The sequence below is a fragment of the Enterococcus sp. AZ129 genome, from assembly GCF_051714505.1.
In the GTDB taxonomy this organism is placed as follows: Bacteria; Bacillota; Bacilli; order Lactobacillales; family Enterococcaceae; genus Enterococcus; species Enterococcus faecalis.
In genome coordinates this window covers 1108187-1165857 of sequence record NZ_JBIORY010000001.1, presented here as the reverse complement: position 1 = coordinate 1165857, position 57671 = coordinate 1108187, and the positions used below count along the sequence as shown (strand labels likewise).

Sequence of the window (57671 nt, the reverse complement as noted above, 5' to 3'; positions counted from 1 at the left end):
GGCTTTTTTCTTCACTTCTGAGTCGTATTGTTTTTCACGACGCGTAATTTCTTTTTCTTCTAACTCAATTTGTTTTTGACGTTCAACAACTTTGACTTCCATTTCTTGTTCCACCACGTGTTGTTGTGCACGCGCGCTTTCCAAGTTATAGGCTTGGTCTGCTTTGGCTTTGGCAATATCTTGTTCTTGTTTGTATAACGCTAATTTCAATTCTTTTTCTTTTGAAGCTTCTGCAATTTCTGTTTGACGTTGCAATTCCGCTTGTTGTGATTCTTTTTCTGCTTCCGCTTTTTTGATGCGAGTTTCTTTCAAAGCTTCTGCTTCAGCAATATCTGCATCACGTTTAACTTGAGCGATTCTTGGTTTCCCTAATGAATCCAAGTATCCATTTTTATCACGAACTTCTTTAATTGTGAACGACACAATAACTAAGCCCATTTTAGCTAAGTCAACACTGGCAACTTCTTGTACACTTTGGCTAAATTTATCACGGTTTTGGTAAATTTCCTCCACTGTCATTGAACCTAAAATCGAACGTAAATGTCCTTCTAATACTTCACGTGCTTCATTTTCTAATTCTTCCGTTGTTTTTCCTAAAAATTGTTCCGCTGCTGTCGCAATTTCTTCAACTGACGAACCAATTTTAATGATTGATGTCCCATCACACATCACAGGAACCCCTTGTTCTGTGTACACTTCTGGTGTGGAAACATCTAATTTACTTGAAAGCAAACTAATTCGATTTGAACGTTGGAACACTGGTAAGACAAACGCACCACCGCCACGAACGATTTTAATTTTGTTGCCACCTTCGTCTACATGAACATTTTTAGAGCCTAGATAGCTCCCGCTGATAATTAACGCTTCATCAGGTTTGGCTGTCTGATATTTAGAAACAAACACAATTAATAACATTAATAATACTAAAACTGCAATAATAATCGGTAACAAAATCCCCATTTTCTTCTCTCCTACTCTATATTTTTAGACTGCCTTCGTAAGGAATGACATAACAAACCCGTTCTTTCAATTCAATAATCAATACCTCACTACCTCTTGGCGCAGCCACTTCTTGTGGCACATAAAATGCTGCTGGTCGACTTAACGAACCTGTGACACTCTTCAATTGAATCTCGCCCATTCCCCGGACAGGAATTGGGGTAATCACAGTAGCAACACGACCCTCCATGTCTTTTTCCGAAATAGAAATTGTGGCCTCCGAATTTTTCAAAGGGACCAACACATAAAAATTTAGGAAGAAAACAATAATGGTTGAAAGAATACCACTGACAATTAAAATAAGCCAACTATTTACCGCTGTTAATTCTTCCCCAAGGTACCCAAACAGCGAGGTAAAAGCAATCCATGGAATAATCAGCATTGGGTCAACCGGTCCATCAAAATTAAAAACATCCCCAAAAATAATTAGTAAAAAAGCGAGGACCGCGCTCCCCACTAATGCATAAAAATAAACCGTTTCCAATGGTAGACCTTCTAACACTTTTCCCACACTCCTTTCTGTGCTATAACCTAGTAATAGTGTACCAATTTTTAAATAAAAAGAGTAGTAATTTCCAAATAAATCTCAAAAGATACATCTTAAGACCTATTTTTTCTTAATAAAAGAAGCAACAATAAACGAGCAGCCCTAGAATTATCGAACTTCTACGGACTCCTCGTTTTTTGAAATGTGCTATTCATTTGATTTTAACGCTTCAATCATATTGATTTTCTTCAATTTCCGATGCATAATGACCATCACAAACAACGTGAAACACATGGTGATGACTGCGGAATATAGATAACTTGGCCAATGAATAATTGGCGAAAACATAATTAAATCAACTTCAACGGTTGCTAAAATATACTGATGCAAAATTTTCCCAAAGAAGCAGCCAACAATAATACCAATGAACGTTAAAATAATGTTCTCACGGTAAACATAGGTAGTGACTTCACGATCGTAAAATCCTAAAACCTTAATCGTGGAAAGTTCTCGAATCCGTTCAGAAACATTAATGTTGGTTAAATTATATAACACAATTAACGCTAAAGAACCAGAAACAGCAATTAGTACCCAAATGACAATATCAAGGCTTTTCAGCATATCATCAAACGAACCTTTCATCGCAGTTAAAAACGTAATGTTCAACACTTTCGGCTGTTTTGTCAACGCCTCTCCGATTGAGGTTTCTTGTTTTGAGGATAACTTTTTGTCAAAAAGTAGGAATTCTGTATTATACTCCGGCTTCTGTTTCGTCATCGTCTGGTAGAGTTTCGGCGTCATATAGACAAAATGACCCGTGTAGTTCTCTGCAATCGCGGCAATTTTCACGTGATAGGTTTGATTATCACTATTTTCTAAATTTAATTGATCTCCGACTTTATAGCCAAATAATTTAGCTAATTTTTCATTAATGATTACACCGTCATCGTTGAGGGAATATTTTTCTCCAGTGACTCGATCATTAAATAACTGAAAATCAGCCATTTTCGAAGGATCTTGTGGCACATAAAGAGTAATATTTTGAGTTGGTGCGCCTTTGCCCTTCGTTTTAAAGATTTCTGAATATAACGGAATTGTTTTATTCAAACCATCCAGTTTGCGCAACGTTTCTTGATACTCTTTTGTCTCTTCAGGTGTTGTTTGCTCTTTAAAAGTCACGACTGCTTGGTAATGCCAGATTTTATTAAATTGAATTGTAGCGACATCCACAATTGAATCGCGTAAACCAAAACCAACAATTAACAGCCCCATACAACCAGCTATTCCGATAACGGTCATCAGCATCCGTCGTTTATAGCGGAACAGATTTCTAGCGGTCACTTTTTGAATAAAGCTCATGCGTTGCCATAAAGGGCGGATTCGTTCTAATAAAATCCGTTGGCCTGCTTTCGGCGCTTTGGGTCTTAGCAAGGTAGCTGGGGTACTTAATAAATCGATTCTTAATGTCACTAAGGCCGCTCCCACAGTACAAGCTAAGGCTACAATGATGCCCCATAAACTGTAATTTAAGTACCACGGTGTAACTAAATCAGGAATATTGTACATTTGACCGTAGGCATCAAAAATTATTTTAGGGAATAGATAATAGCCAACTGCCAATCCTAATAATGCACCTGTTAGGCTAGCAACCGTTGCATAGGTAATAAAAATCGAAGCAATTTCACGATTACGATAACCTAAAGCTTTCAAACTACCAATTTCCATTCTTTTTTCTTCCACCATACGTGTCATGGTAGTTAAGCTGACTAATGCCGCAATTAGGAAAAAGAACAACGGGAACAGCGTGGCTAAAGAAGAAATCCGATCAGCATTATCTTGATATTCAGAAAATCCTGGATTGTCTTCCCTAGTAAAATAATAATACGTTGGGGCTTTCAAATTGGCTAGCTCTGTTTCTTTTTCAGCCAACAGTTGTTCTTGTTTAGCCAATTCGTCTTTTTGCTTTTCAAGCATCTCAGCTGGAATTCCTGGTTGTTGCTCCAACTGCGCAAGTGCTTGTTTTCCCGTTTCCAGCGCTTGCCGACCTTGGTTAATGTCCGGCTGAGCCGAATCACGCAGAGCCGCAACCTGTTCTTCTGGCCGATTTTTCAGTGCCTCTTTTACTTGATTTAAGGCCTGCTCTCTTTTCTTTTCATAATCAGAGGAATACGTATTTTGATGTTTTAATGAACGAAATGAGATTAGCAATTCTGGATACCGTTGACTGTCAAAGGCTTTTTCCGAAACCACGCCAAAAAAGTTTAACGTTCCAGACCCGACCGTTGTGGTTCCCCTGGATGTATTATCAATATATTCTGGTGAATTGATAAATCCGACAACAGTAAAATGGGTTTGCGTCAGTCCTTTTTCTTTAATCGCTGCATCGTTTAAAGTGATTTTATCACCCATTTTATAGTCATATCTAGTTTTCGCTAATGTATCTAATGCAATTTCATTTGTTTGTTTAGGTAACCGACCGTCAACTACTTGATAGTTAACCGATCCTGCTTGATTTTTTCGATAGCCAAACAATTTTACTGCATTATTTTGCGGCCCAATCGTGGCATCTATTGTATACCGCGGCACAACTGTTTCGACATCTTTTAAAGACTGTAGTGTTGTTAAATCTTTCTTTTCCAGTCCCATTGTAGAAATTATTCGCGCATCTGGAAGCTGCTCTTTCTGGTAATAATTATTCGCGGTTTTAATCATATCTGGTCCAGTAGCTTTCAAACCAACAAAAACCATTACACCAAGGAAAATAATCCCCATAATCGATAAAAACCGTGTAGTAGATTGTCTAATTTCACGTAAGCTTGTTTTAATTAGCGCTGTTTTCTTCATTTTAGGCACCTACCATTCAATTTCAGCAACCAATTTAGGCTGATCATTCACAGTCATTTCGCGAACTTTCGCATCATTAATTCGAATTACCCGATCGGCCATTTCTGCAATGGCTGAATTGTGGGTAATAATTAAGACGGTCGTTCCAGTTTCACGAGCAGTGTTTTGCAAAATAGTTAAAATTTGTTTCCCTGTTTCATAATCCAGTGCTCCTGTCGGTTCATCACATAAAAGTAACTTGGGCTTTTTAGCAATCGCACGGGCGATGGTTACTCGTTGTTGTTCACCACCAGAAAGTTGCGCTGGAAAATTATCTAAACGTTCCCCTAAACCCACCGATTGTAAAACATTGGTCGAATCCAACGCATCCGCAACGATTTGCGAAGCCAATTCGACATTTTCTTTTGCCGTTAAATTTGGGACTAAATTGTAAAATTGGAAAACAAACCCGACATCATTTCGTCGATAAGTGGTTAATTGTTTCTCTGAAAACTGAGCGATATCTGTGCCATCAATAATAATTTCCCCTTCATCACAGCTGTCCATTCCACCAAGAATATTTAAAACAGTTGATTTTCCAGCACCGCTGGGGCCTAAAATAACCGCTACTTCTCCTTTTTCCACTTCAAAAGAAATGCCGTCATTCGCAGTAATAGTTGTCTCTCCCATTTGGTAACGCTTGTATTCATTTTTGACTTCAATATAGGCCATCCACTATCCCTTCCCTTCTACATTAAAATAGTAACATATCTGAGAAAACAAGTCTTTCAAAGAAAAGCCTTTTTTGATTTTTTAGCAAATTTACGTATAATAGAAAAGATGGTCCACTTAAATTTGGACTATTGCAAGTATAAAATTAGAGGAGCACGTTATGGCAAACAGAAAGAAGAAACCACCATTTAATTCAACCATCATGCTGATTGGCGCATTAATCATTTTAATTTTAGGCGCGGTTGGCGTTAAAGTTCCTGATGCTTTACAAGATTTATTTAATGTCCAACCACAAACAACCACCCCCTCAAGCACACCAGCACCAAAAGGAGATAATCCTGGACCCATTGATAATGGTAAAGCCACATTTTCAGCAGAGGAATTAAAGGATAGCTCAAACGGCTGGATTACTTATCATTCACTAGATCGTCTAAAACGAGCGACAGGCGCTGATGCGCTATTAAAACCCGCAATGGTCAATACAGGAACTTCCGCTAATAAAGATATTCGACCAGCTGGTTTCATTTCAGGAAAAGCTAATCATTCGCGTGGCCACCTAATCGGCCGTCAAATGGGAGGCAGTGGTGATGATCCACGTAACTTAACCACCTTGTATCAGAATCCTGTCAACACTCCTTATATGACGAAATATGAAAATCAGATTCGGGCAGCTCTTGATCGCGGCGAAACCGTTCGCTATCGCGTGACACCTGTATATAACGGAAACGATTTGTTGGCTGAAAAAATCATCTTAGAAGCCAAAAGCCTTAAAACAAATTCACCCATTGATTTTTCAGTAACTATTTTAAACAAACAATAAGGAGGAACTTTCATTGGATTTTGAACAGCTAAAAGAAACATTACCCGATGCAAAACCACAAACATTTTTGCAAGCAATCCTCTCTCAACCTCAAGAAGAGGATGCTGAATTAACTTTCAGTGAAGAAATTGATGAACAGTTTGTCGAAAATTGTAAATTTTTAGCCTCTCCGGAAACCATTTCTGAAACAGATGTGGAACATTGGCGCGAACAAGAATTTTTAGTTGTCGCCCAAAGTTTAGATGGCGATTATCTAGCAGGCACCCTAGAGCAAACCTTTGTGATTCCTAGCTCCCTTTACAAAGAGGATATTGAGCAATTTGACAAGCAATTAATCGATTTTTTTATTGCCTATGAAAACAAAGAAATCACTTCTGCGATTTTACCAAAAGAATTATAAAAAAAGCTTGCGGATAAATTTCCGCAAGCTTTTTCTTGTGTCTTATGCTCGATAACGTTCTACGCCATCTAAATAAGTGGCTGCTAATTCCATGGTTGGTTCTAATACGATAAAGTCAGCATCGCGACCATTTGCAATCATACCGCATTGATCATCAATTTTACAGCTGATCGCAGGAACTAATGAAGCCATCATAATTGCTTGTGCAGGTGTTGCAATACCCCAATCAACTACATTTTTAATTGCTTCTTTTAGTTTTAAAATACTACCTGCTAAGTTCCCAGTATCCAAACGAGCCGTTCCTTCTGCTACCACAACAGGAAATTCACCTAAATTGTAGTTGCCATCTGGCATACCGCCAGCCATCATGCAGTCTGTAATTAACGCAACGTGATCATGGCCCGCTTTTTCCATCAATACTTCAGCCGCTTGCGGATGTACATGGTGTCCATCACAAATTAATTCAGAGAAAACGTGTTGTAACGTTAACAATGCACCAACCATCCCTGGTTCACGGTGATTTAAGCCACGCATCCCATTATATGCATGAACAAAAACGCTAGCGCCTGCTTCAACTGCCGCATCAGCTTCTTCTAAGGTCGCATTACTATGGCCTAAAGCAACAACGACACCTTCATCTGTAACGGTTTCAACAAATTCTTTCACACCATTACGTTCTGGTGCCAACGCAATTTTCTTAATAATTCCGCCTGAAGCTTCTTGCCATTCGTGGAATGTATCAAGGTCTGGATCTCCAAAATAACTTGGATTTTGTGCGCCTTTATGTTCTTCAGTAAAGAAAGGTCCTTCAAAGTAAATCCCTTGAATTTTTGCACCAGGTACTTCTTGGTAGACTTGACCAATCGTACGTGCAACATCTGTTAAACGTTCTTTACTTGAAGTTAACGTTGTTGGTAAAAATGAAGTTACACCACAAGATAATAAGCCTTCAGACATCACTTTAATGCCTTCTGCATCGTTATCCATTACGTCATGATTCATGTAACCATGAATGTGAGTATCCACTAAACCTGGGGCAATCCATTTGCCTTCCTCACGAATAATTTTTACGTCCCCTTGCGGTTCATCTTTTGTATAATTACCAAAGATACCATCCGTGATTTCTAAATAACCAGGTCCTTTAACATCGCTTTTTAAAAAGAACTTGTCTGCAAAGATAAATGTTTTCATCTTCATCCTTCTTTCTTTATTTTACTTACTTCAAAAGTACTCTTAATCAGTACAAAAGTCAAGAAATGGTGTAGACCTTTTAAGCAATTCTGAGGATTTTTTAAAGATTGCCACTTTCCACATTTTTCATTTGTTGTGCTAAGTTTAAATAACGTTCTGCTTCTTCGTGTTTATTCTTTCTCATTAAAACTAAATATTTTAGATTTAATAATTCACTTAAATAATAATAACTATTTTTTTTGCGGGCCCAAGTAATTCCTTGATCCACATAAATTTCGGCATCTTTTTCTGTATAATTTTTGAATAAGAAATCAGCATAATTAAAAAATATTTTCGTTAACTCTGCATTACTGCGTTCATTTGGCAATTGATTAAAATAATGAATACTCAAACTTAAAAATCGTTCTGCTTCTACTCGATTGCCCATGTAACCATAAGTAGCACCTAGACAACTAATTAATTGAATCTCTAAATCAGAAACATTTAACTTATCGGCTTTATAGGTGAAAGATAACCCTTTACGCAAGCTAGCAATAGCTTTTTCATAATCATTTAGAACAAACAATTCACAACTACCTAAATAATAATAATATTTTTGCCAGTCCGTATCTAAATACAATTGTTCTTCAATACGATTTTCCTTTAAATAATTTAATAATAATTGATATTTTTTATGGCGAAAATATTCAGCCATTTTTTCAAATGAATACGTAACAACATGCACATCACCAGATTTATAACGCATAATCTGGTCAACCGTCACACCTAAACGATCACAAAGTTGTTGCATTACGAGAACGTTTGGCAACTCTTCATTGTTTTCAATGCGACTTAAAACACTTTGCGAACAGATGTCTTCTGATAACATTTTCTGTGTCAATTTTCTATTTTTTCTAATTTCTTTAATAACTGCACCTAAAGAATTCATCACAATAGCTCCTATTTATATCGGCCATTTTCCTTGCAAAATGGGGATTTTGTCAAAATATGCGAATTCGCATTATGCTTTTATTGTACTTTATTGCATAATATACTGCAAGAACATTATCTAAGGTTTTCTTAGAAAATAAATAGGTTCATTTTTATTAAAAAGGAGTGTTATTGTATGGCCGAAGAGAAAAAGGTTCACTTCATTTGGGAAAAAACAAATTATTCAGGCTTTGTGGAGAAGGAGTATGAAAATTCTTATCTCATCGTAGTAGCAAATCCTAGTCCTGATATGGAAGAAAAATATACCAACCGAATGATTATTAGTAAAAAAGCATGTGAAACCGCAGAATAGTATTGTTGATAAAACAAGAACTACCAAAAAATAGCTTCGTTAGAGGCTATTTTTTGGTAGTTCTTTTATTTTTGTTTGTAGGTACTTAAAAATTCACGCATTTTATCTGCTGTAGTTTTTAAGTCTTCCATTTTCGGTAAATAAACAATACGGAAGTGATCTGGTTGTTGCCAGTTGAACCCACCACCATGGACTAATAAAATATGATGTTTGTGTAAGAAATCTAAAACAAATTTTTCATCATCATAAATGTCAAATTTGGCCGTATCAATTTTCGGGAAAATATAGAAAGCTGCTTTAGGCTTCACGGCTGATAAACCAGGAATATCATTTATCGCATTGTAAATAAATTCTCGTTGTTCGTAAATTCTGCCACCTGGTAAAAGTAAATCATCGACACTTTGATAGCCGCCTAATGCGGTTTGAATGATTTGTTGTGACAACACATTCGAACATAACCGCATGGAAGCAAGCATATTTAGCCCTTCGATATACCCTTTTACTCGTGATTTATCTCCACTTAACACCATCCAACCGCATCGGAAGCCTGCCACTCGATGTGATTTTGACAAACCATTCAATGTTACGACAAATAAATCAGGAGCTAATGTAGCAATCGGTACATGAACCAAACCGTCCATGACCAAACGATCATAAATTTCATCGGAGTAAATAATTAAATCATTTTGACGTGCCACTTCGACAATTTCTAGTAATAACTCTTTCGGATATAAAGCACCAGTCGGATTATTGGGATTGATAATAACGATTGCTTTTGTATTCGAAGTTATTTTTGATTTTATATCATCAATGTCTGGATACCATTCTGCTTGCTCATCACAAATATAATGAACGGGTGTACCGCCCGCCAAAGAAACAGAAGCAGTCCATAAAGGATAGTCTGGCATTGGCACAAGTACTTCATCGCCGTTATTTAACAAGCCTTGCATACACATGGTAATTAGTTCACTCACGCCATTACCAGTGTAAATATCATTAATCGTTACATTAGGAAATTTTTTTAATTGGCAATATTGTTCAATCGCTTTTCTTGCAGAAAAAATACCTTTTGAATCGGAATAACCTTCTGAATCGCGAACATTCACAATCATGTCGCGCACAATTTCATTTGGGGCATCAAAACCAAATGGCGCTGGATTCCCTGTATTTAATTTCAAAATACGTATGCCCTCTTCTTGCATGCGTTCTGCTTCTTCTAAAACAGGACCACGGACATCGTAACTTACGTTATTTAATTTATCAGATTTTTTAAAATTTCTCACACGGACTCCCTCGCTTCACAAATTTATACTCTAAAGTTACGCCAACTATAATGAAAAAGCAATAATAAATATCAGAATTTAATAAAAAATTGATGGTTTTTCCGTAATAAACAAGAGCGTGGGACAAAAATCACTTTGGATTTTTGCTCCACGCTCAAAAACTGATAAACGGCGGGAACAGAAGCAACTCCTTCTTATTTCTCGGAGTTAAACACTTCTGTCCCGACCTCTTGTTATACTAGTTGATGCAGATGATGGGACTCGAACCCACACGGACATCTGTCCACATGACCCTCAATCATGCTTGTCTGCCAATTCCAACACATCTGCATTTTAAGAGCACTTATTTATCCTAAAATAATTACTGGTCTTTGTCAAGATAACAAAGACCAGAATCGTTAGATTTGTTCTTTTTTCGCTTGCCAGGACAAACGCCCATGACATTTTCCGCAGACATATCGTGTCGTATCAATTCGTCGTTTTCTGAGGATGACTTCTCCACAAGACTGACATTGGTACTGATGGAAAACTGCTTTTTTCCGTTCTACTAGAGGCGGTGCATAACGGGCACCGCCAGTCTTAGCCAATAACTCTTTAAAGTCCTTATCTTTATGCTGATAGCCTTTGCCAGCTAAATGTAAATGATAGTGACATAACTCATGCTTAATGACTTTTTCCAGTTCCTCTTGTCCATACTTTAAAAAGACAGTCGGATTAAAATCCAGGTGATGCGAAGCTAAATGATAGCGACCGCCCGTAGTTTTTAACCGCCGATTAAATGTAGCTTGATGCAGAAAAGGTTTCTGAAAAAATACGATTGAAATTTTTTCCACTAGCGTTTGAAGCGCTTGATCTGTCATCAAGACTGGTTGAGACTCTTTCATTGTTACTCTTTTCTATCAGCACGAGGCAACATGGTTAAACTAATACGCCCCTTTTTCAAGTCAACATCTTCTACCCAAACTGTGACTACATCCCCCACCGCAACAACATCCGTTGGGTGCTTAACAAATTTAGTACTTAACTTAGAAATGTGGACTAAGCCATCTTGCTTCACACCAATATCGACAAACGCGCCAAAGTCAATTACGTTTCGAACAGTCCCTTGCATTTCCATTCCTGGTTTCAAATCTTCCATCGTCAACACGTCTTTACGTAAAAGTGGCGCTGACATCTCATCGCGCATATCACGACCTGGTTGGATTAAACTAGCAATAATATCTGTGAGTGTTTCTGAACCTACTTCTAACTCAGTAGCTAATTGATTCACTGGTAACTGTTTCAATTTTTCGATAGCTTCTGCTGTCCCTAATTCTTTAGAAGCAATCTCTGCTTTTTCTAAAATTGCTTGTGCTACTGGATAACTTTCTGGGTGAATGCCAGTGTTATCTAACACATTTTTGCCATTAGGAATTCGTAAAAAGCCAATTGCTTGTTCAAATGCTTTTGGTCCTAAACGAGGTACTTTTTTGACTTGATTTCGTGCTGTAAAGACACCATTTTCATCACGATAAGTGACTAAGTTTTGCGCCGTTGTTTTATTTAAGCCAGAAATATGTTGTAAAAGTTGAGCACTCGCTGTATTCACATCAACACCAACTTGGTTTACCGCAGTTTCTACAACAAAATCCAATTGCTCGGCAAGACGTTTTTGTGATACGTCATGCTGATATTGACCGACCCCGACTGCTTTGGGATCAATTTTTACTAATTCTGCCAACGGATCTTGTAAACGACGTGCAATGCTGACCGCACTTCGTTCTTCGACTTGTAAATCAGGAAACTCTTTACGAGCCACTTCACTCGCAGAGTAAACGGAAGCCCCTGCTTCATTAACAATCACGTAAAAGACGTCCCGCTTCACCGCTTTTAATTGCTCTGCCACAAACAATTCAGATTCACGACTTGCCGTTCCGTTTCCAATAGCTACCATGTCCACTTGATAGTCTTCAATGATTTTTTTAAAGGCTGGACCAGCGGCTTCACGTTTCGCAGCAGTCGCTGGTTTATGTGGATAAATCACTTGAATTGCTAAAACTTTACCCGTTTCATCGACAACTGCTAATTTACAACCTGTCCGATAAGCCGGGTCAAATCCTAGAACAACTTTTCCTTTAAGTGGTGACTGTAATAATAAATTACGTAAATTTTCACCGAAAATTGCAATCGCTTGTTCATCAGCTTTTTCTGTTAATTCATTGCGAATCTCCCGTTCAATCGCTGGTCCAATGAATCGTTTATAGCTATCTAAATAAGCAGCCTCAATGTATGGAGCAGCTAAGCTTGTTGCTTGTTTGCCGATTAGTTGACGTTGGAAATAATCATTAATTTTTGTTTCATCAGCGACAAGGGAAACCTTTAGAATGTCTTCTTTTTCACCACGATTCGTTGCTAAGACACGGTGCGGCACCATTTTGCTAACTGGTTCTGCAAAATCGTAATACATTTCATAGGTCCGCTTTTCGTCTTTTTCTTCATCCTTAACTACGCTAACGTATTGCGCATGTTTAACCATATAATCACGTAACCATGTTCGGTATTTTGGTTCATCGCTAATACGTTCTGCTAAAATTTCATGAGCACCTTGCAAGGCTATCTCGGCGGTTGCAACTTCTTTTTCTTCATTAATAAAAGTAGCCGCTTTAGCTAAGATATCCGCGTTTTCAGGTAAAGAGAGCAACCAATCTGCTAATGGTTCCAACCCTTTTTCTTTCGCGATAGTCGCTTTAGTCCGACGTTTTTGTTTATATGGTCGATATAAATCTTCCACTTGTTGCATTTTTACTGCTTTTTGAATATCTGTTTTGAGTTCTTTTGTTAGTTTTCCTTGCTCTTCAATTAAACGGAGAACTTCTTCTTTCCGCTTTTTCAAGTTTTGTAAATAATGATAACGTTCTTCTATTTCACGGATTTGGACTTCATCTAAACTTCCAGTCATTTCTTTCCGGTAACGGGCAATAAAAGGAACTGTATTTCCTTCATTTAATAAAGTTAAAACCGTTGTTATTTGTTTTGAACGATACGTTGTCAATTCTTTTTGAAGTAGCGCTACTACTTCTTCGTTATAAGCTTCTGCCATTAACTAGATACCTCTTTTCTTATGCATACTTATCTATTTTAGCATATTTTTGCTTCTAAATATAGAAGTGAGGTAACTGATTCGTGCGATTAAGGAATCAAAATTCTGGTTGCCACGCAGGGGTGCGTTTTTGATATTCGATATCTTGGACAATGCCTTTTTCATTAAAAATCACACCATGTACAGAGCCGCCAAAAATAGCACCACCATCTATCCCAATTTTTCCATCACTTTGCCAAAGGTCCGTGGTCTGCATATCACCATGTAACATCGGAGTAATGGTATGACCAAAAACAATGGTCTTGCCTGTATTATTTTTCCCTTGATGAAAGGGTTCACGAATCCACAAAAAATCCTTAGGTGCTGTTTGCCGCCAATCTTCCATCGTTAAATCAACCCCAGCATGCACAAATAAGTAATGCTGCCATTCAAAATAAAGTGGTCGTTTTGTTAAAAAATCAATTAACTCTGGATAGCGACTACGGATCATTAAGGCCATTTCTGTTGGTGAGTATTCTGCAGTAGCTCCTGGATGCAAGAGACTTTCAATTGTTTCCTTGCCACCATTGCGAACATATCCTGCAAACCAGTCCTCTGGATTTTGAAGAAACTGCAAAAAATATTCTTCATGATTGCCTCGTAAATAAACAGCGCCGTGTTGCTCGACAAGTTCTTTTCCTTTGAGAAAACAGGCTTTAGAATGCGGACCACGGTCGTTTAAATCACCAATTAAAACTAGCTGATGCTCGACTGGGTCATAGTCTGTGAGTAAGGCATCAAACAAATCTGCTTGTCCATGAATATCACTGATTACATAAACATATGGTTTCATAAATAAGCCCTCCTAACTTGCTTATATTAAGTATACGCTAAATTTTAAAATATTCTCGTAAAATGTTTGGAAATAAAAAAGCTCTTAAAAGTTTACTTTTCAATAAACTTTTAAGAGAGTCAGCTTATTCTGTTAATATCTACGATCTACACCTGCAGATTTACTCTTGTCATAAATACTATCAAACGCTAAAATTCCTAAAGTCAGATAACTAACAGAAATAATAATAAATAATAGATATTCTCCACTAGAAATTGCTTCACCTTGAATCAAGGTTTGACTAATTTTGATTCCTTTAGTAATAGGTAGTAATTGACCTATTTTTTGAAGCCAATTAGGTAATAATCCCAGAGGAAAAATCGCACCTGATAAAATCATTATTCCATATGAAATAATCGACTCAAAAGAAGCTGTTTTAGTAAACTTTAACGTTAGGCCACACAAAAGCATCGTAAACCCAAGAATTCCGAGACTTGCAATAAAAAAAATAGGAACCAAGAGCATATGGAAGCCTAAAGTTAAATTTAAAATCACTTTTAAAATAATAAGTGCTACAAGAACTTTCACTAAATTAACGACACCCCAAATACTCGAACGAATTAAAATTAGTTTTTTCAAACCGATTGGTTGAATCATTAATTGTTCCAAAACACCCATTTGTTTTTCACTAGAAGTTGAAACTGAGGCTTCGCCAATTAAACTACTTAATAAAAACCAATAGACAAATCCAATATAAAAAGAGCTTTCCGACGTGTTTCCGCTCATTAATCCCATACCAATAAAAATAAAAATCGTAACCACTGTACTCACAATTTGGTCAGGGTAATACATTTTAATTTCAAATAAATATTTACGAAGTTCACCAACGAATGCTTGTAGAATTTTCATGATAAACCTCCCTTAAAATTTCTTCAATGTTTTTCTTACGTTTTTCAAATCTATTAATTTGGTACCCTTGTTTGATTAAATTTTGTAGTTCTAGCTGTGCTGTTTCCTCTCCTTCAAGAATTATTTCTTTTGAGGGTTCTCCTAAAAAATTAAAAACTATTTCATACATATCAGATTCAAATTGTTTTATAAAGGTCGAATAGCTACCATAATATAATTGCTTACCGTTATTTAACAACAAGACTCGATCTGACAAGGTTTCTAAAACATCCGCTTGATGGGAGGTTAAGACAATTGTTTTTTGCTCTTGGTGCGCTAATTCTTCAATAATTGCCATAATTTCTTTATTTGACTGAAAATCTAAACCTAAGGTTGGTTCATCTAAAAATAAAATATCTGTTTCTTTAACTAACGCACAAATAATGGCTAATTTTTGTTGCATACCTCGTGAATAAGCTCCTGCCGGTTTGTGAATAGCTTGTTGCAACTGAAAGCGTTGGACCCATTGATGAACTTTTTGTTTTTCCTTCTTGTATGATTTTCCAGATAAACTTAGAAAATAACGAATATTTTCTATCCCGGATAAAAAAGGGTAGATATTGTCTACTGATTCCAAAACTGCTCCCATTTTGCTATATAGCTGAGCAGAATTATTTTTTTTAATTCCAGCATATTTTACTTCTCCCTTGGTCGCATAGATCATTCCCAACAGAATTTTAATCAAGGTTGATTTACCTGCGCCATTCTTACCAAGAATCACAAAAATTTCTCCTTTATTAATTGCAAAAGATAAATCTTCAAAAATGAGTTCTTGTCCAAATTTTTTAGTAAGGTTCTGACATTTAATCACTTCTTCCATTAAGATACATCCTTTCTGAAAATTCATGCACTAGAGGGATAGAATTACTCTCAAATGAATTTTTGGGGCATTTAAACGTTTTACTGAATCTCTTATAATAGCAACCCCCATCACAAACAGGTAAAAACTTACATTCTATACAGTCCTCTAAAGATTCATTTTTATTAATCTCTTGCGAACGGATAAAATCAAACATGAATTCACCATATTCTCTTACATGTACTTGTTGAAATTGTTTCAAACCTACTGCTTCTATGCATGAATAAAATTATTTTTTTTTGAAACATGCTACATCCTAAAATTGCTTCGCTATAAAGTTTAGTACACTAATCGTAGTGTTTGCGTTTTCATTTTCTATTCTAGTTAATTGCCTGACAGAAAGTTTACTTTCATCTTCACAGAGGGATTCTCTAGATAATCCTTTTTTACACCTCAACATCTGGATATTTTTACCAATATCTAGCACCATAATATTCACCCTTTTTTCTCATCGTAATATAACTTTATTCAAATGTAAAGAAAAAATAAACCCAGCAAGCCACGAAATATTCATGACTTACTGGGTTGTCTCTTTTATTTTTTCTTCTTACCGCCAAACGCATCTTTCATTTTATCAAAGAAGCCTTCTTCTTGTTGTTCAGTTACATTTTGTCCGCCAGCTTTTGCAAAAGCTCGTAGGGCATCCTTTTGTTCTTCATTAAGATTTTTTGGTGTTATTAATTTCACTTTCACGTGTTGATCACCATTGCCCCCACCACGTAAACGTGGCGCACCTTTGCCTCTTAAGCGGAAGTTTGTGCCAGTTTGTGTTCCAGCCGGAATTTTTAATTTCACGTCACCATGAACAGTTGGGACAGTTACTTCGTCCCCTAGAGCCGCTTGGACGAAACTTACTGGTAAATCATAGTAGATTTCTGCGCCATCTCGGTCGAAAATGTCACTATCTTCAACACGAAAGACTACATATAAATCACCATATGGTCCACCATTGGTACCCGCTTCTCCTTGGTTAGCTAAGCGCATTTGTTGCCCGTCTTCTACTCCAGCAGGCACATTTACTTTGACAGTATGTGCTTTTTTCTCATGACCTGTGCCATGGCAAGTTGGACATGGTTCTTTAATTTCTTTCCCTGTGCCATGACACACATCACAAGTTTGACGACTCATCATACGACCTAATGGCGTTTGACGTTCAACATTGATTGTTCCAGAGCCATGACATTTATGACAAGTTTCTGGATGTGTGCCTGGTTTGGCGCCATTACCGCCACAGGTTGCACAAGTATCTTCTCGATTGTACTTAATCTCTTTTTCGACACCGAAAATAGCTTCTTCAAATTTCAATTGAATTGTATATTGTAAATCGGCGCCTTGTCTTGGTGCATTTGGATCAACAGAACGGCCACCGCCGCCGCCAAAGAATGAATCGAAAATATCTTCGAATCCACCAAAACCACTACTGCTAAATCCACCGCCACCGAAACCGCCAAAGCCACCAGCGCCGCCACCGTAATTAGGATCAGTTCCTGCATGGCCATATTGGTCATAGGCCGCTTTTTTCTGTGGATCACTTAATACTTCATACGCTTCAGAAACTTCTTTAAATTTTTCTTCCGCATCGGCTTCTTTGTTAATATCTGGATGGTACTTTTTGGAAAGTTTGCGGTATGCTTTTTTAATTTCATCATCTGAAGCACCTTTTGCTAATCCTAGCACTTCATAATAATCTCGTTTCGTCGCCATTGACTTCCCTCCAACTTTCTTCAAACTTTACAATGTGTTTAGAACCAGCCAAATTCATCGATTGCTTTCGGTCTCTCTGGTTGGATTATCTGTCACACCTTGAATCAGTGTTACTAGCTGTGAATAGGTATTTTCAGCTTGTTTAACATCGTTGTAATCATACCACAGTTCTTTCAAAACCTAAATAGTTTCTTGCTAACTTGATTGTGGTTGATTTTCTCACAAAAGACAAGGGACTGGGACATTAGTCATTGTACTAATGATCCAGTCCCTAAAATCAATTGTTATTGATTATTTGTCATCACCATTTACTTCTTCAAAATCAGCATCAACAACATCATCAGCGCCACCTTGGGCAGCTTCAGGATTTTCTTGTGCTTGTTGTTGCGCAGCTTGTTCGTAAAGTTTTACTGTTAAGTTTTGGACGATTTCATTTAATGAATCACGTTTTGCTTTCATTTGTTCGATATCGTTTGCTTCGATGGCTGCTTTTAATTCATCACGCGCATCTTCTGCTTTTTTCACTTCTTCAGCATCTACTTTGCCTTCTAATTCTTTCAATGTTTTATCAACAGTGAATAATAAAGCATCTGCATCGTTACGTAAGTCAACTTCTTCTTTACGTTGTTTATCTGCTTCAGCGTTTGCTTCAGCATCTTTCACCATACGTTCGATTTCATCATCAGATAAACCTGAAGAAGATTTAATCGTGATTGTTTGTTCTTTTTGAGTGCCTAAGTCTTTCGCACGAACATTTACAATCCCGTTTTTATCAATGTCAAAGCTTACTTCAATTTGTGGCACACCACGAGGAGCCGCAGGAATATCTGTTAATTGGAAACGACCTAATGTTTTATTATCAGCGGCCATTGGACGTTCACCTTGTAAAACGTGAATATCAACAGCTGGTTGATTGTCAGCAGCAGTTGAGAAGACTTGTGATTTACTTGTTGGAATCGTAGTGTTACGATCAATTAATTTTGTAAATACGCCACCCATTGTTTCAATCCCTAATGACAACGGTGTTACATCTAATAAGACAACGTCTTTAACATCACCAGTGATTACGCCACCTTGGATTGCAGCACCCATTGCTACTACTTCGTCAGGGTTAACTGATTTGTTTGGTTCTTTGTTTGTTTCTTTGCGAACAGCTTCAACTACAGCTGGAATACGTGTTGAACCACCAACTAGGATAACTTCGTCGATTTCAGAAGGATTTAATCCAGCATCTTTCAAGGCTTGACGTACTGGTACTTTTGTACGTTCAACTAAATCACTTGTTAATTCATCAAATTTTGCACGAGTTAAGTTCATTTCTAAGTGCAATGGTCCTGCTTCGCCAGCAGTAATAAATGGCAAGCTGATTTGTGTGCTTGTTACACCTGATAAGTCTTTTTTCGCTTTTTCAGCAGCATCTTTCAAACGTTGTAACGCCATTTTATCGTTAGCTAAGTCAATGCCATTTTCTTTTTTAAATTCTGCAACCATGTAGTCAATGATCTTATTATCAAAGTCATCCCCACCTAGGTTGTTATCACCGGCTGTTGATAATACATCGAAAACGCCATCGCCTAATTCAAGGATTGACACGTCGAATGTACCACCACCAAGGTCAAAGACAAGAATTTTTTCATCTTTGTCTGTTTTATCTAAACCATAAGCTAAAGCTGCTGCTGTTGGTTCGTTAACGATCCGTTCTACTTCTAAACCAGCAATTTTACCAGCATCTTTTGTTGCTTGACGTTGCGCATCGTTGAAATATGCAGGAACTGTAATAACTGCTTTTTCAACTTTTTCACCTAAATAGTCTTCAGCAAAACCTTTTAAATATTGTAAGATCATTGCAGAAACTTCTTGTGGTGTATATGATTTTCCTTCAACATCAACTTTGTAGCCAGCTTCACCCATGTGACGTTTAATAGATGAAATCGTGTTAGGATTTGTAACAGCTTGACGTTTTGCTACTTCGCCCACTTGAATTTCACCGTTTTTGAATGAAACGACCGAAGGAGTTGTGCGGTTACCTTCTGGGTTTGCAATAATTTTCGCTTCGCCGCCTTCTAGTACTGCGACAGCTGAGTTTGTTGTTCCTAAGTCAATACCAATAATTTTACTCATAGTGAATATCTCCAATCTGTATTAGTTTTCTATAATAATATATTTTTAATTAACGTTTGTTATTGTGCAACAATGACCATGGATGGTCGTAACACACGATCTTGTAATTTGTACCCTTTTTGTAGAACTTCAACAATGGTATCTGCTGGGGTTTCTTCAGAAGCAGGGACTGTTTGAACGGCTTGATGTAAATTTGGATCAAAGGTTTCACCCATTGCTGGGATTTCTTCAATTCCTTCTTCTTTTAAAGCCACAGTAATACTTTCTAGCACCATCGAAATACCTTTTTTCAAGCTTTCGCCTTGTTCATCTGATACTTCAATAGCCATTGCTCGTTCTAAATTATCAATAGATGGTAAAATCTTTTTACCTAAATCTTGTGAGCGGTAACGAACTAATAATTCTCGTTCGTTTTTATTTCGATTGCTCATATTAGCAATTTCGGCTCTTGCCCGCAAGAACTTGTCTTCCATTTCGGAAAGCTCTGCTTTAAGATTTTCAATCTCTGTTGCTTCAACTTCTACTTCAGAAACGCCAGCAGCATCAACAGCTTCCATTTCTTCTTGTAATTCTTCTTGCTTCTCTTCTTTTTTACTCACTTCAGCAACTTCCTTTCTCTTTATGCATCTACTTCTTATCCTAACAAGGTTTGCTTAATTACCTAAAAAACGGTAATAGTCACCTAGTTGTGAAGCTAGCTCATGTCGAAACGTGTCTACCAAACCGAATATTTTTGAATACGGCATACTGGTTGGTCCTAGCAGGGCAATTGTTCCTTTGCCATGTCCTGATACTTCATACGTAGCAGTGATCATGCTCATATCTTCTAAGAGATTGTTGCCAATTTCTGAGCCGATACGAAAAACAATTGGATTTTCTGTTGTTGCAGAACCATTTAATAAATGCGTCAGCTCATCAGAATTTTGCATAAAGGAATAGACAGATTTCAATTGTTCAATATCTTGTTTGATGCCAAAATCTAACAAATTCATGCGACCACCGACAAAGACTTTTTCTTCAAAGGCATGTCCTAACATCTCATCGAATAAGTTCATCATTCCTTCTGGCGTTTGGAAATAGCGATGTAAAATCATCGGAATCTCCGTCCGCAAACGATGATAAACGGTCAACAAAGGTTGTCCAACCAACTTATCATTGATGATTTGTGTCATTTTTTCAAGATCTTGGCTAGAAACAGCGGCAGGAATGGCAAATACTTGGTTTTCAACATTGCCTTTATCTGTCACTATAATAGCAAGGACTTGCCGATCATTCAAAGGAACCATTCGAAAGCCGGTTAATTTCCGTTCTTTCACTTCAGGTCCTAATGAAAAAGCAGTATAACTTGTCAATTCTGATAGAATTTCAGCTGATTGTCGAATAATATCATTAATCTCATGAAATTCTTTTCCAAAAGATTGACGGATCCTTCTAAGTTCGTTCTCTTCTACTTGTGTTGGTTGTAAAAGATGATCCACGTAGTAACGATAACCAGCCATTGAGGGGATTCGCCCTGAAGAAGAATGGGTCTTAGCTAATAAGCCGTATTCTTCTAATGCTTTCATATCATTACGAATTGTGGCAGAACTAGAGGCAATGCCATCCTCCATCAATTTCTTAGAACCGACAGGTAAGCCCGTGTTCGTGTAATTTTGGATGATAAGTCTCAAGATATTTTGTTGTCTTTCTGTAATCATCGTTATTACCACCCTTCATTAGCACTCTTAACATCTAAGTGCTAACTACATATACTAATATAACAAGTCCTTACCTTTTTGTCAAGGGAAATACGCAACTTTTTAGCACTCTTCAAGCAAGAGTGCTAATCGCTACAAACCACCTTCAAAAACCATCAATACCAACTTTTGTAATAAAAAAATCATCGAAATGCTTTGTCACACTTCGATGATTTTTTTATTTTTTTACTCTTTTTCACTTAACAAAAATGCTTCAAAAACATTATTCCCCACAAATAGTCCTTTTTTCGTTAAACGTAAGATATCTGCTTCTTCAATTAATAATTCTTCTTTGATTAAGCGTTGAATGACCTCTCCATAAATTGCTTCAATTGGTTCATGAAATTTTTGTTGGAATTTTTGTTTAGAAATGCCTACTTTTTTACGTAAGCCTAAAAATAGCTCTTCTTCTATTTGATTTAGACGAGTTAATTCTTCAGTCTCCACAATTGGCAATTGATTTTCTCGCAAGGGTTTCAAATAATGTTGGATTGGACCGTGATTTTTGTAACGAGTTTGCCCAAGATAGCCGCTGGCACCTGCGCCAAATCCATAGTAGTGGTCATTATTCCAATAAGCCAGATTATGCTGGCTTTCTTTTCCTGTTAAAGCAAAATTACTGACTTCATATTGGTGACGTCCTTTTTTCTCCATTGCTTCAATCGTTTCGTCAAACATCTGTGCTTCGATTTCTTCTTCAGGCAGCTGTAACCGTCCTTGACGAACCCAGTTCATGAACATTGTTTTATTTTCAAGAATTAATGAATAAAGCGAATAGTGCGGCAAGTCCAATGCTAAGGCTCTTGTCAAAGTATCGCGAAAACTTTCCAATGTTTGTCCAGGTAAAGCATAGATTAAGTCAATACTGACATTGGTAAAATTTTCTTTCTCTAAAAATTTCATTGTTTCATAAACATCTGCGGCGGTGTGTTTGCGACCGATTTTTTTGAGCAAGCGATCATCAAATGTCTGAACGCCCATCGAAAGACGATTGACGCCATAGTTTTTCATGACTTGTAATTTTTCTTGGGTTAAATCACCAGGGTTTGCTTCCACCGTAAATTCATTTCGGTCATCAAACGTTAGCTGTTCGCGAACCCCTTTTAGTAGCACATCTAACTGTTTCGCTGATAATGAAGTTGGCGTGCCTCCGCCAATATAGATGGTTTTCATTTCTTGTTCTGGATACAATGCTTGCGTAAGTTGAATTTCTTTTAATAAACTCTGAATATATTCATCAACTGGTTGTCCTTCTAAAAAGACCTTGTTAAAATCGCAATAATAACAAATATGCTCACAAAATGGAATATGAATATAGGCCGACCGATCGAACATCGGCGTTGAAGTTGAAAGTTGGTTTGTTTTGGTCATTAGCTCGTTTTATCTCCTTATTACCAAAAAGCTCGTTCTTTTTGGAAAGTCTCTACTAGCCATACTAACTGTAAATGACAAATAAATCCATAAAAAAATTCGCACAGTCACTTAAAACAACAACGAGGAGCTGTCATAAAAACCGACACCTCCTCAACCTTGAAAGAAAAGTAAAAAAATTTTTCTATATATAATAGTACAAATCAGTTACAGTAATTGACCGTAACGTTTGACGTATAAAACTTTAATGAACGCAACCAGTGCCAAATAAGCAACAATTGTCGGGATTAAATACAAGAAATAGCTTGGTGATAAACCGACAAATCCTAGTTCTGCACCGAAAGCGGTAAAGGGTAAAACAGTTCCGAGAACAATCCCTGCTGTAGTGACTAACGTCATAATTCCAGAAGCACTACTTTGAAGGAAAGGCATTTTTTCTGTTCGTAGGAAATGCAAGACGAGCATTTGGGACCATAAGGACTCAATGAACCACCCTGCATGGAAAATACCGATAAAGAGCAATTGATCTGCTCCATTTAATTCAAAGAATGAGCCACCTAGGATAGCCGGACACACAATGAAATACATAAATAAATAGGTAACAATATCAAAAATAGAACTCGTTGGGCCAAACCAACGCATAAAATTACCAATTGATTTTGGTTCCCATTTTTTTGGTTTTTCTACGTATTCTTCATCTACTTTGTCCCAAGGAACTGACATACACGAAGTATCGTAAATTAGATTTAATAATAGCGATTGAATCGGAGCAATCGGTAAAAATGGTAAAAAGATACTTGCTGGGATCACGGAAAAAACATTGCCAAAATTAGAACTTGCTGTTAATTTGACGTACTTCATCGTGTTCGTAAACACGCGCCGTCCAGATAAAATCCCTTTTTCCAAAACCATTAAATCTTTTCTCAATAAAATTACATCCGCCGATTCTTTCGCCACATCGACAGCTGTATCAACAGAGATTCCTACATCAGCAGCACGCATTGCTCCAGCATCATTTATTCCATCACCTAAAAAGCCAACAGTTTGACCATTTTCAGTTAACGCATTTACAATACGAACTTTTTGGTCAGGCGTAATTTTGGCGAAAATATTATACGCTTGAACGGTTTTTCTTAATTCTTCTTGGTTTAATTGTTGAAGTTCATTTCCTGTAATAATTTTTTCGCCAGCCAGACCAACTTCTTTACAAACAGAATGAGTCACATACTGATTGTCCCCCGTTAATACTTTCACAGCTACATTATGTTGATGCAAGGCGTGAATAGCTGCCGCCGCTGTTTCTTTTGGTGGATCTAAGAAAGCAAGATAACCTTGTAAAATCAACTCTGATTCATCTTTAGTTGTATACTCCCATTCAGCCGCTTCGACTTTTTTATCGGCAATTGCTAGAACGCGCAAACCATCTCGATTTAAAGCTTCAACGTCTTTGGTAATTTTTTGACGCAGCGTCTCTGTTAAGGGCACAATTTCGCCATCTAAAAGTACCTGTGTGCAGACCAAGAGCATTTCTTCAACCGCACCTTTGGTAATTAAACGTGTTTCTCGCGTTTTAAACTCTTTGATAATCACACTCATTCGACGTCGATTGAAATCGAAAGGAATTTCATCTACTTTATAAAAATCATCTGATTGTATATCACTTTCTTGTGTCGCCGCTTGAATAACGGCGTTATCCATTAAATTACGCAAACCTGTTTGAAAATAACTGTTTAGAAATGCTAAATCCAAGACTTTTTGATCTTCTTGGCAACCAATATTATAGTGGTATTCTAAAATTACTTTATCTTGTGTTAAGGTACCTGTTTTATCCGTACAAAGTACATCCATCCCGCCAAAATTTTGAATGGCATTGACATTTTTCATAATCGTGCCTTCTTTAGCCATTTCTCGAGAACCTTTGACTAAATTGGTTGTTACAATCATGGGTAACATTTCTGGTGTCAAGCCAACAGCTGTGGCAATCGCAAACATTAACGCTTCCACCCAATCGCCTTTTGTTAACCCATTAATTAGAAAAACAGTTGGCGTAATGACCAACATAAAGCGAATCAGCACCCACGTTGTTTTATTAATTCCTGTTTCAAAACTCGTCTGTTGCTGCTCTTCTCCGTTATCAGAAGCCATCCGTCCGAATAAAGTTTGATTACCAACTTTAATGACAATGCCCAAACCAGTGCCACTAATGACATTTGTTCCTAAAAACAAAAGATTGTCGTATTCTGTATCAATTTGATCACTATCTTTTTGATGAGTCGCGTGTTTTTCAATGGGAAAACTCTCTCCAGTCAAGGATGATTGGGAAACAAATAAGTCCTTAGATTGGATTAAACGTAAATCGGCTGGAATCATATCGCCAGCGGATAGTTGGACTAAGTCGCCACACACAACTTCCTCAATAGGAATTTCCATTTGCTTCTTGTCACGAATGACTGTCGCTGTAACTTTAATCATATTTTGTAATTTTTCAACTGCATTGCTTGATTTGACTGATTGGACAAAACTCATCGTGCCGCTTAAGATGACCATCGCTAACATAATTAACACGCCAGTCACATCTTTTTCCTCTGGCGCAGCATAGACATATTCTGTAAAAAATGAAATCGTGGCTAGTGCTAATAACACCAAAGTAAACGGCGTGATATACGATTTTATAAAAAGTCGCAGCCGTGAAGCTTTTTTTTCATTCATAATTTTGTTGCGGCCATAACGTTCTTGTAATTCTTCAATATCTTGGTGTTTAATGCCATCCCAAGTTGAGCCGAAACGTTGTAAAACTTTTTCTGCTTCTGAGTGGGCAAACTTTTTGTAACTATAGTCATGGCCCAAGTGACGCATTTTCTTTTCCATTTTCTTTCACCTCATTTATCTGTCGTTGACTTGAATTGACGATCGGTTCATCTTCCATTTTCCTCACCCTTTCCACAAAAAAAGACACGCTGAAAACTCAACGTGTCAAAGAATAATCGTTCTTATCGTTGAGCTTTAGCACTATACAACGTAAAAAGCGATTGCTTTTAGCTACCTTAAGAAAAGCCTTCATTCGACAGTTCCTGTTCTACCCATTGGCGTCTCTCGACATTTTTGGGCAGTAGCCTATGTTTGTATAGGAGCCTCACCTAACAAATCTTATTTAATTACAACAGCAAGTATAATTCTTCCATGAAAAAATAACGATATAGAAAAAGTTTTTAGTAGATAACTTTTTGTCCATTCAGTAACAAAAAGAAAAATAATCCGCTTATTTACTATGGTTTTCTGGTATGATTCGTATTTATTCATAGAATCATAACTGGTTAAATTAATCTAAAGACCGTCAGATAGCCTTGTCGAGAAGCTTTTCTTCTGCTATTTTTTGTATAGTTAAAGAAACGGCGGTGAGGAAAATGAAATTACAACAACTAGAATATTTTATGGCAGTTTCAAAGTATGCGAGTTTTACTTTAGCTTCTCAAAAGCTCCATACGAGTCAACCTTATTTAAGTACCCAGCTCAAGGAGTTGGAACGTGAATTAGGTGCTTCATTAATTTTAAGAGACAAGAAACATTGTCGGCTTTCTCCAGCAGGCGAAGTCGTCGCCAAGCGAACAGAGATGATTTTTGCACTCATTAAGGAAGCACAAGAAGAGATTAATGAATTAGTGACCCAAGGATCGACAACGACCATTCGGATTGGAACAAACTTAATTGATATAGATAAAGCATTTGGAGAAGTCTTGTTGTTATTTAATCAATCCTATCCGTATGTAAGTATTGATTTTAAGTATTATTACGATCTTGAAACAGCCTTGGAAACAGATTTAATTGACATTGGGATTGGGATATTTTTGGATACCTCGATTCCATTAGAGAAAGAATTAATTTATACAGAAAGCTATCTCCTTTGTGTCAATAAAAATCATCCTTTAGCCCATGCCGATAGCGTAACGATTGACGAAATTCGTTCTTTACCTTTTGCTGCATATTCCGATCAAGTATATGAAAAAAAAGTGTTTAAACGTTGGGAACGTAAAATCAATTGGGAAAATCGGCAAATCGTCATCGAACTTCCTTCTCTTCATTTAGTCTTAGACATGGTCCAACGAGAAAAAGCCTGTAGCATCCTTCCCTATTCACTCACTGATGAACTAAACAGACGTAACTTAGTTGGTATTCCTCTGGAAGATAGTCCAGAACGAGCCATCTATTTAGTTCAGAATAATCATCACGGACATTGTGAAGCACACCGTTATTTATTCGAACAATTACGTTATTTATTCTAGGAATAGAAAAAGGAGGAATTCCCATGGAACTATTTCGTTTACATTATTTTTTAGAGTTATGCAAAGTGAAACAATTTACTAAAGCAGCCGAAAATTTAGCAATTTCTCAAGCTGCCCTAAGTAAGCAAATAAAAATTCTTGAAGCAACGTTAGGCGCGGAACTTTTTAATCGCCAAGGTCAAACTACCACCTTAACACCAGCTGGATTAATTTTAGAAAAATATTGTTGGCGCATCACCAATGAGTTGGTCTCAATTGAAGAAGAGCTAAAAGAAATTAATCATTCTTCCAACCATATTTATGTAGCCACTTATCTCTGTGATTTAGAATATAAATTGAATGACTTACTAATGACAACATTAACGGATCGTTCATCCAACTTACAAGTCCATACTATTATTACAGAAAATATTCTTCAATCCTTGGAAACAATGGATGCAGATTTTGGTATTTCCTTTGCTGACTTACCATTACCTGAACATATTGGTAAAATTGATTTATTTACAGCAAATTATCAATTCATTTTAAGAAACGATCATCCAGCTTTGGCAAAAGCCACGACGGAAGAAATTTTAAAAGAACTAACAATGTACCCCTTCGTCCGTTTAAATACCGAATTTTCCGAGCAAAACAAATTAACCAATTGGCTAGATACTACGTTTTCTAATTTTTCTCCAGAGAAAGTCATTCAAGTGGATACTCTTTCACTTATTACTCACTTAGTGTCTCATTCCGATAGTTTCGCTATTGTCCCCGAATACACAAATATTCAACTTTTAGACAATTCGATTCATACACTGACTTACCAAGAACTACCTAAACGAAACATGGCAGTTTATTATTTAAAAGAACGTTACATGAGTCGACAACTTCAACAACTTTTGGCTGAATGCCAAAAACAATTTCAATAGTAAAAACCAAGACTAGAGCTTGTCGGCAAGCGAGTTCCAGTCTTGGTTTTTATTTGTGTTTTCAGGTAGCGGCTTCTCTTCCTTTGACAAATCCTAAAGAAGTGATAGCCATCACTAACGAAGTGCCTCCTTGACTTAAAAACGGAAGCGGAATACCTTTTAACGGCAACAGTCCAATCACCGCACCGATATTCTCCACCGTTTGAAAGACCAGCGAAAAAATGAGGGCGACACAGATGTACATACAGAAACGCGAATTGCTCCGCAAGCCAGCTACTAAAACTTGATAAAACAAGTAAAAATAGAGAAAAACAACAGTGGCACTGCCCACAAAGCCCCAGGCTTCCCCGATAAAAGTAAAAACCATATCAGACTCACGAACAGGAACATACACTTCAATCCCATGTACACCCTTGCCAAATAAACCACCCGAACCAATTGCCAATAAGCCTTGTACTTGTTGATAGGAGATTTTATCGACATAATCATAGGGATGAATCCATGCTAAAATTCGATCCAATTGATATTGTTTAAAATGTAAAAAGAAGAGTACTTTGTGCCCCCACTCTGTAAAGACTAACAGAATCAAGACCACGCCTAACGTTGCTAAAGCACTGAAAATAATGATTAAAATTTTGCGATCAATTCCTGAAATAACTAAAAGAGATAAAATAATCGTTACGAAAACAAGGGATGTCCCAAAATCTTTTTGTACCGCCATCAAGAAAAAAACAGGGACACTAACCGCAACGATTTTTTTTAGAAGTTGCTTGTCTGAACGCCATTTATCAGACCAGTCTTGTTGCTCATGTTGGACAATAATTTTTGCCAACATTAAAATAAACGCAATTTTCGCAATTTCTGATGGCTGAAATTTAATAAACCCTAAATCTAACCAGCGCTTTGTGCCCGTCAATAAATACATTCCTTTGTCATAGGAAAAATACAAAGCACTCATTAAGATTAATGAAAACCCATAGAAAAAAGGAGCTACTTTCCAAATAAACTTCTGTGACAGCCGACTAGCTAAAAACATGCCTGCATAGCCAACAAAAATAAAGAAAAGTTGTTTTAATGCTGGCACAGTTCCATCTTTTCCTTCATTAACGGCAATCCAATATTGCACACCAGAAGATAAAAGTGTGAGTAAAAAAATGGGCAATAATAAATCATAATTAAGATGTAAGTTGAATTTTTTTGTATTGACCATTTAACTGCCGCCTTTCGTTTACAATAATTTTAATGACGATTCCTAATGCCACTGAAAAGATTAAATAACTTGTCCCACCGTAACTAACAAACGGTAAAGGAATTCCCGTCATTGGAATCAAACCCAAAACGCCACCAATGTTAATCGCCGTTTGAGCTAAGATCAAGGTCCCGACCCCTAACAAAAACAAGCCGTAACAATGATTCTTTATTACACAACTACTCCGCAAAATCGAGGCCGCTAAAAATAACAAAAGAAATAGCAATAGTAAGCCGCCAATCAAACCAAGTTCTTCCACAATCACCGCAAAAATAAAATCGGTTTGACCTTCTGGCAAGCCACCTTTTTTTACCATACCATTGGCTAATCCAGTGCCCCAAAATCCACCATTATACATTGCTAAATAGGCCATTGAAGGCTGAAATCCGCGATCATGAAAGGATAAAAACGGATTTTTCAAAACAACTAAGCGGTCATACACATGCGCAAAAAAATGTGGTAAGTAGCGGTGATCGCCTAGAAAAATAATTATTTTAGAAAGAAGCGCCGCGCTAGCAACGACAATCCCCGCAGCAATTACACTAAATTTTGCATGAATACTTGCTGAGAAAATCAAGACACTGCCAATAACTAAAATAAGAATAGCCCCGCCAACTTTGGGTTGAATCAAAACTAAAAATGCAACGACCAAAACAAACAGCCATTGTTTTCTTAACTGCTTCGTTGTCAAGCCATTTTCTTTTTCACCTAAATAACAGCTCAAGTAATAAATAATCGCAAAATTACAAAGTTCTGATGGCTGAAATTGGATTCCAAAGAGAGAAATCCAACGTTGTGCGCCATTCGCTGCTACACCAAAAAAAGGTAGTCGAACCATTAACAGTAATAGTATCGAAACTAAAAGCAGTCCAATCGCAATTTTTTTATTAAATAACACTTCTAGTCGAACTTTGTAAATCACGAACATTAGCACCCAGCTGAGACACATAATAATGCCTTGTTTAATAAACACAGCAGTGGGCTTCACGCCTTGCATCAACAAGTCATAGCTACTGGCGCTATAAATCATTAACGCGCCAATAATACTTAATATAATAAAGGTCAAAAGAATTTTTGTTAGACCTAAAGTACGTAGATTCATTCTCTCACCTCTATCTTTTTCTAATTAAATCAATCTTACCAGTCTGAGTTAGAAAACAAATAGAGAGTTTTTTATAGAACTATTACTAAGCTTACATAACAAAAAGTAGCTAGACTTGGTTCATTTCACCTAGTTTCGCTACTTTTAAAAAAAGACATTTATATAATTTTTGTGTGTTGCTCACATTTCTGATAAATTTTTCCAAACTTATCTCTTTCTAAATACTGATAATCTACTAAATACCGTCTCAAAAGTGCATAATCTTCATAGATTTCTCTAAGTCGCTGATTGACTTCATTTTCCGTATATTCTTTCCCAAATTCAAATTGGTTGGCCACACGTTGAAACACTTGGACTTTTTTCGCATTTTTCTTGGGAATAACCAGCAACTTTCCTTCTTTAAAAAAATTTTCAACCATGTTTATTCTCTTTTTTGTTTTGACTATTGTTTAGAAAATTGATGATTCAGTTTTTCTTTCTGTTTATCGGTCCATTTGCCAGCGACTTCATTGACAATTGTTTCAGCAAAATCGCCTACTTTTTCTCCCGTAATATTTTTGATAGGTGTTCCGTTAGCAGCTCCTTCTTCAAACAAATCAAGTAAATCAGTCAACGCATTGAACATATTGGCTCCGCTATGATCTGAAAAATGCCATGCATATTTTTCGATTTCTTGAAATACTTGTCGATACTCTGCTGGTAATGCTGTAATCCGTCGTTTATATTCTTTGTACTCTTTTTTATCCCCAACAACTTTTTTAATCAACGCTTTAAAATTTGACATGCTCTATCCCTCCATTTTTTTCATCTTGTTTACTTGTTTTGAAAGCAACGTCCACCGCTGCCAAAAATCAGCGAGTTCTGCTTCTCCTGATGAGGTTAAGCGATAGAACTTCCGCATTGGTCCTTTTTCTGAAGGCTTTTTTTCAGCTATAACCCATTGATTTTTTTCTAAACGCAGTAAAATCGTATAAACGGTTCCTTCAACAATTTCAGTAAACCCTTGGTCATTTAAAATTTTTGTAATTTCATAACCATATGTTTCTTTCCTTTGGATGATGGCTAAAACTAAACCTTCTAAAATGCCTTTTAGCAACTCTGTCTGCTTCACTGCTTTTCCTCCCTGAACTACTCTTTATTACTATGTACCACTACATAATAATACTGAGTACCGGTTCTGTCAACTACTTTGTAGTAAAAAGTAGTAAAGACACGACAACTACCAGTACTTAACTAGTGGTTGTCGTGTCTTATTATTCTTTATTCATTTATTCCGAGGTCTGCTTCAAAGGCTTCTAATTCTGCAAGGTGTGTTTCTGGATAAGCAAAGCATGTTGAAAAATGCCACTCCCCACCACTTGTGCCAAAATAACCTGGCAGTAATTCCAAAGCCAATAATGCTTCTGATGTTTCTTTTTCCGGTAACGTAATCTGAAAAGTAGTCGCTGGAACAAAACCAAACTTCGTATAGTAAGTTGGATGGCCCAGGATAATCAATCCGCCGACGCCTAATTCTTTGGCCTTCTGCACAGAATGCTTAATTAACGCTGAGCCTACGCCCGTGTTCTGTGCTTCTGGATGGACACTTAGCGGCCCAACGGTCAAAACAGCCTTTTCTGTATGATCAGGTAATCGTAGTTTGGCTTTTGAAGACATAATATGACCCGTTAATTTTCCTTGATCAGTTTCTGAAACTAAGGACAACTCCGGAATAAAGTCGTCACTTTCTCTTAATAAATGCACGATAAAATGCTCTGTGGGACGCCAGTTTTCGGTCAAGTTTAATTCCTTAAACGCTTGATACGTTAAACGTTCTACAGCTTGATACTCTGCAGGTTTTTCTTGACGAATCTTCATTATTTATCCTCAGATTGTTGGAAATAGTCAGCCGTATCTCGTTCATCTTGTTTTAATTGGTCGATCAAGGCTTCAGCCCCATTGAATTTCACTTGGTCACGTAAATAATGATTCCACCGAACCACCACTTGTTCACCATAGATGTCTTGATGGAAGTCCAAAATATAGACTTCCACGGTTAAATCGCGTCCTTCTCCAAAGGTGTCATTATGACCAATTGAGCCCATGCCAACATACCATTTGCCACCAACTTCGATTTGCACAGCATAGACGCCAATTCTTGGTAAGCGCACGGTGCTTTTCACTTTGACATTAGCGGTCGGGAAACCCAATAAACGGCCACGAGCATCGCCATGGACAACTGTTCCTTCTGTTTCATAAATATATCCTAACAACTCCGTGACCTCCTCCATTTCGCCGGCTTCCATTTTTTCGCGAATTCTTGTTGAGCTAATTTTGGCACCAGTCATTTCTTCTTTTGGTACTGTCACCACTTCAAAACGGCCTTGCGCATAAGTTGGTAACTGTTTGACTCCAGCGATTTCTTTAGGACCATACGTATAATCAAACCCAGAGACTGCTACTGCACTATTTAAATTAACGATATACTGATCGACAAAATCTTGCGGTTTTAATTGAGCAAACGCTGAAGTAAATTCGACAATATATAAAATATCAACGCCCAAGTTGGCCATTAGGCGTTCTTTTTGTTCCAAGCTAGTTAAATATTTCATATTTTCTGGTAAAACTTTTTGAAAAACGATTGATGGGTGTTGGTTGAAGGTCATCACAGCTAACTTCAAGCCTTTTTCCTCAGCAATCTTTTTGCCTGTTTCAATTACTTTTTGGTGGCCTTTGTGAACACCGTCAAAGAAGCCTAGGACCATCACGACTTCTTCATTAGGAATTTGATTGGGTTCATAGGGATGATGTAGTTGAATAACTTGCATGTGCAAAAACTTCCTTCTTTTTTATTTAATTGTTCCGTAGAACTTTACTTGGTTTCAATAATTTATCATGCGTTGGGTGTGGCATGTATAAACTAACCACTTGATTTTGGTAAAATAAGGCAACTAAGGATTCTGGCATTGCCTTTATTCCTAGTTCTTTTTTGTGCAAACGCATGCCATTTTTTACTTTTTGATACAATTCATCTGATAAATCAATTCGTGGGAATTGTTCTACTGCTGTCTCAATGGGCAACAGGCATTGATCGATTGTTTCAGCTGCCATTTGTTTGGCTACTTCTTCTAACGTTAAGCATTGCGCAGCTTGCAAACCGCCACTTGCCGTTCTCGTTAAATCCGACATATGGGCAGGATAGCCTAATTTTTTGCCAGTATCCACGGATAGTGTCCGCACATAGGTTCCTTTGCCACAGACCACTTTAAACCGCCAACTTTGTGTTTGAGCAGATTCATTAAAAATTGGTTCACTAGTGCGTTCAAATGAATAAATCATTGCTTTTCGTTGGGGCCGTTCAACTTCTTCCCCGTTCCGCGCATATTCATATAAACGTTTACCATTGACTTTCACCGCAGAAAACATCGGTGGGATTTGTGTGATTTCACCTGTCATTTCGGCCATTGCTTGATCAATTTGTTCAGTTGACAGAGGTGTTGTAACTGGTTTTTTTTCAACAATTTCACCACTAACATCTTCGGTTGTCGTAGCAAATCCAAGTGTAATTTCACCTTCATAGGTTTTGCCAGAATCTACCATGTATTCGATCACTTTCGTTCCTTTGCCAACGCAGATGGGTAAGACCCCTTCGACATCTGGATCTAACGTACCACCATGACCAATTTTTTTGGTATGTAAAATTTTTCTCAATTTAAATACGCAGTCATGACTTGTCATGCCACGTTCCTTCCATAACGGTAAAATGCCGTCCATTATAGTTCCTCCAGTTCCGATAATACTAACTTTGTCATTATAGCATAAAAGTACCTAGCTTCGCAGTCTCCATTGCTTATTCCCTTTGGCAAAATCTCTGCTAAATGCACAAAAAGCCACAAACTCTGCTTTTATCAGAGTTTGTGGCTTTTTTTAGCTAGTAAATGATCCCCATGTATTCTGTGCGTTGCCATCGTTTGGTCCGATTGGCAAATAAATTCTCGCGCCTGTCGTATCTGTTCCACCAATAAAAACATACCCATCTGCAATATAAAACGCATCGTAATAAAAGCGAGTATTTTTGGGCCAAATGCCATAAATGGGTGCTGACAAACTAGGTTGTCCTGCTCTTAAAACAATGCCTTCGTCCACACCAATTAAAAATGATTTCTTCGTTTGCGGGTGCCAAAGTTCAGCAATGTCGCCATCGTTCACATAGCCTAACAAATGTCCGCTATTTTCAATACGGTAAAGGTTTTGTCGGTCTGGTAATTTCGCTGTAATTGTTCCTACCTGTGTCCAAAGTGCCTCTGCTAATAGATGTTCATTGATTAAAGCATCTGGTGTTGGATAGATTGAAGTGAAACGAATTGCTTGTCCTACTTGATATTTTGGTGCATTAGGTTTACCCGGCTGAACAATGACAGTCTCACCTGTTTCAGAAACGCCCGTTTGTAAATCTTGTGCCAACTGTGCTTTACTAATCCCCCAACGCGCTAAATAACCATAAGGATCTGTATGATCTCCCCACCAATTTTTTGTAATCCAATCATGAGTGACTATTCCATAACCAGTTCCATCGTCCAGCGAAAAATCAGCACCAATGTTCTGAGCCAAATCACGGGCCAAATTAACATAGGCAGCATAATCTTTTTTAAATGTCGTCGCATTATTCGTGCGAGCCAATTCGATTTGCGCATAGGCTTTTTGATTAGCTAAAGAACCTGCGCCATATTGAATTTGGCCAGCAGGAGCTAATTGTTTCACTCGTCCACCAGATCCGACAAAATATGAGACATAAGCATTTGACCAATTTCGTTTCATATAGGCTACTTCATTGTCTAAACTGTGTGGTCCTAGGTTCCGCTCGTTTCCAGATTCATGTAAAACAATTAATTCATTGGTTGCAGAGCCGGGAAAATAAGTAAAGTTGATCGGATCCGCTTCGATGGTGTAAGCGCAAGCCGTCATCGGAATCGTTAAACTTAAGCCAATCACTAAAGAAAGTTGAATCATTAATTTTTTAAACATAGCATGCTCCTTTCTTAAAAAAGCCATGAAAGGAAAGTCAAAATAACTTCCCTTTCACGGCTTAAACCTGCAGATAAATGGCGGGACAGAAGTAATTTCTTCGGCAATCAGCCGAAAATTCTACGTTTGTCCCGACCACTTCTACTTAATCATCTTTATTTTTTAACTGAATAAATAACTCTTTTAACTTTTTCGGCATAGGAATAAAGGTCGCAATGTTTTCAAAAAAAGAAAGTCCTTCGTTCGCAATGTAAAAAATCAGAACCATTTCCCGAATTGGCAAATTGTTCCCCACAACTTTTTCAACACGAACCGCTACAGCAACCACAAATAACATCGTCACTTTTTTCGCAATTCCGAGCATACCAATCCGACTGGACAATTCTTTTGTGGCGATTGCCTTAATCCAACCTGTGATGAAATCGACAATAATTAAAAAGAGGAAGACATCCAACAATTGATCTAATCCACCTAATAAACGTACGACAATCCCACCGAAAATGCTTAAAAGCATTGTTATTGTGTTGAGATAACGTTCCATAAAAAGTCTCCTAAACTAGCTTGTTATTTTGTCGGAAACGGATCGTCCGTGTACCAACTTCCTTGGAGGTAAATATTTCCAGCACGGTTAGCACCAAAAAGAATTCCTTGATTTCCCATCTCATATAAACCTGCACAATTCGGTTGAGGGAATGTATATTGCATAGCAGTTAACGCCAAATTCCATATTCCCTTTGTAATCTTCGTCGATAATGTATATCCTGTTGGAACAGTAAACACTTTAACCACATTATTATTCAATTTCGTCGGATCACTCAAATTACATCTTACAAATGCATCGACACGATTTCCTACCCTAATTAATACAAATTTCATATTGTCTTTATTAAAGGCCGCCTGATATTTTGCCTCGACTTCACCGACTCCACTAGCTTCATAAATGGCCATTTTAGAGGATTCCAAAGGCACACCATTGACGGTTGGCATAGTTACAAAATTCTTCATCCCAGCAATCTCTTGGTCACCTGTTTGTGTCACAGCTTGACCTTTAATCGCTTCCGCAACGTTTTTCGGGTGCATATATTTACTCGTTAAAGTTCCCGCGACTGCTTCGCTGTCTGATGCGAAGCCATAATTTTCTACATTGCCCAGCCCAACTTGTTCAGCGGTTACTTGGTGCGGATTATCCTGATTTTCCACATGGGTATTGAGTTGCTCCGCTTGAACAAAACCACTCTTCGCTAAAACCGCTTGGGCATCAACAGACAGACCAATATGAAGCCCCATGTAATCAACTTCTAAGCTGGCTGGCGTTACCCCATTCGATGAATCTGTATAGCTCATTAAATAAATGAAACCTTCATCTGTGATAAAATTCTGATCATTGATTTGAATTGAAAAATCGCCAAACTCTTTTGCTGATTCTTGGATTTGAGTTACCCAATTATCCGTAGTTGGTAAATACGTAGCGATTTTAATCGTTTGATTATTGGGCGCAGCGGCTTTCACACGTTGATTAATCGTAAAAAATTGAACGTTCTGGCGAATAAATGCCACCGCCTCGTCAGTTGTGAATGTTTCAAACATTTGTGGAATTAATTTTTTAGCGGCTTCAACGAGATTGAAGGCCGCTAATTGTTGCGGAATCACACCGCTTTGGGTGGAACCTGTTTTCACACCCTCATCATCACGGCTGGCCATTTTATTGTAGTCCGCTTGGGAAACTTCCTCCCAAACGTCTGTTGGCTTCTTAAGAATTTTAGCCGTAAAATCAGTGGAATAACTGTTTGCATTGGTGGCTGTATTGCCGGCCGTTTTACCGTTAAAGTCTAACTTCAATTTGACAGTGGTTGGCTTAGCCAATAAAGAAATACCGTCTGCTTTTGTCATACGGTCATTCAAATCAATTTGAAGACGATTCGCTAAGGTAGCTTGTTTGATGCCTTGTGTATCTGTGCGTGCTTGGACAATTTCTGGATTACTATCACCCGCTTCTGCTACTAATTGATCGAAATCATTTCGCAAAGTATCAAATTCTTGTTTATTATTATTTGCCGTTGAAACTGCATTTCCTGCAATCGTGATTGCTGTTTTGGCATTGTTCATCGCTTGGTTGGCTGTTTCATTTGCTTGATTGCCTGCATCGGTGGCAATTTGTACGGCTTCTTTGCCAGCTTCATCTGCGATGTTTTTCGCTTCAGAAATTCCATTCGTTAACTGGACTTGGTAAGCATCTACTTTCTCAGCTGATGCATTCGACTGATCCAAGATTGCATTGATTTTAAGGCGACCTTGATTCAGGGTATCTAATTCTTCAATATGTTCTACTGACATTTCGTCACACTCCTCTAGTTTTCATTATTTTATTAAAACTGGCCACCCAATTGGGATTGAATATACACACGACAGATGACCGAAGCATCCAACCATAGTGGCTGATGAGAGAAAAATTGAAGCGTGTGATTGCCGCGTTCGATTTTTCCATCTGTTGTTTTTCGTAAATAACTCAAAATGTTTAGCCGTTGTTGTTGCAATGATAGTTGGGGTAATTTTTTGCCATCCACTACCAAATCAATGTTCGTTACAGAATGCGAAGGTCCTTTAGCAGTTGCCTTGAACGTTAATTCTGCGGTGTTTATATAAAGAATGTCCTCGTCAAAGTATAAATTCAGCTCCACTGGCTGTGTCTTGCTAAGTTCTCCTTGTATTGAACGATTTAAAAGTGTCGTCGCCCCTTGTGCGTAAGTTTCGCTAATCTCTTGTTTCCGACTGAAAGCTGTCATGGTACTATGAATTGTTTCTTGCAGATTTCCCAACTCTAGCTGAATGTCTTGGGGGGCACCAAAGACATCTTTTTTACTTTCTTTTTTGATACGAAGGTTGACACTCCCAAACTCATTCGTATTAATCATGATAACCGTGCCCAACCGCAAACGATCAATTGCTAAAGGTTGATCTGTTAATTTAATTAAATCAGCTGCAGTCACTACCCAAGAAACTTGTGGCTTGGTCCATTCTTCTAACATTCGCAAAGCATTTTCCTTTAATGCCTTGGGATCAGAAAAACGCTGTTCCACCCAAATTGACTCTAATAAACCATAGCGGTCAATTGCGGCCTTGTTCTCTAAATACGGAACCCCTTGATTGACCGAGCGAATATTGACTTTGTTAACACCTTCGCCTGAACCTAATGGATAAATCCGATTGATTAGCATCTTGGGATTACGTTCTATTTCAAATCCTTGCATGTTGTAACCTTCTTGAATTCGCGCAACTGGTTCTGTTGGCGGTTTGACTAATGAAATTTCAAAAGGATAGATCTCTGTATTCCATTGCCAAAGATATTCCTCTTCGAAATCGGCTGGGATGCTAAATAAAGGCTCGACTAGCCCGTTTTCATTCTCCCATTTATAGGTTAATTTCCTTGAAAAATCACATTTTTTTAGGACCCAATGCTTTGTTTTTTGTTTATTCAATAGAAATTGAATGGCCTCTTTCGTTGTTTTGTTTTTAATTTCGTGACAACCAAAAAGGACAGTATCGCCTAAGGTACATAATGCTTCTGTGGCAGAGTAGTGAATTTGATTATTGTTCGCATCTTTCTTAATTGTGGTTGGCATCACGCGATATAAACCAATATATTCATTCTCATTGTCGGTCAGTTCCACCCATTGCATTTCTGCAATAAATTCATTTTTAGGATCATCTAGCGGCATGGTAAAATCTAAACTGCCAATTTTGTTCTCTATTTTTTCATAACTGACTTGATAGGCATTATCCAAGATTGCCGTATATGTTCTTTTCAAATCCAGCGCCATTAACATTTAATCACCCTCCTACACAAATCGGTTAGGATAGCGAATCGTCAAGCGGAAGTCGCTATCTTTGGCTTGAATATACAGCGGTTCATTGGGATATAGATAAAAATCGTTCATTGGTCGAATCATCGGTGCACCATTTTTTGTCAGATAAAAATTTTCAGTATCAATGATAATTTCCGAACGATCAAAGTCTCCTAAGTTAATTGTATCGTTCCGTGTTTTAATCCAAACACCACGTCCGGTTCCTGTTAAAATAATGGTCGGTTTGACTTTTAATCCTTCGACCGTAGGATAAATTTCAATTGGCCGAACTTCTTTGCCTAAATCCCCCATCGTGTAAGCCCGATTTTGAAAGGTAATCATGGTTGATCCCCAATAGGCTCCACCTTCAATTAAAATTGGAAAATCAACTGCACCTGAGCCTGTATTCCCCATTAAGTAATTCGCTTGAAATGTAATGGTTGGCGAACCCCACATCACACTAGTCGCATCACTCCGTGTGTATTTATACGGATCAGAAAGCAATAAAGTAAAGGTGCCTGTTACTTGGTTAACACCTTCGGGTACATCACTCACTGAAGACTTACTGCCAAACCACAGCATTTCCGGTTCATCGTTAAACCAAATAGAAACGTCTTTTTCCGTAAACAAAGCAACGTTTAAATGATTAAATGCATCTCGAAACGCTTCATTATTCACAGCTGAAAGGCGATATTTGACTGTTAATTCTCGTTCTGGAATTCGCGCATAAACGTGACGTTTACCATCACGAATCCCTAATTGATAGCTTTCAATTTCGCTTGGAACTAATTCTCGTCCTGAAACTGATAATGTTTGATAGCCAGGGATGACTTTTTCTAAAAATTGACCGTTAAAATTCAACGCTTCTGAAGGAAGAGGCGTTGAATGAGTTGCTTGATTGGTATCAACAAATTTATACATGTTATCCTCTCCTTCCTAAGCGGTTATTTTGTTTCACTTGTTGTCGTTGTAACTCTGTTGCTAAATAAGGCGCCGTAGTTGCTGCGACAACTTTCCCATCTAACGTTGACTCTACTGTCACAAATAATGGTCGATTGTATGCATCATTTTCTAAACGATGGTCAATCGTTGCTGTGAAGTTTCCTCGACCAGCTAAGTCCAAGGCAAAATCATTTAACAGCGGTAAGTCTAAAATAGAAGCCATTGCTCTACTAACGGCTGTTTCGCCTGCATAAATCCCCGTGGCAATCGTGCCGCCGAAATTCAATTTATGCAAATCAGATAAGGGACCTTCTTTTGCTGGTGAAAATGGTAAAAAGTTACGAATTTTACTGACGACCCCATCGATTGCTTCTTTGGCTTTTCCAATTGCGCCTGTAATTCCATCAGCAATCATACCGACAATATTCGCACCGGCATCGGTGAATTTTGAAAACCAACCTTGGATTGCTTGCCAAGCACCTTCAATTACAGAACCAATGGCATTTTTTACCTGATCGGCTGCATTGGTAACCCCATTTTTGATATTTTCAACTAACTGTCCGCCCGAAGCTAACAGTTGACCAAAATAAGAACCAATCTTCGTGATCATTTGTGAGATTAATGTTCCTGCTGCGGACAGCAAGGCACTCAATAGACTGAGTACACCATTAATTAAGGCTTGAATCAGTTGAATCCCAGCACTTAATAACTGTGGCAACGCATTGATTAACGCACCCATTAAAGCGGTAATTAGCGTAATTGCTGCAGTAACCAGTTGCGGTAAAATTGAAATAATCCCTTGGATCAAGGCCATTAGCAATTTGACACCTGCGCTGATGATTTGTGGCAAGGCACCAATTAAGGCATTTACCAATGTCAAAATTAAGGTAATAGCTGCCGCAACTAAGGTTGGTAAAATCGAAATAATTCCTTGAATTAACGCCATTAACAATTTGACACCTGCGCTGATAATCTGTGGTAAGGCACCTACCAACGCAGTCACTAACGCTAGAATAATCGTCAGCGCTGATTGAATTAACTGAGGTAAAATCGTCATAATCCCAGTGATTAATGCCATCAAAATTTGTAAACCAGCAGTCAAAATCAACGGTAACATAGTAACAAATGCATTGACTAAGGCTGTGATAATTGAAACACCTGCTGTAACTAGCATTGGTAACGCTGTGACAAAAGCTGTCACTAATGTAGTGATGATATTAATCGCTGCAGTTGTAATTGTTGGCAAGGCGGTGACAATCGCATTAACTAAAGTCATTAATAAGCTCAAACCAACTTCTATCAACATTGGTAAGACTGTTGTAATCCCCTGAATCAACGTAGTAATAATTTGTGTTGCCGCTTCAATTAAGACGGGCAAATTGGCAACGATCGCACCAACAATTAACGTAATTAAACTAGATAACGCGGTGACGATGCTTGGAATAGCTTCTGTTATTTTCCCGAGAATACTGGTTAAGACGGTTGTAAAAAGTTGTATAACTTTCGGTAGATTAGCTGCCAGCATTGTTGTAACCGATGTAATCGTGTTACCTAAATTATCAAAGACTTGGGTAATACCACCCGCACTCAAATCACCGGTTTTCATCCAGGCCGTCACGAATGAAACAATCAAGGAAATAATTAGACCAAACGGCCCAGAAATTCCTAATGCAGCCAGTGCAACCTTTGTCAGAACTTTTACCAAAAGACCAACCGCTAAACCAGCTTTGTCAAAGGTGCCACCAAATTGCCCTAATAAGTTACTACCTAATTGCAAACCGCTGGCAAAAACGCCTGTTAGCACACGACCAATTGTTGAAAAAATAGTCACCATTTTCTCTAAGCCTACTGCAAAAAATTGTTTAAAAACTGCCATTACTTGTTGAAAGGCCGGCTGAATCTGTTGTAGCAGTCCTACCAATTTGCCAAACGCCGCTGAAACAGCTCCTTGAATGGCACTAGCTAAGCTATTGATACTATTTCTAAATGTTTCATTGGTTTTATAGAAATAAATAAACGCTGCTACCGCTGCTAAAACGGCTGCTACAATTAAAATTAACGGTCCTCCACTTAAGGCACTAAAACTAGCACTTAGTTTTGATAAGCCACCACCTAACTTCCCAATGTTTCCTTTTACAAGAACCAAACCATCACTAAACTGTTGAAATTTTTGCTGAGCCATCGTTACCATAATCAACATGGGCCCAATGGCGGCTAAAATGCCCATAATGGCAACAATAAAAACTTGGACGGGTTTTGGTAATTTGATAAATAAATTCACCAAAGCTGTAATGCCTTTGACGACTGTGATAACCACTTGAACCAAAATTTCCATTCCTGGAGCCATCACGCTTTGAATCACTTGTGCTGCCGCTTCAAATGATTGATTCATCTGAGTCAATGCCCCTTGCAACTCGCCTTGCAATGAATCAGAAATCCCTCCTGCACTAGCCATAATCAGTCCTTGCATTCCTTGAAATTCGCCACTGACCCCAGCACCGACGCCCATAGCTGTTTTTAAAACATTCAGCATAGGTAAGGAAACGACACTAGTCATGGCCGTCCCAAAGCTCAGCATATTATTTTGTGCATTAGTAAAGCCATCAGAGGTTTCTTTCCCCGCTTTTTTAGCTGCTTCACCGGCTTGTTCAGCAGAATCTGTTAACGCTGTGTTCATTTGATCTGCTGCCTTTGCTGTTTCGTCTCCTGTTTTTTTCACTGTTTCTCCAGATTGTTGCATGACGGTTTTAAATGTGTTCATGACCGTGGCTGACTGATTGACACCCGCACTAATTTTCCCTAAATATCCACTTAATAAGGCATACTCACCGCTCATACTTTTTAATGCTTGTTGGACGCCTGCAAGGCTTTTCTTTGCCTCCGATAACGGCGTTTTTTCTTTGTTCATTCTCCATCTACTCTCCTCCCTTCTCGATAGCGGCGTAGACGCTCTGCCACAGTGGCAAGTTGCTTTTTTTTCCGCTCATTTAATTTCGTTCGTTGTGGCTGGTTAGCTACCAGAACTTCAGCAACTCGTTTTTCATAATCATAAAAACTTTTAAAGCTTTCAAAAACGGGTTTTCCTTTTTTGTTTGTCGCTTGCGCTTTAACATTTAAGTAGGCAAGCTCGTGCCTTTTCCGCTCTTCATCTACTTCTGCTAAATTAAAAGCAATCATTCGTAATTCAAATTCAGACATGGTCATCCGATCCACTTCTTCAAACGAACGACAGCCTAAGTAGCGAAAAGCAGAAAGAGCGATGTCGTGATACACGTCATCGCTCGTTTTAATTAGTTGGTCGCTTGCGCTTCTGCTTTCTTCGCTTCTTTGCTGAACTGATCGATCATTGGTTTTGTAAGAGGTTGCTTTCCCATTTCTTTAAGCAAATCATCTGAAAGTTTTTTGACATCTTGGGTCATTAACCATGCTTCAATTTCCGACTTACCTATTTTTAATTGCCCACTTTGTAAAGCTTCCATGATGTCAACTAAGATTACTGGATTGTATTGGCGTAAATAAATCATTGCTGAACTGATGCCCATGCCGAATTTGGCAGCGCCATTTTCAATTTGGTAACGTTTATCTAATTCGCGAATCGCGCCAATCGTAAATTTCACTTCAATTGTTTTTCCGTTAATCTCTAAATTCATTTTTTATCCTCCTAAAATTCAACACTTTTTTTGATTATGCGCCAGGTTGTGGTGCTTTCTCTGGAACGGTATCTTGGAACGCATATTGTGCTTCCGCAATAATATCTGCTTCTACTGTTGCAAAGCCATCTTGTGGCTTGCCATTAATAGAGGCTTCTGTTTCGATTTCTACTAATTCTTCTACATTGGCTGGTAAACTCCATGAATTTACATAACCTTGGGCATAAATTGCTGGATATTTACCTTCCGCATTTTTTTCACCTTTTAAATCAACATCCCAAAATTCCATTAAGATGCCATCTTCGACTGCGTCTTTCATGTATAAATTTTCATCATCTCGAGAGGCTAAACCGCTTAACGATAACGTAACTTCTAAACCAGAAACAGCATTCGCAACGCCATCTTTTGTTTGCGTACCGCTCGATTCACGTGAGAATTCCCATTCATGTTCAATTTGAAATAAGGGTTTCATTGCTTTCTTTGTCGCTGCTTCATCCAAGCGACGAACTAATAAAATACGGTCTTTTCCTTGCATAACTTCTCCCATTGATAATTCCTCCTAGTAAAATTGCATGTGTAATGGTAGTACAGCATGCCAAATTGTTTTTTTCATTTGTTTGGTATCTTTTACCATTTGTGCTTTGACTTCTTGATGTTTGATACCCCAATTAAAATGAGCCGTTCGTTTTAAGTTACTAGTTGCCTGCCGTAAAATCGTTCCTTTAATTGTAGAAATTTGTTGTCGTTCAGATAACGCACCATAAACATGCATTATTAATTCAATCTCTCCCGAAATAGCTGATTTAGTTGGCTTAGGTAATTCTTTACTATCACCTAAGTAAACAAATGGCTGATCTGGTAAATCTGTCGGCAGTTCCTCTAGCAACAAAAATCCTGACGTCTGGCAGATTGCAACAAGGGCTTCATATAATTCTTGTTCCGCTTCATTCATTTTTAGCGCCACCTTTCCATTCAAAAAATTCAGGATTGGTTAACAAATTGGCTCTCTTCTAGTCAAAATGAAGGATCTTGAAAGTAGCCGGCATTTTCTGCTCCTTCATAGCTGACACAAGAAAGCAGTCAAAATCATAGAATTCCGTGTCTTCATTTTTTTGGTTGCCTCACGTTTATCTATTTCTTTCGACACTATTAATTTACCATGTTGACACCTGAAAAAATTCCACGCTTTTTCCATGTTTACATCCCTAGTTCATCCGCCACCGCTTCAAAGAAATGATTTCTTAATTTATAGGCTTGGCTTTTACTAATAAATAATTGCTGGGCAAGTCCAATTAATGTTAAAGAGGGCCGTTTTTTCATATATAGTTCTTCAATAATCACGCGCGTTTGTTCATCCGCTTCAGCTAAACAATTTTTGATAATGTCTCGATTTCTCTCTAAGTTCCACAGACGACGATCCATAGCTATCGTAATCGCCATTCGTTCGGTCACTACAGAGTGAAGTCCTTGTCCTCTAATACCAGCATTTAAATCTGCTTCTTGATAAGGGTGCCGTAATTCTTCTTCCCGTTGACGGATATACTCATCTGTTTTATAAAAGTCTGCTAAAATATCTTTGATATAATTAAATGTTGACGTACGCATTGGTTAATCTCCTTTACTTTTATTCATTTAAAAGTGTTAATCGATAAATAAAATAACATTCTTTCGACATGTCTAAGCCGTGACGAATCGCTTCATCTGAATAACCGAGCCAAATTAAATAGAGATACTCGCTTTTTGTAAACGATGCGGCCTTGATGGATTGGATGGGTCTTGATTGATCCATCGACCAATTACCGATTGCTTGTCCTAATTCTTGAATTTCCTGCATAATAAGTTTATTTTTTTGACTTGCCCAATCGGGATATTGATTCATTAGTTGTAAGAGTCGTTTTCTTTTTTGTGCTTTTTCGCTTTGTTGCTTTGAAATATCTTTAAATACAACGCTTTTCATTTCAAATAAATCTTTTTTACGTTTTGTTAAATTACTCATGTTTACGGCCTTCTCTTTCACCAATTAGATAACCTAACATTAGTGTCATTGTCCAAAAGATAAACCCAATAATAATTGTTAACATATTTATTTCACACTCCTCATTCGTTTGTCTGTTGTGTCTTTATATTGGAAAACATAGCCACTGGCGTGCTTCATTAGACGAGAAATAATGCGTGTTCCATAGGCCTCCACCAGTTGTTTTCCAGAAAAATTAGTAGTAAAAATAGTTGCTTTATTCTGTCTAGCTTCTAAAATTCGGTTTAAGATGTCATTATTAAAATCCGTACTAACTTTATTTTTAATTCCTAATTCAGCACCTAAATCATCTAAGACCAAAACGTCTGCTTTTTTCATTCTAGTAATATACGCTTGAGCCTTTGCTTGGCTTTTGGTCGACTCATTCATGGACATTTTTAGTTTTTCTAATAACTCAGAGTAGCTGACAAATAAACAATACTTTTGATATGCAGAGCGTTCTAAGACTTCAACTAAAATACTGATAGCCAAATGACTTTTACCGACACCAGGTTTCCCTGAAAAAATAACGTGGATTGGCTTTCCTTCAACAATCGCTGAAACTGCTGCTAAGGCCCGTTCTTTTGCTTGTCTTGTTTCTAATTCAGTGGTTTGGTAATTGGTTAAACGACATTGCCGTAGCGCATCATCAGCAATTAAGGACCCTTGATGAAAAAATTTTTGTGTACGTGCCATAAAACTCTCTTGAGAACGTTGTTGATTGGCTTGTTGTTCATGTTTTTTTAGCATTTTATACCCACACGACCAACAAGTTGGGGCACAACGTTCTGTGCCATCTTTATTTTTTTGTTGCCAAACATATTGTTCACTGCCACATTCAGGACAACGGTCTTCAACTTTTTCTAACAATTGACTCAATAGTATTTGAAAAGTTTGATCTGTCGCATGCATACTGATTTCCTCCTTTCTTTAAAAACCTAACTCTTGATATTCTTCTGTCATTTGCGGCGCATGCTCCAACACTTGTTTTTTATCATTTACCAGAACTTCATGTACGGATAAATAATTTTGTTGCTCCCAACTTTTCAAAATAGCATTTACATAGCCGTAATTCCGTTTATTTCGATCGACGGCAATTCCTAAAGCATGCAAGATTAATTGGCATGCTTCCTCTTGGCTAGCCCCTTTTTGTATAAAATCTTGCAACCAATACTTAAAATCTTGGCTTGTTTTTGAGGCCAGTGTACCAAAGCCGTTTTCCTCATAAAAATGATAAATCGTCTTTAAACAATCGTTTTCCGAACTACTACCTTGACTCTGACCTAACTTAGACTGGCCTATGCTTTCCTGTGGTAACCGTTGGTAGTCAGCTGGTTGACCACTGACAGACGATTCTACTTTAAACGTATAAGCTTTGCTATTTTTTTCAACAATCTGATTTTTCTCTTCTTGATACAAGGTTGGTTTGTAACGATCACTGCGAATATAATTATGAATTTTCCAATGTTTGATAACGATCACACCACTTTCAAATACTAGAATAAATTTTTTAACCATTAGCAATTTTAGATCGTCTTCCCCACAACCAACCATTCGCTGCAATTTTTTGGGATTATTGATAAATCCATCATCATCGGCACGCATCGCTAAATGAAAATACAGGGCCTGACTTGATAAAGGCATATCTAAAAACGCATCACTATCAATAATCGTTTTTGCAAACATGCGTCGTTCTGCCAATCCGCTTCTCTCCTTTTGACTAAATTATTGTTACTCTGTTAGTAATTCCATGAGGCCAATCATACCAATCACGATGACCCCAATTTTTATTGAGACACTGCTTATTAATAAAATAATTGCTAAAAGTAACATATCCGACAACGTTTTTTTATAATTCCGACTCATTTCTTCACCCTTTCCACCAAAATACGGTTTTCCGAACAAAGTGTTCAAAAAAATTAGTTCAGTTAACCGAACATTTGAATGGCTCTATCTTAGCATCAAATATTTTCACTGTCAACTCATAAGTTCGGTTTTATGAACTGCTAAATTTAATTGCGATTGTTACTTGCCTTCTCTAAACAGGTATAGTATACTTTGAGGCAATAGGAGGTTCGGAAATATGAACATTTTTGCTATCCGTTTAAAAGAGGCTTTAACAGCCAAGAACATCAAACCTAGTGATTTAGCGAAAAAAACTGGCATCGGTAAATCTTCGATCAGCGATTGGCTAGCTGGTCGTTACGAAGCAAAACAAGACAAAGTTTATCGCATTGCAGATGCATTAGATATTAATGAGGCCTGGTTGATGGGACAAGAGGTTCCCATGGAAAAAAATGCCTCAACTATCGACCGCATTTATAAAAAATTAGAACCCCAACGACAAGCCATCGTTTATCAATTTGCCGAACAACAATTACACGAACAACAAACGCAAGCAGAAATTCTCTCATTCCCTCGCCGTGACGAAATGACACTGGCTGCCCACGCTGGGGATCCAGAAAAGATATTTTCAAAAGAAGAAATCGAGAAAATTCACGATTACTTGGATGAAATTGATGCCAAATATCAACAATCGATTTCTTCTGACAAAAAAGAGGATTAACTTCCCATCTACTCTTTTTATTAAGTAATGGCAGGTGAATGGTAAAGTGAATGATTATGAAAAACTCGTCAGTTCCATTCAAAAGGATGTGACGGTTTTAGAAATTGATTTATACAATCAAACAGGTTGTTATGGGTTGTATCGAAATGGCAAAATTTATATTGAAAAAACATTGAGTACCCGTCAAAAGAAGAATATTTTAGCCGAGGAATACGGGCATTATCAAACATCCGTTGGCACTATTTTAAATCAAAATTGTACAGAAAATCGGAAGCAAGAGTTGAAAGCCCGCAATGTGGCCTTAGAGCAATTAGTTACATTAGACGATTTAATTCGTTGCTCTGAAGCTGGCTTAAGCAACCATTATTCTTGTGCTGAATTTTTGGAAATCGATGTTGAAACATTAAAAAATGTGATTACGTACTATCGACAAAAGTATGGCGCCACTTATCTTTATAAAGGACGGATTTTTGAATTTAGGGATTATTCTGTGATGGTATTAAATACTGGGTTAACTTAAAAAGCATGGAACAAAATCAATAAGGATTTTGTTCCATGCTTAAAAGTATTCTGGAAAATTCAAGAGCGGTTTTTGTACCAATGGTTAATATGTCCGACGCCAAGCATAAGATTTGGGACAAGTATGAGGACGAATATAAATGACGGCCAAAATCCGATGAACTGAATAATATGTTCCCGCATACTATGTAGTACAAAGAAGAAAAGAAAAAAGTACAGGGAACTCTTGCCTGAACCCATTTCTTTTAAATAGCGATCTCCATTTTTATAGAAAGCAACAATTCTTTTCATCTTTACACCTCCATGACTATTTTATCAAGAAATCATGAAAAGAAAAAGCACACCATTCGTCTGGTGTGCTTTTTCTTTTTAATTATTCACCTTGATTCAACTTACGAATCAACTCATCAATGTGATTTCCGTATTGGACAGATTCGTCTCTTTCAAAAATCAACTCTGGTGTTTTATACAAGGTTAACCGTTGTCCTAATTCTTTACGAATCAGTCCTTTGGCTTTGTCTAAGCCTTGTTGAGCTTTTTGTTGTTCGGAAGCTAAATCAGATAACAAGCTGTAGTAAATCGTTGCTTGTTGTAAATCACCGGTCACACGAACATCTGTAATAGTGATGCCTTGGACGCGTGGATCTCTGATGCGTTTGTTCAAGATATCATTCACTTCACGCATGATTTCTTGGCCTACACGACGGTCACGATAATTTGCCATAGTGTCTTCCTCCAATTACTAAAATTATTGTTTGATTTCTTCCATAATGAAGCCTTCAATCGCATCATCTACACGTAAATCATTGAAGTTTTCAATCATAGCACCACATTCAAAACCAAGTTTGACTTCTTTCACGTCATCTTTAAAGCGTTTCAAGCTTGCTAATTTACCTTCATAAATAACAATACCATCACGAATGACACGAACGCCACTATCGCGGCGAATAAAGCCTTCTGTAACATAACAGCCAGCGATTGTGCCAACTTTAGATACTTTGTACAATTCACGAACCGTCATTTGACCCGTAATTTTTTCTTCAAATTCTGGATCTAATAACCCTTTCATCGCTGTTTCGATTTCTTCTAGGGCTTTATAGATAATACGGTGTAAACGAATATCAACTTCTTCTTGTTCTGCTTGTTGTTTCGCTTGTGGTGTTGGGCGAACGTTAAAGCCGATAATAATCGCATTACTTGCTGCGGCTAAAGTTACGTCGCTTTCATTGATGGCCCCAACTGCCGCGTGAACAATTTTCACACGAACGCCTTCTACATCAATTTTTTGTAAACTTGCTGAAACGGCTTCGGCAGATCCTTGTACGTCTGCTTTGACAATGATATTAACTTCTTTTAATTCGCCTTCTTTTAGGCTTTCAAATAAGTTATCCAATGTCACACGGCTACTTGCTGAACGTTGTTCAAGCAACGCACGTTTAGCCCGTTCTTCCCCTGCTTGACGTGCCGTTTTTTCATCTTCAAAGACCACAAAACGATCACCCGCTTGAGGAACATCATTTAATCCGGTAATTTCTACAGGAGTTGCGGGTCCTGCTTCTTTATCACGGCGGCCCATGTCATTGGTCATCACACGAACACGTCCGTAAGTATTACCAACAACGATTGGATCACCAACATGTAAAGTTCCTTGTTGAACGAGTAATGTCGCAACCGGACCTTTACCTTTATCTAAGCGCGCTTCAATCACTGTTCCAATTGCTTTTTGCGTTGGATCAGCTTTTAAGTCTTCTACTTCAGCAATCAATAAAATATTTTCCAATAGCTCATCAATGTTTTGATTGAATTTCGCTGAAATATTGACGAAAATCGTATCTCCGCCCCATTCTTCAGGAATTAATTCATGTTCACTTAATTCTTGTTTCACATGATCAGGGTTCGCACCAGGCTTATCAATTTTGTTAACTGCTACAATAATCGGCACTTTTGCCGCTTTGGCATGGTTAATCGCCTCGATTGTTTGTGGCATTACTCCATCGTCCGCTGCAACAACTAAGATGGTAATATCAGTGATGCTGGCACCACGCGCGCGCATACTTGTAAAGGCCGCATGTCCTGGTGTATCTAAGAACGTAATTGGTTTGCCATCAATATCTAACTGATAGGCACCAATATGCTGCGTGATTCCGCCCGCTTCACCTGAAGTCACACGAGAATGGCGCAATGTATCTAATAATGTTGTTTTCCCGTGGTCTACGTGTCCCATGATTGTGACAACAGGGGGACGTGTGGTTAAGTTTTCTTCAACAACTGCTTCTGGTTCGAAGAATTTATCAATGTCCGCAATATCAACTTGGACTTTTTCTTGCGGTTCCATGCCATAGTCCACAGCTAATAATTCAATTGTATCTTTATCTAAGGCTTGGTTTTGGTTAACCATGACACCCATCATAAATAATTTTTTGATGATTTCCGCTGGTTCGCGGTGGATTTTTTTCGCAATATCTGCCACGTTCATACCTTCTGTATATTCTAAAACATCTGGTAATTCACGGAATTTACGTGCTGGTACTGCTGGCTTCGCTGATTCTTGTTGATGTTTGCCTTTTTTCCCTTTTTTGTTGAAACGATTGCGGTTTTGGTTATTAAAGTTATTCCGGTTATTACGATTTTGACCGCCACCAAAATTGTTGTTACGGTTTTGGCCGCCACGGTTTTGGTTGTTCCCGCCATTGTTATTTTGGCTGGTCCGATTTTGATTCGTTGTAGAACCGTTATTGTTTTGGGTATTGCGGTTTTGATTGTTTGTATTTGTTTGATTGCTACGGTTTTGTGTGTTGCTTTGGCCGTGACGATTTTGGTTGTTGTTATTTCTTTGTTGTCCATTCGTTGATTGATTGTTTGGACGATTTTGGTTATTTCTTTGTTCACCAGGTTTATTGTTCATTGGTTTCTTATTGGCTGGTTTATTTTGTGTTGTTTGTTGCTTTTGGTTGTTTGTTGCTTTTGATTGAGTATTTACGGTACTTCCTCCTCCGAATGCTTGACGAAGCTTTGTTTCTTGCTCGGAACTAATTGCGCCCATATGGTTTTTAACATCCATACCTAATTGATGCGCTTTATCGACAACGTCTTTGCTTGCTTTATTCATTTCTTTTGCTAGTTCATAAATTCTTTTTTTTCCCATGCAATCACCTTCCTAACCTTTTAGTAATTCCTTGATTTTGGTGGCAAATCCTGCATCAGTTACTCCGATAACCATTCGTGGTCGCCCAATCGCTTGGCTGAGCTCGAATTGACTGAACAGTTCGCTAACAGGAACATTATAATAAGAACTTTTGTCCTTGATTTTCTTTCTAGTATTCTCACTGGCATCTTGCGCAACAAACACAAATTTCGCTTTGTTTGCACGAATATCTTTAAGGGTTAATTCCTCGCCTGTGACTAATTTACCGGCGCGCATTGCTAAACCTAAAAGGTTCAAAATTTTGGTTTTATTTTCCATCGCCAAACAACTCTTTGCGGGCTTTTTGGTGCGTTACATAATCCAATAGTTCTTGATAAAATTCATCACTTAATTTTGTTTCTAAGACACGATCAAGAATTTTTTTATCCCAAGCTTTTTGGACTTCCGCAGGATCCAAATCAACGTAAGCGCCACGTCCTGGTAATTTACCAGTTGGATCTAAGGCCACTTCGCCTTCTTTGGAGCGAGTAATTCTGACTAATTCTTTTTTCGGTTTCATTTCGCCTGAAACAACCGATTTACGCATTGGAATTTTTCTCTTTTTCATTTTTTCACCCTCCAAAAACGTTATTCTTGTTCAGGTAATTCTTCTGTAATTTCTGCTTCAACAACTGCTTCTTCAGTAGCCAAGTTTTCGTAATCATCTGCCGTCATATCTGAATGGATAATTGCTTCATCCATTTCTTCTGCCACTTCGGCAACTTCTTGATTGGCTTGTTGTTCATAAAATTCAGCCATATCAGATTCTGATTTGATATCAATTTTATGGCCCGTTAATTTAGCAGCTAAGCGCGCATTTTGACCACGTTTACCAATTGCTAATGACAATTGATAATCAGGTACAACAACTGTACATGCTTTGCTATTTTCTGGATCAAAAATAACATCTAATACTTGAGCTGGATTCAAGGCATTACTAATATAAATAGCTGGATCTTCGTTCCATTCCACAATATCCATATTTTCGCCTTTTAATTCATTCACAATCGCTTGGACACGTTGGCCTTTTGGACCAACACAGGTACCCACTGGGTCAATATTAGGATCTGTTGAACGAACGGCTACTTTTGAACGATCGCCAGCTTCACGAGCGACGCTTACGATTTCAACAATTCCATCATAAACTTCTGGAATTTCTTGTTCAAAAAGACGTTTTAGTAAATCTGGATGACTACGGCTTACAAAAACTTGTGGGCCTTTTGATGTGTTTTCAACACGTGATACGTAAACTTTAATCCGATCATGCGGTTGGTAAAATTCATTTGGCATTTGATCTTGTTTTGATAAGACTGCTTCGATTTTACCTAAGTTTACATAGATATAACGACGATCTTGACGTTCAACAATTCCTTGCATGATGTCATTTTCGTATTCGCTAAATTCATTATAAATAATTGTTCTTTCTGCTTCACGGACACGTTGTAAAATTACTTGCTTTGCTGTTTGGGCAGCAATGCGGCCAAAGTCTTTTGGCGTAACTTCAAAACGAATTTTGTCGCCGATTTCATATGCACCATTTAATGCAACGGCATCTTTTAATGAAACTTCCAATTGTGAATCAAATACTTCTTCTGTTACTTCTTTGACAGCATACACGTGAATATTGCCTTTTTTTGGTTCAAATTCAACTTCGACGTTGCTTGCTTGTCCATAATGTCTTTTATATGCAGAAACTAAAGCTGCTTGTAACGCTTCAATCACCGTATCTTTAGGAATCCCTTTTTCAGCTTCTAATACGTCTAATGCATTTAACATTTCTTTGCTCATTGTTTTTCTTTTCCTCCTATGGATTCGTTAAAGCTGAACGAGTGGTTCTTCTTCCAAGGGAAAAACTTCTCGTTAAAACTTGTCACAGGCCCAGCTAAAAGTAAAACTTTTAGTGGACCCTTTTTTACATTCGAGTCTGTTGATTAAAATTGAATGGCTAAACGAGCTTTTGCGATATTTTTACGTTCAAAAGTCATTTCCTTCACTCTGGTTTTAATTTTTACACTTAATGTTAATTGTTCTGAATCAAGATGGACTAAGGTACCCTCAATCTGTTTTTCTCCATCAACTGCTTGATAAAGAGAAATATGAATGTACTTGCCTACCGCTTGTTCATAATCGCTTTCTTTCTTTAACGGACGTTCTGCTCCCGGAGAAGAAACTTCCAGAAAGTACGCTTGCGGAATTGGATCTGGATCCATTGCATCTAGTTTTTCACTTAATTTTTCGCTGACAAAGGCACATTCCTCAATATCAATGCCACCTTCTTTATCGATAAATACTCGTAAAAACCAATTTTTTCCTTCCTTAACAAACTCTACTTCCACAAGTTCAAAATTTTGTTCTTCTAAGATTGGTGTGACTAACTTTGTTACAGTTTCCACAGCACTACTCAAAATTTTCGCCTCCTTCGAGATTGATGTAACGAACCGTGTCCTGATGACTTTTCCATCAAAAAGAGTGAGCAGAAATCCGCTCACTCCCAACTAGTATCATTACGCTAAAGATAGTATAGCACAGAACCATTCCAAACTCAAATGAACAAGCTAAATCTCTCGAAATTTGCACATTTTGTCTCGATTACTGAAACTATCTAAGCGATTATTTTTTCGTTTTAAAATAGATAAATACTCCTTGAATCAAAAGAAGGCTACCTAAGAAAAGAAACGCGTTTTCTTTTGTTTCTCCTGTTTTTGGCAATTCTTTATTACGAATCGCCTGTTTTTCAATGGTTATTGAAGTAGTTTCTGTGGTTGAATTCGTGGTAGTATCTGTTGTCCCACTCGTTGGTGGTGTGGTACCCTCTATAGGTTTTTCTGGCGTATAGTGATTAGTAAATACTTGACCTCCATCATACTGAGTAGTCGCCACAAGATTTCCTAAAAGCGCCTCGACGGTTACTTGAACTTGAAGGTTGTGCGTATCGTAGGAAACACCTGCCTGTTGCGTGTTTACTTCCCGAATGGTGTATTGATAGTTTCCAGGAGTTTCAAAGGTTAATGGTGAAAATTGAATTTTCCCTAAAGTATCGTTACTAACCGTTTCTAGTACTGTGCCTTTCTCATCTAACAATTCAAATTGAAATTCAGCATCCTTCAGTGGTTTTCCTAAAAGAACTTTTCCAGCTAAAAATGAAGCAGCGACTGGTTGATATGAAATCTTATGATTCACAACAGTTTTCAGTGCAACTAAGTTTTTACCAAAGTCTTCAGGCGTTATTGGAATCTTGTTTTGCGAAAGTTGGTAACCGGTAGGTGCTTTGGTTTCTTCTAAAGTATAGTTATCTTTTAACAAGCCTTTAACAATCGCTGTTCCGTTTTGATCTGTTGTGATTTTGGCCACTGTTTGATTGGTTGAGTTACGAATGAGTTCAAACTCTGCACCTGCTAAACGCTGGCCTGCTTCATCTTCTTTATGAATTTCAACAACATATTGTTCACCATTGGCTTCTCCACCACCCGTTTGTGAGACACGACTCACTTCGACTTCTTCCACCACCGTTTGATTTTCTGTTAATTTTGCATAATTTGTGAAGGTTTCACCTTTTTCGGGAAGATGATCGATTTTGGTTTTATAGGTGATACGATATTCGTTAGTCCCAATATTGCCAAAATGCACCGAAAAATTGCGGTCACCAGGACCATACTGGACAGCCAACTGATCAGTTATATCTTCCTCTGGCGTGAACTGCCAAATAGCATTTCCATCCAGTGTCCATTGTCCTCGTTCAATTTTCATAGTGTCTTTCATATAACTTAAACTTTCTGTTTTTAGCACATCTTCCACTTCTAAATCAGTATACGTTTGCCCTGTTGGATTAATCCGTAGTACATTGTAAATTTCGGTTGGATCGTCTTCGATAAACCACGAATACTTGCTAAATTTTTCGTTAACATCATCGCCTTCACCTTGGTAATCAAGATCGCCAGCAAATATTTTTTCCCCTTCAACCGTGACGTAAATAGGAATCTTGGATTCATTTTCGACATTTTCGAAATCAATCAAACTTGTAAAATATAAAGACCCACTAATATTGGCATGGTTTTCTACGTAATCTGTATACGTTAACGTGACCGTTTTATTTGCTACATCGGTCTGTGCAATTGCAACCACAGCACCTGTATCATCTACTACATTAAAGGTCATATTTTTCTCGAGACGTAGCTCTTCGGGCAAAGTAATCACACTCGTATCCCCACTATTAACGGTATTATCCGGTAAGTTGAACTCAATTCGGAGGTAGATGTCTGTATATTGATTAATGGTCCCAAGTGGGTTTCCCTCTTTGTCCGTTAGCTGAATCGCTGTCACAATGTTGCCTACTTGCTTACGCGGCACTACGTTTGGCGTAGCAGAAATTTGATTGGTTTCACTGGTACTAGTTGGTTCCGTTTGCGCATATCCTGTTTCAAGTTTCAGAAAAGGCGTTATCAGCGTCGACAAAAGAATGAAAAACATTCCCCAATAGACAAAACTTCTTTTTTTCATTTTTATTCAATCCTTCCTATCTAAAATAATTGGTTAGGTTTATACTATCAAGGATTAACTAGGTGCAAGTGTTTTTATTTTTCCCAACGATAAAAAACAAAAAACACCGAACCAAAATAATTTTGGCTCGGTGTTTTGCTCCTAATGTCTTTTCTTATAAAACCATAATTGAACTTTTTCAGAAATGGTTGATAAATGTTGGAAAGTTGAGTCTGCTGCAAAGAAAAGAATGGCTAAAAGTAACAAGGCTGTTGGCGATACCGAAGTTAACGAGAACAAGTTTTTCATGGAAATACTTGTAATAACCATTCCGATTAAACAGCCAATCATTACGCGCTTGCGGTAACGATTCATTGGTGAACTAATTTTATAAAGAACCATAAAGCCGACTGAAACTAGCAACAATGTTGCAGTCGTTGAAATGTCCGTTTTTTGAAGTGCAAGAATATCACCACAAATTAGTAAAGCACCGACTACTAACATATCCGTTAACCCACCAGGAATTGCTTTTGATAACACATTGAAAAGAAATTTCCCTTCAATGCGACGATGATTTGGTTCCAAAGCTAGAAATGTCGAAGGAATCCCAATTGTAAATAAACTAATCAATGTGACTTGTGTCGGTTGTAAAGGATATGTCACGGCAAAAATCATAGCAAAGACAGACATCAGCAAGGAAAAAATATTTTTTACAAGGAATAAACTTGAAGAGCGTTCAATGTTATTAACTACTTGGCGGCCTTCAAAGACAACCTCCGGCATCGTTGAAAAATCAGAATCTAACAACACAACTTGCGAGGCTTGTGCTGTAGCTTGATTTCCTGAAGCCATGGCAATACTACAATCTGCTTCTTTCATGGCTAAAATATCATTAACTCCATCCCCTGTCATCGCCACTGAATGATCTAATTTTTTCAACAATAGTACAAATTGTTTCTTTTGTTCTGGCGTGACACGACCAAAAACGGTGTATTTTTCTAAAGCTTCTGTCTGGGCTTCCATTGTAGTTAATGTTCGCGCGTCCACATAATTTTCAGCACCAATAATGCCTGCCGCTTGTGCTACATTGGATACTGTTAAAGGATTATCGCCAGAAATGACCTTAATGGCCACATTTTGTTCAGCGAAATATTCAAAAGTTGCTTTGGCTTCTTTACGAATCGGATTCCAAAGAAGAATGTAGCCTAGAGGTTGAACCTCTGCTGCCAACGTTTCCTGAAATTCTCCTAAATACTTTCCGAACACCAATAAGCGATAGCCTTGAC

General features: G+C 37.8%; 59 protein-coding genes, 1 tRNA gene and 1 riboswitch (2 of these 61 running past the window's edge). Of the genes, 7 read left to right on the top strand and 53 right to left on the bottom strand.

Annotated features, from left to right (window positions below; genetic code table 11):
• The 4 genes from IGJ90_RS05855 to IGJ90_RS05840 form a co-directional block, all read right to left on the bottom strand.
• A protein-coding gene (locus IGJ90_RS05855) for a flotillin family protein (RefSeq protein ID WP_002357808.1) crosses the window boundary here: on the bottom strand, positions 1 to 960 show its 5' portion. 510 nt of this gene lie to the left of the window's left edge; only the first 960 of its 1470 coding nucleotides appear in the window; its start codon is at positions 958 to 960; its stop codon lies beyond the left edge, outside the window.
• A 16-nt stretch (positions 961 to 976) separates the two neighbouring features.
• On the bottom strand, positions 977 to 1510 hold the full coding sequence (locus IGJ90_RS05850) for a hypothetical protein (protein WP_002357809.1): 534 nt from the start codon (positions 1508 to 1510) through the stop codon (positions 977 to 979).
• 183 nt (positions 1511 to 1693) lie between these two features.
• Complete coding sequence (locus IGJ90_RS05845; protein WP_104659726.1) at positions 1694 to 4330, bottom strand: FtsX-like permease family protein; 2637 nt, start codon at positions 4328 to 4330, stop codon at positions 1694 to 1696.
• Between the two features lie 9 nt (positions 4331 to 4339).
• Entirely contained in the window at positions 4340 to 5041 is a 702-nt protein-coding gene (locus IGJ90_RS05840; RefSeq protein WP_002363831.1) for an ABC transporter ATP-binding protein, read from the bottom strand.
• Positions 5042 to 5201: 160 nt separating this feature from the next.
• On the opposite strand from IGJ90_RS05840, the gene IGJ90_RS05835 reads away from it, so the two are divergent.
• Positions 5202 to 5861 carry a DNA/RNA non-specific endonuclease gene (locus tag IGJ90_RS05835; RefSeq protein ID WP_002366585.1) on the top strand — a complete coding sequence of 220 codons (660 nt, stop codon included), beginning with the start codon at positions 5202 to 5204 and terminating at the stop codon, positions 5859 to 5861.
• Positions 5862 to 5874: 13 nt separating this feature from the next.
• Positions 5875 to 6261, top strand: coding sequence for a hypothetical protein (locus tag IGJ90_RS05830; protein ID WP_002357813.1), 387 nt, complete (start codon positions 5875 to 5877; stop codon positions 6259 to 6261).
• Between the two features lie 42 nt (positions 6262 to 6303).
• Here the strand turns inward: IGJ90_RS05830 and nagA are convergent, their stop codons facing one another.
• Positions 6304 to 7452 (bottom strand): N-acetylglucosamine-6-phosphate deacetylase, encoded by a 1149-nt coding sequence (nagA, locus tag IGJ90_RS05825; protein ID WP_002366582.1) that lies wholly within the window; start codon positions 7450 to 7452, stop codon positions 6304 to 6306.
• A 100-nt stretch (positions 7453 to 7552) separates the two neighbouring features.
• On the bottom strand, positions 7553 to 8380 hold the full coding sequence (locus tag IGJ90_RS05820) for a helix-turn-helix domain-containing protein (RefSeq protein ID WP_002381942.1): 828 nt from the start codon (positions 8378 to 8380) through the stop codon (positions 7553 to 7555).
• Positions 8381 to 8557: 177 nt separating this feature from the next.
• Between IGJ90_RS05820 and IGJ90_RS05815 the strand changes: the two genes are divergently transcribed.
• Positions 8558 to 8734, top strand: coding sequence for a hypothetical protein (locus IGJ90_RS05815; RefSeq protein WP_002357816.1), 177 nt, complete (start codon positions 8558 to 8560; stop codon positions 8732 to 8734).
• Positions 8735 to 8799: 65 nt separating this feature from the next.
• On the opposite strand, the gene IGJ90_RS05810 is transcribed toward IGJ90_RS05815, so the two are convergent.
• From IGJ90_RS05810 to mgtA, 15 genes are all read right to left on the bottom strand, one after another.
• A complete protein-coding gene (locus tag IGJ90_RS05810) occupies positions 8800 to 10017 on the bottom strand; it encodes a pyridoxal phosphate-dependent aminotransferase (protein WP_002357817.1) in 1218 nt (405 codons plus the stop codon).
• A gap of 246 nt (positions 10018 to 10263) precedes the next feature.
• Positions 10264 to 10347 (bottom strand) — tRNA-Leu (locus tag IGJ90_RS05805).
• Positions 10348 to 10415: 68 nt separating this feature from the next.
• Complete coding sequence (locus IGJ90_RS05800) at positions 10416 to 10877, bottom strand: SprT family protein (protein ID WP_002365561.1); 462 nt, start codon at positions 10875 to 10877, stop codon at positions 10416 to 10418.
• Positions 10878 to 10903: 26 nt separating this feature from the next.
• Positions 10904 to 13096, bottom strand: coding sequence for a Tex family protein (locus tag IGJ90_RS05795; RefSeq protein ID WP_002366578.1), 2193 nt, complete (start codon positions 13094 to 13096; stop codon positions 10904 to 10906).
• A gap of 97 nt (positions 13097 to 13193) precedes the next feature.
• Positions 13194 to 13928 carry a metallophosphoesterase family protein gene (locus IGJ90_RS05790; protein ID WP_002377683.1) on the bottom strand — a complete coding sequence of 245 codons (735 nt, stop codon included), beginning with the start codon at positions 13926 to 13928 and terminating at the stop codon, positions 13194 to 13196.
• Positions 13929 to 14060: 132 nt separating this feature from the next.
• Positions 14061 to 14816, bottom strand: coding sequence for an ABC transporter permease (locus IGJ90_RS05785; RefSeq protein ID WP_002366576.1), 756 nt, complete (start codon positions 14814 to 14816; stop codon positions 14061 to 14063).
• The gene (locus IGJ90_RS05780) at positions 14788 to 15675 is read right to left on the bottom strand and encodes an ABC transporter ATP-binding protein (protein ID WP_010775790.1); all 888 of its coding nucleotides are present in this window, start codon (positions 15673 to 15675) and stop codon (positions 14788 to 14790) included. The genes IGJ90_RS05785 and IGJ90_RS05780 overlap by 29 nt, the downstream gene beginning before the upstream one ends.
• On the bottom strand, positions 15659 to 15916 hold the full coding sequence (locus tag IGJ90_RS05775) for an SPASM domain-containing protein (RefSeq protein ID WP_002366574.1): 258 nt from the start codon (positions 15914 to 15916) through the stop codon (positions 15659 to 15661). Before IGJ90_RS05775 ends, IGJ90_RS05780 begins: the two co-directional genes overlap by 17 nt.
• 332 nt (positions 15917 to 16248) lie before the next feature.
• Entirely contained in the window at positions 16249 to 17418 is a 1170-nt protein-coding gene (gene dnaJ, locus IGJ90_RS05770) for a molecular chaperone DnaJ (RefSeq protein ID WP_002357822.1), read from the bottom strand.
• Between the two features lie 54 nt (positions 17419 to 17472).
• The gene (locus IGJ90_RS05765) at positions 17473 to 17595 is read right to left on the bottom strand and encodes a hypothetical protein (protein ID WP_002357824.1); all 123 of its coding nucleotides are present in this window, start codon (positions 17593 to 17595) and stop codon (positions 17473 to 17475) included.
• 114 nt (positions 17596 to 17709) lie between these two features.
• Positions 17710 to 19539 carry a molecular chaperone DnaK gene (gene dnaK, locus IGJ90_RS05760; RefSeq protein WP_002357825.1) on the bottom strand — a complete coding sequence of 610 codons (1830 nt, stop codon included), beginning with the start codon at positions 19537 to 19539 and terminating at the stop codon, positions 17710 to 17712.
• Between the two features lie 59 nt (positions 19540 to 19598).
• On the bottom strand, positions 19599 to 20138 hold the full coding sequence (grpE, locus tag IGJ90_RS05755) for a nucleotide exchange factor GrpE (RefSeq protein ID WP_002357827.1): 540 nt from the start codon (positions 20136 to 20138) through the stop codon (positions 19599 to 19601).
• 54 nt (positions 20139 to 20192) lie between these two features.
• Entirely contained in the window at positions 20193 to 21236 is a 1044-nt protein-coding gene (gene hrcA, locus IGJ90_RS05750) for a heat-inducible transcriptional repressor HrcA (RefSeq protein WP_002357828.1), read from the bottom strand.
• A 225-nt stretch (positions 21237 to 21461) separates the two neighbouring features.
• Positions 21462 to 22610 carry a radical SAM family heme chaperone HemW gene (gene hemW, locus IGJ90_RS05745; RefSeq protein WP_002357829.1) on the bottom strand — a complete coding sequence of 383 codons (1149 nt, stop codon included), beginning with the start codon at positions 22608 to 22610 and terminating at the stop codon, positions 21462 to 21464.
• Between the two features lie 243 nt (positions 22611 to 22853).
• Entirely contained in the window at positions 22854 to 25514 is a 2661-nt protein-coding gene (mgtA, locus tag IGJ90_RS05740) for a magnesium-translocating P-type ATPase (RefSeq protein WP_002384633.1), read from the bottom strand.
• Between the two features lie 113 nt (positions 25515 to 25627).
• Positions 25628 to 25798, bottom strand: a riboswitch (M-box (ykoK) riboswitch).
• 252 nt (positions 25799 to 26050) lie between these two features.
• On the opposite strand from mgtA, the gene IGJ90_RS05735 reads away from it, so the two are divergent.
• Together IGJ90_RS05735 and IGJ90_RS05730 are read left to right on the top strand one after the other, a co-directional pair.
• Entirely contained in the window at positions 26051 to 26926 is an 876-nt protein-coding gene (locus IGJ90_RS05735; RefSeq protein ID WP_002382245.1) for a LysR family transcriptional regulator, read from the top strand.
• A 23-nt stretch (positions 26927 to 26949) separates the two neighbouring features.
• The gene (locus tag IGJ90_RS05730; RefSeq protein ID WP_002357832.1) at positions 26950 to 27837 is read left to right on the top strand and encodes a LysR family transcriptional regulator; all 888 of its coding nucleotides are present in this window, start codon (positions 26950 to 26952) and stop codon (positions 27835 to 27837) included.
• 61 nt (positions 27838 to 27898) lie between these two features.
• Here the strand turns inward: IGJ90_RS05730 and IGJ90_RS05725 are convergent, their stop codons facing one another.
• The 23 genes from IGJ90_RS05725 to IGJ90_RS05615 all read right to left on the bottom strand — a co-directional run bounded on the left by IGJ90_RS05725 (position 27899) and on the right by IGJ90_RS05615 (position 47554).
• Positions 27899 to 29047, bottom strand: a complete 1149-nt coding sequence (locus tag IGJ90_RS05725; protein ID WP_002357833.1) for an FtsW/RodA/SpoVE family cell cycle protein — start codon at positions 29045 to 29047, stop codon at positions 27899 to 27901.
• Positions 29013 to 30188 carry an FtsW/RodA/SpoVE family cell cycle protein gene (locus IGJ90_RS05720; protein ID WP_438767731.1) on the bottom strand — a complete coding sequence of 392 codons (1176 nt, stop codon included), beginning with the start codon at positions 30186 to 30188 and terminating at the stop codon, positions 29013 to 29015. Before IGJ90_RS05720 ends, IGJ90_RS05725 begins: the two co-directional genes overlap by 35 nt.
• A 158-nt stretch (positions 30189 to 30346) precedes the next feature.
• The gene (locus IGJ90_RS05715; RefSeq protein ID WP_002366568.1) at positions 30347 to 30607 is read right to left on the bottom strand and encodes a DUF2087 domain-containing protein; all 261 of its coding nucleotides are present in this window, start codon (positions 30605 to 30607) and stop codon (positions 30347 to 30349) included.
• A gap of 23 nt (positions 30608 to 30630) precedes the next feature.
• Positions 30631 to 30972 carry a DUF1048 domain-containing protein gene (locus tag IGJ90_RS05710; protein ID WP_002366567.1) on the bottom strand — a complete coding sequence of 114 codons (342 nt, stop codon included), beginning with the start codon at positions 30970 to 30972 and terminating at the stop codon, positions 30631 to 30633.
• Positions 30973 to 30975: 3 nt separating this feature from the next.
• Positions 30976 to 31299, bottom strand: a complete 324-nt coding sequence (locus IGJ90_RS05705) for a PadR family transcriptional regulator (protein WP_002357837.1) — start codon at positions 31297 to 31299, stop codon at positions 30976 to 30978.
• Between the two features lie 149 nt (positions 31300 to 31448).
• On the bottom strand, positions 31449 to 32045 hold the full coding sequence (locus tag IGJ90_RS05700) for a GNAT family N-acetyltransferase (protein WP_104659724.1): 597 nt from the start codon (positions 32043 to 32045) through the stop codon (positions 31449 to 31451).
• On the bottom strand, positions 32045 to 32995 hold the full coding sequence (gene ribF, locus IGJ90_RS05695) for a riboflavin biosynthesis protein RibF (RefSeq protein WP_002363808.1): 951 nt from the start codon (positions 32993 to 32995) through the stop codon (positions 32045 to 32047). Before ribF ends, IGJ90_RS05700 begins: the two co-directional genes overlap by 1 nt.
• A gap of 25 nt (positions 32996 to 33020) precedes the next feature.
• Positions 33021 to 33941, bottom strand: coding sequence for a tRNA pseudouridine(55) synthase TruB (truB, locus tag IGJ90_RS05690; protein WP_002357840.1), 921 nt, complete (start codon positions 33939 to 33941; stop codon positions 33021 to 33023).
• 153 nt (positions 33942 to 34094) lie between these two features.
• Entirely contained in the window at positions 34095 to 35219 is a 1125-nt protein-coding gene (locus tag IGJ90_RS05685) for an SH3 domain-containing protein (protein ID WP_438767728.1), read from the bottom strand.
• A 118-nt stretch (positions 35220 to 35337) separates the two neighbouring features.
• Entirely contained in the window at positions 35338 to 35733 is a 396-nt protein-coding gene (locus tag IGJ90_RS05680) for a phage holin family protein (protein WP_002357842.1), read from the bottom strand.
• 23 nt (positions 35734 to 35756) lie between these two features.
• On the bottom strand, positions 35757 to 37526 hold the full coding sequence (locus IGJ90_RS05675; protein ID WP_002366562.1) for a hypothetical protein: 1770 nt from the start codon (positions 37524 to 37526) through the stop codon (positions 35757 to 35759).
• A gap of 32 nt (positions 37527 to 37558) precedes the next feature.
• Entirely contained in the window at positions 37559 to 39016 is a 1458-nt protein-coding gene (locus IGJ90_RS05670; protein ID WP_002366561.1) for a phage tail protein, read from the bottom strand.
• Positions 39017 to 39028: 12 nt separating this feature from the next.
• Positions 39029 to 39955, bottom strand: coding sequence for a distal tail protein Dit (locus tag IGJ90_RS05665; protein WP_002365553.1), 927 nt, complete (start codon positions 39953 to 39955; stop codon positions 39029 to 39031).
• A 1-nt stretch (position 39956) separates the two neighbouring features.
• Complete coding sequence (locus IGJ90_RS05660; protein WP_438767725.1) at positions 39957 to 42884, bottom strand: phage tail protein; 2928 nt, start codon at positions 42882 to 42884, stop codon at positions 39957 to 39959.
• Positions 42881 to 43249 carry a hypothetical protein gene (locus tag IGJ90_RS05655; RefSeq protein ID WP_438767723.1) on the bottom strand — a complete coding sequence of 123 codons (369 nt, stop codon included), beginning with the start codon at positions 43247 to 43249 and terminating at the stop codon, positions 42881 to 42883. The genes IGJ90_RS05660 and IGJ90_RS05655 overlap by 4 nt, the downstream gene beginning before the upstream one ends.
• Positions 43250 to 43266: 17 nt before the next feature.
• Positions 43267 to 43626 carry a tail assembly chaperone gene (locus IGJ90_RS05650; protein WP_002357848.1) on the bottom strand — a complete coding sequence of 120 codons (360 nt, stop codon included), beginning with the start codon at positions 43624 to 43626 and terminating at the stop codon, positions 43267 to 43269.
• Between the two features lie 34 nt (positions 43627 to 43660).
• Positions 43661 to 44173 carry a phage major tail protein, TP901-1 family gene (locus IGJ90_RS05645; protein WP_002366557.1) on the bottom strand — a complete coding sequence of 171 codons (513 nt, stop codon included), beginning with the start codon at positions 44171 to 44173 and terminating at the stop codon, positions 43661 to 43663.
• 12 nt (positions 44174 to 44185) lie between these two features.
• Positions 44186 to 44602: a hypothetical protein gene (locus tag IGJ90_RS05640; protein ID WP_025186601.1), complete on the bottom strand. Its 417-nt coding sequence runs from the start codon at positions 44600 to 44602 to the stop codon at positions 44186 to 44188.
• Between the two features lie 221 nt (positions 44603 to 44823).
• The gene (locus tag IGJ90_RS05635) at positions 44824 to 45231 is read right to left on the bottom strand and encodes a RinA family phage transcriptional activator (protein ID WP_002360491.1); all 408 of its coding nucleotides are present in this window, start codon (positions 45229 to 45231) and stop codon (positions 44824 to 44826) included.
• A 19-nt stretch (positions 45232 to 45250) separates the two neighbouring features.
• Positions 45251 to 45643, bottom strand: a complete 393-nt coding sequence (locus IGJ90_RS05630) for a hypothetical protein (RefSeq protein ID WP_002360492.1) — start codon at positions 45641 to 45643, stop codon at positions 45251 to 45253.
• A 66-nt stretch (positions 45644 to 45709) separates the two neighbouring features.
• Positions 45710 to 46552, bottom strand: a complete 843-nt coding sequence (locus IGJ90_RS05625; protein ID WP_002366554.1) for an ATP-binding protein — start codon at positions 46550 to 46552, stop codon at positions 45710 to 45712.
• Positions 46553 to 46570: 18 nt separating this feature from the next.
• Positions 46571 to 47326 (bottom strand): DnaD domain protein, encoded by a 756-nt coding sequence (locus tag IGJ90_RS05620; RefSeq protein WP_163326415.1) that lies wholly within the window; start codon positions 47324 to 47326, stop codon positions 46571 to 46573.
• A gap of 45 nt (positions 47327 to 47371) precedes the next feature.
• A complete protein-coding gene (locus IGJ90_RS05615) occupies positions 47372 to 47554 on the bottom strand; it encodes a hypothetical protein (protein WP_050443818.1) in 183 nt (60 codons plus the stop codon).
• A 169-nt stretch (positions 47555 to 47723) separates the two neighbouring features.
• Between IGJ90_RS05615 and IGJ90_RS05610 the strand changes: the two genes are divergently transcribed.
• Complete coding sequence (locus IGJ90_RS05610; protein WP_002371257.1) at positions 47724 to 48206, top strand: helix-turn-helix domain-containing protein; 483 nt, start codon at positions 47724 to 47726, stop codon at positions 48204 to 48206.
• Between the two features lie 34 nt (positions 48207 to 48240).
• Positions 48241 to 48726, top strand: coding sequence for a toxin (locus IGJ90_RS05605; protein ID WP_002382232.1), 486 nt, complete (start codon positions 48241 to 48243; stop codon positions 48724 to 48726).
• Positions 48727 to 48785: 59 nt separating this feature from the next.
• On the opposite strand, the gene IGJ90_RS05600 is transcribed toward IGJ90_RS05605, so the two are convergent.
• The 9 genes from IGJ90_RS05600 to IGJ90_RS05560 all read right to left on the bottom strand — a co-directional run.
• Complete coding sequence (locus IGJ90_RS05600; RefSeq protein WP_002393873.1) at positions 48786 to 49016, bottom strand: hypothetical protein; 231 nt, start codon at positions 49014 to 49016, stop codon at positions 48786 to 48788.
• Positions 49017 to 49098: 82 nt separating this feature from the next.
• Positions 49099 to 49449 carry a 30S ribosome-binding factor RbfA gene (gene rbfA / locus IGJ90_RS05595; RefSeq protein ID WP_002360497.1) on the bottom strand — a complete coding sequence of 117 codons (351 nt, stop codon included), beginning with the start codon at positions 49447 to 49449 and terminating at the stop codon, positions 49099 to 49101.
• Positions 49450 to 49473: 24 nt separating this feature from the next.
• Positions 49474 to 51870 (bottom strand): translation initiation factor IF-2, encoded by a 2397-nt coding sequence (infB, locus tag IGJ90_RS05590; RefSeq protein ID WP_002357859.1) that lies wholly within the window; start codon positions 51868 to 51870, stop codon positions 49474 to 49476.
• 12 nt (positions 51871 to 51882) lie between these two features.
• Positions 51883 to 52188, bottom strand: a complete 306-nt coding sequence (locus IGJ90_RS05585) for a YlxQ-related RNA-binding protein (RefSeq protein ID WP_002357860.1) — start codon at positions 52186 to 52188, stop codon at positions 51883 to 51885.
• On the bottom strand, positions 52178 to 52477 hold the full coding sequence (gene rnpM, locus IGJ90_RS05580) for an RNase P modulator RnpM (RefSeq protein WP_002363794.1): 300 nt from the start codon (positions 52475 to 52477) through the stop codon (positions 52178 to 52180). The genes IGJ90_RS05585 and rnpM overlap by 11 nt, the downstream gene beginning before the upstream one ends.
• Before the next feature lie 20 nt (positions 52478 to 52497).
• Positions 52498 to 53697 (bottom strand): transcription termination factor NusA, encoded by a 1200-nt coding sequence (gene nusA / locus IGJ90_RS05575; RefSeq protein ID WP_002360499.1) that lies wholly within the window; start codon positions 53695 to 53697, stop codon positions 52498 to 52500.
• A 143-nt stretch (positions 53698 to 53840) separates the two neighbouring features.
• Positions 53841 to 54314, bottom strand: coding sequence for a ribosome maturation factor RimP (rimP, locus tag IGJ90_RS05570; RefSeq protein ID WP_002357863.1), 474 nt, complete (start codon positions 54312 to 54314; stop codon positions 53841 to 53843).
• 205 nt (positions 54315 to 54519) lie between these two features.
• Complete coding sequence (locus IGJ90_RS05565; protein ID WP_438767721.1) at positions 54520 to 56406, bottom strand: Ig-like domain-containing protein; 1887 nt, start codon at positions 56404 to 56406, stop codon at positions 54520 to 54522.
• A gap of 141 nt (positions 56407 to 56547) precedes the next feature.
• Positions 56548 to 57671, bottom strand: the 3' end of a protein-coding gene (locus IGJ90_RS05560) for a cation-translocating P-type ATPase (RefSeq protein WP_438767719.1). 1297 nt of this gene lie beyond the right edge of the window; the window shows 1124 of its 2421 coding nt (coding positions 1298–2421); its start codon lies beyond the right edge, outside the window; it ends in the stop codon at positions 56548 to 56550.

Coding starts and splice junctions, on each gene's coding strand:
- IGJ90_RS05845 (WP_104659726.1), bottom strand. CDS start 4,330: ATGAAGAAAACAGCGCTAATTAAAACAAGCTTACGTGAAATTAGACAA.
- IGJ90_RS05840 (WP_002363831.1), bottom strand. CDS start 5,041: ATGGCCTATATTGAAGTCAAAAATGAATACAAGCGTTACCAAATGGGA.
- IGJ90_RS05835 (WP_002366585.1), top strand. CDS start 5,202: ATGGCAAACAGAAAGAAGAAACCACCATTTAATTCAACCATCATGCTG.
- nagA (WP_002366582.1), bottom strand. CDS start 7,452: ATGAAAACATTTATCTTTGCAGACAAGTTCTTTTTAAAAAGCGATGTT.
- IGJ90_RS05820 (WP_002381942.1), bottom strand. CDS start 8,380: ATGAATTCTTTAGGTGCAGTTATTAAAGAAATTAGAAAAAATAGAAAA.
- IGJ90_RS05815 (WP_002357816.1), top strand. CDS start 8,558: ATGGCCGAAGAGAAAAAGGTTCACTTCATTTGGGAAAAAACAAATTAT.
- IGJ90_RS05800 (WP_002365561.1), bottom strand. CDS start 10,877: ATGACAGATCAAGCGCTTCAAACGCTAGTGGAAAAAATTTCAATCGTA.
- IGJ90_RS05795 (WP_002366578.1), bottom strand. CDS start 13,096: ATGGCAGAAGCTTATAACGAAGAAGTAGTAGCGCTACTTCAAAAAGAA.
- IGJ90_RS05790 (WP_002377683.1), bottom strand. CDS start 13,928: ATGAAACCATATGTTTATGTAATCAGTGATATTCATGGACAAGCAGAT.
- IGJ90_RS05785 (WP_002366576.1), bottom strand. CDS start 14,816: ATGAAAATTCTACAAGCATTCGTTGGTGAACTTCGTAAATATTTATTT.
- IGJ90_RS05780 (WP_010775790.1), bottom strand. CDS start 15,675: ATGGAAGAAGTGATTAAATGTCAGAACCTTACTAAAAAATTTGGACAA.
- dnaJ (WP_002357822.1), bottom strand. CDS start 17,418: ATGGCGACGAAACGAGATTATTATGAAGTGCTAGGATTAGCAAAAGGT.
- dnaK (WP_002357825.1), bottom strand. CDS start 19,539: ATGAGTAAAATTATTGGTATTGACTTAGGAACAACAAACTCAGCTGTC.
- hrcA (WP_002357828.1), bottom strand. CDS start 21,236: ATGATTACAGAAAGACAACAAAATATCTTGAGACTTATCATCCAAAAT.
- hemW (WP_002357829.1), bottom strand. CDS start 22,610: ATGTTCGATCGGTCGGCCTATATTCATATTCCATTTTGTGAGCATATT.
- mgtA (WP_002384633.1), bottom strand. CDS start 25,514: ATGGAAAAGAAAATGCGTCACTTGGGCCATGACTATAGTTACAAAAAG.
- IGJ90_RS05735 (WP_002382245.1), top strand. CDS start 26,051: ATGAAATTACAACAACTAGAATATTTTATGGCAGTTTCAAAGTATGCG.
- IGJ90_RS05730 (WP_002357832.1), top strand. CDS start 26,950: ATGGAACTATTTCGTTTACATTATTTTTTAGAGTTATGCAAAGTGAAA.
- IGJ90_RS05725 (WP_002357833.1), bottom strand. CDS start 29,047: ATGGTCAATACAAAAAAATTCAACTTACATCTTAATTATGATTTATTA.
- IGJ90_RS05720 (WP_438767731.1), bottom strand. CDS start 30,188: ATGAATCTACGTACTTTAGGTCTAACAAAAATTCTTTTGACCTTTATT.
- IGJ90_RS05715 (WP_002366568.1), bottom strand. CDS start 30,607: ATGGTTGAAAATTTTTTTAAAGAAGGAAAGTTGCTGGTTATTCCCAAG.
- IGJ90_RS05710 (WP_002366567.1), bottom strand. CDS start 30,972: ATGTCAAATTTTAAAGCGTTGATTAAAAAAGTTGTTGGGGATAAAAAA.
- IGJ90_RS05700 (WP_104659724.1), bottom strand. CDS start 32,045: ATGAAGATTCGTCAAGAAAAACCTGCAGAGTATCAAGCTGTAGAACGT.
- ribF (WP_002363808.1), bottom strand. CDS start 32,995: ATGCAAGTTATTCAACTACATCATCCCTATGAACCCAATCAAATTCCT.
- truB (WP_002357840.1), bottom strand. CDS start 33,941: ATGGACGGCATTTTACCGTTATGGAAGGAACGTGGCATGACAAGTCAT.
- IGJ90_RS05685 (WP_438767728.1), bottom strand. CDS start 35,219: ATGGCTTTTTTAAGAAAGGAGCATGCTATGTTTAAAAAATTAATGATT.
- IGJ90_RS05680 (WP_002357842.1), bottom strand. CDS start 35,733: ATGGAACGTTATCTCAACACAATAACAATGCTTTTAAGCATTTTCGGT.
- IGJ90_RS05675 (WP_002366562.1), bottom strand. CDS start 37,526: ATGTCAGTAGAACATATTGAAGAATTAGATACCCTGAATCAAGGTCGC.
- IGJ90_RS05670 (WP_002366561.1), bottom strand. CDS start 39,016: ATGTTAATGGCGCTGGATTTGAAAAGAACATATACGGCAATCTTGGAT.
- IGJ90_RS05665 (WP_002365553.1), bottom strand. CDS start 39,955: ATGTATAAATTTGTTGATACCAATCAAGCAACTCATTCAACGCCTCTT.
- IGJ90_RS05660 (WP_438767725.1), bottom strand. CDS start 42,884: ATGAACAAAGAAAAAACGCCGTTATCGGAGGCAAAGAAAAGCCTTGCA.
- IGJ90_RS05650 (WP_002357848.1), bottom strand. CDS start 43,626: ATGAATTTAGAGATTAACGGAAAAACAATTGAAGTGAAATTTACGATT.
- IGJ90_RS05645 (WP_002366557.1), bottom strand. CDS start 44,173: ATGGGAGAAGTTATGCAAGGAAAAGACCGTATTTTATTAGTTCGTCGC.
- IGJ90_RS05635 (WP_002360491.1), bottom strand. CDS start 45,231: ATGCGTACGTCAACATTTAATTATATCAAAGATATTTTAGCAGACTTT.
- IGJ90_RS05625 (WP_002366554.1), bottom strand. CDS start 46,552: ATGCATGCGACAGATCAAACTTTTCAAATACTATTGAGTCAATTGTTA.
- IGJ90_RS05620 (WP_163326415.1), bottom strand. CDS start 47,326: ATGTTTGCAAAAACGATTATTGATAGTGATGCGTTTTTAGATATGCCT.
- IGJ90_RS05610 (WP_002371257.1), top strand. CDS start 47,724: ATGAACATTTTTGCTATCCGTTTAAAAGAGGCTTTAACAGCCAAGAAC.
- IGJ90_RS05600 (WP_002393873.1), bottom strand. CDS start 49,016: ATGAAAAGAATTGTTGCTTTCTATAAAAATGGAGATCGCTATTTAAAA.
- rbfA (WP_002360497.1), bottom strand. CDS start 49,449: ATGGCAAATTATCGTGACCGTCGTGTAGGCCAAGAAATCATGCGTGAA.
- infB (WP_002357859.1), bottom strand. CDS start 51,870: ATGGGAAAAAAAAGAATTTATGAACTAGCAAAAGAAATGAATAAAGCA.
- IGJ90_RS05585 (WP_002357860.1), bottom strand. CDS start 52,188: ATGGAAAATAAAACCAAAATTTTGAACCTTTTAGGTTTAGCAATGCGC.
- rnpM (WP_002363794.1), bottom strand. CDS start 52,477: ATGAAAAAGAGAAAAATTCCAATGCGTAAATCGGTTGTTTCAGGCGAA.
- nusA (WP_002360499.1), bottom strand. CDS start 53,697: ATGAGCAAAGAAATGTTAAATGCATTAGACGTATTAGAAGCTGAAAAA.
- IGJ90_RS05565 (WP_438767721.1), bottom strand. CDS start 56,406: ATGAAAAAAAGAAGTTTTGTCTATTGGGGAATGTTTTTCATTCTTTTG.